This is a genomic window from Streptomyces sp. XD-27, from assembly GCF_030553055.1.
Classification (GTDB): Bacteria; Actinomycetota; Actinomycetes; order Streptomycetales; family Streptomycetaceae; genus Streptomyces.
This window is the reverse complement of record NZ_CP130713.1, coordinates 6,951,663-7,008,567: the sequence shown is the minus strand read 5'-3', so window position 1 is coordinate 7,008,567 and position 56,905 is coordinate 6,951,663. Positions and strand designations below refer to the sequence as shown.

The window sequence follows — 56,905 nt, the reverse complement described above, 5'->3', positions numbered from 1 at the left end:
GTGCTGGTGTGGGCGGATGAATCGTGATGAGGTGCTGGCGCTGTTCGACCGGCAGATGCGGGAGGGCGCGCGGGCCGACGGGCCCGGGGCGCGGGTCGAGCGGGTGGGCGGCGTGGTCCGGCAGGTCGGCGGGGAGCACGGCTGGGAGGGCGTTCTCTGGTCGGACCTGGACGAGGCCACCGCGGACGCGGCCATCGCCGATCAGGTGCGGTACTTCACCGCGCTCGGGCGCGCCTTCGAATGGAAGCTGTACGGCCACGACCGGCCGGACGACCTGGCCGGGCGGCTGCGGGCGGCCGGTTTCGCGCCGGAGCCCGAGGAGACCCTGATGGTGGCCGAGGTGCGCGATCTGCCCACCGCCGTCGAGCCGCCCGAGGGGGTCCGGCTGCGTCCGGTGACGGACCCGGCCGGAGTGGACCTGGTGACGGAGGTCCACGAGAAGGCGTTCGGCACGGACAGCTCCCGCATCAGGCACCAGCTGCTCGACCAACTGGCCGGGCGGCCCGACACCGTCGCGGCCGTCGTCGCCATGGCCGGTGAGGTGCCGGTGAGTTCGGCCCGGATGGAGCTGCATCCCGGCACCGACTTCGCGAGCCTGTGGGGCGGGGGCACGGTGGCGGAGTGGCGCGGGCGGGGCGTCTACCGGGCCCTGGTGGCCTTTCGCACCCGTATCGCGGCGGACCACGGCTACCGCTTCCTCCAGGTCGACGCCTCCAGCCAGAGCCGCCCGATCCTGCGGCGGCTCGGCTTCGAGCCGCTGGCCACGACCACGCCGTACGTGTACGAGCCGTAGCCACCGGGGGCCGGGGCAGGCAGCCTGAGGCCCCGCGCCCGCCCTTACGCGCGTTCGCACACCGACGGCAGCGCGCGGGCCAGCGCCGCCCGTGCAGGGCGTCCAGGTCTCGGGCGTGGGCGACGCGCACGGCGCCCGCGGTCAGCAGGGCGGGGCAGGCGCGGGCGGTGCGGGCAGGGGCCGAGGCCGCGATGGCGCGCACCAGTTCGCCGTTGATGCGGTTGATCTCCTGCCGTACTTGCGACAGGTCCGGCCGCTCGGTGGGGGCGTTGTCCGGGTCCGCCGCCCACTGCCGGTGGAGGGCGCGCTGGACGACCTTGTTCGCCTCGATCTGGTCGCGGAAGATCCGCACCGTGGCCTGCGGGTCGGCGCCCAGCTCCTCGGCCTGCCGCGCGACCGCCTCCAGGACCTGCCGTTCCCGGGCCGGGTCGTCGATGGGGCTGTCGGTGCCCCACTTCGCGGCGGCGACCTGATCGGCGGTCAGCAGCCGCTGGGCGGACAGGTCGGCGAACGGCAGCAGATCCTGGTACGGGTGGCCGGCGGCAGCCGGGCGGTGCGGAGCGCCGTCCGGGGCGGCGAGCGCGTCCGTCGCCCCGGTGGCCAGGACGGCGGCGGTCGTCGCGGCGAGCAGCACGCGGCGCAGGGGGTGGCTCGGGCGCACGGGCGGGTCCTTCCACGTCGTCGGTTCCGGGCAGCCTAGCCCGGCGGCGCGGCGCGGAAGGAGACCGGGACCATGAAGAGGCGGCGTCATACGGGGCGTTCGCGGCCCTGCCAGTACGGGTCGCGCAACCGGCGCTTGTAGAGCTTGCCGTTGGGGTCGCGCGGCATCTCGGGGACGAAGTCGACGGACCGGGGGCGCTTGTAGCCGGCGAGCAGCCCGGCGCAGTGGGTGAGCAGGTCGGCGGCCAGGGCGGGGCCGGGCGGGTGGTCCGGTGCCGGTTCCACCACGGCCTTGACCTGCTCGCCCCAGTCGTCGTCGGGGACGCCGAAGGCCGCGGCGTCGGCGACGGCGGGGTGGGCCAGGAGCGCAGCCTCGATCTCGGCGGGATAGATGTTGACCCCGCCGGAGATGATCATGTCGATCTTCCGGTCGCGGAGGTAGAGGTAGCCGTCGTCGTCGAGCACGCCGACGTCGCCGACGGTGAAGAAGTCGCCGATGCGGTTCCCGCGGGTCTTGGCCTCGTCCTTGTGGTAGGCGAAGGCGCCGGTGGTCATCTTCATGTAGACGGTGCCGACCTCGCCCGGCGGCAGCCGGTTCCCGTCGTCGTCGAAGACGGCCAGTTCGCTGACCGGCCAGGCTCTGCCGACCGTACCCGGTTTCTTCAGCCAGTCCGCCGCGGTGGCGAACGCGCCGCCGCCCTCGCTGGCCGCGTAGTACTCCTCGACGCACGGGCCCCACCAGTCGATCATCGCCCGCTTGACGTGGTCGGGGCAGGGCGCGGCGCCGTGGATGGCGTGGCGCATCGACGAGACGTCGTACGCCCGCCGGGTCTCCTCCGAGAGCGCCAGGAGCCGGTGGAACTGGGTGGGGACCATGTGGGTGTGGGTGCAGCGGTGGGTGTCGATCAGCCGCAGCATCTCCTCCGGCGCCCAGCCGTCCATCAGCACCAGCCGGTGGCCGATGTGCAGCGACGCGCCCGCGAACTGCAGGACGGCGGTGTGGTAGAGCGGCGAGCAGACCAGGTGGACGTTGTCGCCGAACGGCCGGATGCCGAAGAACCCGAGGAAGCCCCCGAGATGGCTGGCCTCGGGGGCCGGCCGGACAGCGGGCGGCGGATGCCGCGCGGGCGGCCGGTGGTGCCGGAGGTGTAGTTCATGACCCAGCCCTGGGTGCGGTCGGCGGGCGGGGTCCCCGGCTGCCCGTCCAGCAGTGCGGCGTACGGCCGGAAGCCGGGCGCCTCGCCGACGACGTAGCGGTGGTCGGCGGGCAGTCCGGCCGCGTCGGCCGCCTCGGTGGCGGCGGCCGCGAACCGCTCGTGGGCGAGGAGGGCCTTGGCCCCCGAGTCGGCGACGATCCAGGCGATCTCAGGGGCGACCAGGTGGTGGTTGACGGGGACGAGATAGAACCCGGCCTGGGTGGCGGCGAGACAGGCGGTCAGGAACTCGACGCCGTTGGGCAGGACGGCGGCGAAGGCGTCGCCGGGCCGCAGCCCCGCCGCGCGCAGGCCGCCGACGAGTCGGTTGCAGTCGGCGTGCAGGCGGGCGGCGGTCCACGGCGTTCCGTCCGGTGCGATCACCACGGTGCGGTCGGGGTCGGCGGCCGCCTGGGCCCAGAAGCCTTGAGGGGAGCGCTGGGGGGAGCCCTTGGGGGTGGTGGCCGCCTCGTCCTGCGGCGTCCCGCCCTGGGGCCGGTCGGGTGTCCCGCCCGCGGGTGTGCTGGTCATGTCACCCCTCCTCTCGCCGCCTGGCGACGCGGTTGACGCGGTCGATGGCGCGCTCGAATCCGCTGGTCAGGTCGTCGAAGACGGCCTGGACCGGGCGCCGGGAGGTCATCAGGCCGACGATCTGCCCCACCGGCGTGCCCAGCAGCGGCTCCACCTCGTACCGCTGGATGCGGGAGACGGCTTCGGCGACGAGCAGCCCTTGCAGGGGCATCGGCAGCGGGCCGGGGCCCGCCGGATCGTCCCAGGCGTCGGTCCACGCGGTGCGCAGCTGGCGGGCGGGCTTGCCGGTCAGCGCGCGGGAGCGCACGGTGTCGCCGGAACCGGCCTTGAGCAGCTTGGCGGTCAGCGCGTCGGAGTGCAGTTCGGCCTCCTCGCAGGTCAGCCAGACGGAACCGAGCCAGACGCCCTGGGCGCCGAGGGCGAAGGCGGCGGCGATCTGGTCGCCGGTGCCGATTCCCCCCGCGGTGAGGACGGGCAGCGGATCGACGGCCCGGACGACCTCGGGCGTCAGCACCATGGAGGCGATCTCCCCGGTGTGGCCGCCGGCCTCGTAGCCCTGGGCGACGACGATGTCGATGCCCGCCTCCGCGTGCTTGCGGGCGTGCCGGGCGCTGCCCGCGAGCGCGGCGACGAGCACGCCCCGGTCGTGGGCGCGGGCGATGACGTCGGCGGGCGGTGAGCCGAGCGCGTTGGCCAGCAGCGTGATCGGGTAGTCGAAGGCGACGTCGAGCTGGGTGCGGGCGACCTGCTCCATCCAGCCGGTGATCCGCCAGCCGGATGCCTCCCCCTCGGCGAGCTCGGGGACGCCGTACTGCGCGAGCGTGTCCCTGACGTACCGCCGGTGCCCGTCGGGAATCATCGCCTCGACCTCGGCCTCGGTGACGCCGTGCGCCCGCCGCGCGGGCATGACGACGTCGAGTCCGTACGGCTTGCCGTCGGTGTGGGCCTGCATCCAGTCCAGGTCACGGGCGAGGTCCTCGGGCGCGCTGTAGCGGACCGCGCCGAGAACGCCGAGGCCGCCCGCCCGGGTGATCGCCGCGGCGACCGCGGGGAACGGGGTGAAGCCGACGATGGCGTGCTCGACGCCCAGCCTTCTGCTCAACTCCGTCTGCATGGGCGCAGGATGCCGCAGCCACGCGGACGAGGGAAGAGATTTTCTGACGCCTTGTCACATCACTCGACCCCCACGCCGCGACCAGACTAACCGATCGGTCAGTTAACTGACCGATCGGTTAGTCTGGGCGACGTACGCTGACGAGTGAGGGGGAAACATGGAGCGCACGACGTGCTGTGTGGTGGGCGGCGGCCCGGCGGGCATGATGCTCGGGCTGCTGCTGGCGCGGGCCGGTGTCGCGGTGACGGTGCTGGAGAAGCACGGGGATTTCCTGCGCGACTTCCGCGGCGACACCGTCCACCCCTCGACGCTGCGCCTGCTGGACGAACTCGGCCTCGGGGAACGGTTCGCGCGGCTCCCGTCGCGCAGGCTCCGGGACATGCGGATGCACATCGACGGCGTCACCGTCGTCGCGGGCGATCTGCGGCACATCCCCGGCCGCCACAAGTACATCGCGATGGTCCCGCAGTGGGACTTCCTCGATCTGCTGGCGGGCGCGGCGGCCGAGGAGCCCTCGTTCACCCTGCGCATGCGGACGGCCGTCACGGGGCTGCGCACGGAGGCGGCCACCGGACGGATCACAGGGGTCCGCTACGTCGACGAGGACGGCAGGCCCGGCGAACTGGCGGCCGACCTCACCGTCGCGTGCGACGGCCGCGACTCGCTGACACGCCGCCAGGCCGGGCTCGTGCCCGAGTACTTCGACGTGCCCATGGACGTCTGGCAGGTACGGGTCCCGGCGCCGCGCGACGAGGACCGGGACGAGGCCAAGGACAGCCGGGTCTTCCTCAGCATGCGCGACGGCCAGGTCGCCGCCACGATGGACCGCGGCGACTACTACCAGACCTCCTACCTCATCAAGAAGGGCATGGACGAGCAGCTCCGCGCGCACGGCATCGACTGGTTCCGCGACCGGCTCGGCGGCCTGCTCGGCTGGGACCGCGAGGCGACGAGCGCGATCCGCTCCTGGGACGACGTGAAGCTCCTGGAGGTCACGATGGGGCGGCTGCCGCGCTGGTACCGGGACGGCCTGCTGTGCATCGGCGACGCGGCGCACATCATGTCGCCGGTCGGCGGCGTCGGCGTCAACCTGGCCGTGCAGGACGCGGTCGCGGCCGCCCGGCTGCTCGCGGGGCCGCTGCGCGCGGGGACGGTCGGGCCGCGCGACCTGGCGCGGGTGCAGAGGCGCCGCCGGCTGCCGATGGCCGTCACGCAGCGGTCCCAGCTGGGCGAGCACGAGATGCTGCTGCGCCCGGCGCTGGAGGGCACGCTCCGGGGCGACCGGCTGCCGGTGCCGCTCCGGCTGCTGCGGCGCGTTCCGGCGCTGCGGACGGTCACCGGGTACCTGGGCGGGATCGGCGTACGGCCGGAACACGCCCCGGCGTTCGCCCGGCGGTGAGCCGGTGGGCGCGCGGGTCCGATGGGCACACGGGTCCGGCGGGGACCGCCGGGTGCCGCCTAGCCGCGCCGCTCGACGGCGTTCAGGGTGAACGTCACCAGCTCGTCCGCCGCGGCGTCCAGGTCGAGGTCGGGGTGGGCGAGCCAGTGGGCGATCACCCCGTCGATCGACCCGCCGACGGCCAGGGCCGTCGTCCGCGGGTCGAAGTCCCGGAAGAGGCCGGCCTGTTGGCCCGCCGCCAGCAGCTCGGCGAGGGCGTTCCAGCGGCCTGCCGTGTCGTGGCCTCCGGGGTTCTTGAGCCGGGTGCCGTCCCTGTCGTCGAGCAGCATCTCGGTGATGACGCGCACGTGGCGGCGGTTGGCCTGCTGGTAGCCGATCATGGCGCGGACGTAGGCGACGAGCGCGGAGCGCGGGTCGGACTCCCGCTCGACCCGCTCGGTGACGTACGCGAGGAACCGCTCCAGCACGTGCTCCAGGGTCGCCCGCGTGAGGTTGTCCTTGGAGGAGAAGTGGTAGAGCACCGCGGCCTTGGAGATGCCCGCCTGCTCGGCGATGGCCGACAGCGAGGTCGCCGGATGGCCCTTCGTGGAGATCAGGTCGATGGTGCACTCGATGATCTGCCGGCGGCGGGCCTGCTCGGTGAAGGTGGGACTGCCGTGCCCACGACGAGAAGTCATCGCCGCCGAGCCTATCCCAGCCCCTGACCTCGGCCGCGCCCGTCCCGGCCCTGACCGCGGCCACACCCGCCCCCGGCCTGACCGCGGCCTCGCCCGTCCCCGCCCCGATCGCGGCCGCGCCTATCGGCGCCCCTGATCGTGGCCGCCGGGGGCCTCGCCGAGCGCTTCGAGGACGGCCATCGCCGCGTTGTGGCCGGGGATGCCGCTCACCCCGCCGCCGCGGACGGCGCCCGCGCCGCACAGCAGGACGTTGGCGTGCGGGGTCGCCACGCCCCACCGCCCGGCGCCCTCCTGCGCGTACGGGAAGGCGAGCTCGCGGTGGAAGATGTTGCCGCCGGGCAGCCGCAGGTCGCGCTCCAGGTCCAGCGGGGTCTTCGCCTCGATGCACGGCTGCCCGTCCGCGTCGGTGGCCAGGCAGTCCGCGATCGGCTCCGCGAGGTGGGCGTCCAACTGCGCGAGGGTCGACTTCAGCAGCTCCTCGCGGGCGGCGTCGTTGTCGTGTGCGAAGAGCCGGGCCGGCGTGTGCAGCCCGAAGAGGGTGAGCGTCTGGTAGCCGCGCTCGACCAGGTCGGCGCCCAGGATGGTCGGGTCCGTCAACGAGTGGCAGTAGATCTCCGACGGCGGGGCGGACGGCAGCGCGCCCGCCGCGGCCTGCCGGTACGCGTCCGCCAACTGCCCGTACCCCTCGGAGACGTGGAAGGTCCCGGCGAACGCCTCACGCGGATCGGTGTCCGCGTCCCGCAGCCGCGGCAGCCGGCGCAACAGCATGTTGACCTTCAACTGCGCGCCTTCGGAGGCGGGTTCGGGGCGCGGCTCGCCCAGCAGGTCGGCCAGCTCCCGCGGGGAGGCGCCCACCAGCACATGGCGGGCGGCCACCACGGCCTCCGCGTCCCCGCCGGTGTCCCGGTACGTCACCTCCGCCGTCGTGCCGTCGGTGGCGATGGCCGTCGCCTCGCGGCCGGTGGCGATCCGCGCGCCCGCCGCGCGCGCGGCGTCGGCGAGCGCGTCCGTCAGCGCCCCATGCCGCCTACGGGGACGTCCCAGTCGCCCGTGCCGCCGCCGATGACGTGGTACAGGAAGCAGCGGTTCTGGCGCAGCGACGGGTCGTGCGCGTGGGTGAACGTGCCGATCAGCGCGTCGGTGAGCACCACGCCGCGCACCAGGTCGTCCGTGAACGCCGACTCGACCGCCTCCCCCAGCGGCCGCTCGAACAGCGCCTCCCACGCCGCGTCGTCGCCGATCCGGGCGCGCAACTCGGCGCGGGTGGGCAGCGGTTCGGTGAGCGTGGGGAAGACGCGTTCGGCGACGTGCCGGGTCATGCCGTAGAAGCGCTGCCAGGCGGTGAACTCCCGGTCGGATCCGGTCAGCCGGGCGAACGCGGCCCGGGTGCGCTCCTGGTCGTGGTGGACCAGCAGCCCGGTGGCCCGGCCGCCGCGCACGGCGGGCGTGTACGAGGACACGGCGCGCTTGCGCAGGCTGAGGCCCAGTCCGAGATCCCGTACGATCCGCCGCGGCAGCAGGCTGACCAGGTAGGAGTACCGGGAGAGCCGGGCGTCGAGCCCGGCGAACGGGCGGGTGGAGACGGCCGCGCCGCCGGTGCGGTCCAGGCGCTCCAGGACGAGGACGCTGCGGCCCGCGCGGGCGAGGTAGGCGGCGGCGACGAGTCCGTTGTGACCGCCGCCGACGATGACGGCGTCGTACGCGTCTGCTGGCTGGGTGCGGGTCATGGCTCTCACCTTGCCCCTCCCCGCCCCTTCCCGAAACTGGGGCTCTGCCCCAGACCCCGGCGCTCAACGACGACGGCACCGGCACCGGCTACCGGTGCGGGCGCCCCGGTCGGACGGCCTCCGCCGCGCGGCGGTAGAGGGCGGCGGCCTCCTCCGTCCGGCCCAGTTGCTCCAGGCACTGCGCCTCGTCCGTACGGCTGGTGACCGTGTCGGGGTGGCCGCTGCCCAGCACCCGTTCCCGGGCTCGGGCGACCTGCTGGTAGAGGGTGAGCGCGTCGGCCCAGCGGCCCAGCCAGCCCAGCCCCACGGCGACCTCGCGGCGGCTGACCAGGGTGTCGGGGTGGTCGAGGCCCAGGACCCGCTCGCGGCTCGCGCACACCTCGCGGGCCTCGGCCAGGGCCTCCTCCCAGCGGCCGAGGCGGCCGAGGTTGACCCCCAGGCCGTGCCGGGCGCGCAGCGTCTCGGGGTCGGTGGGCCCCTGCGCGCGCGTGCGGTCGTCGACGAGCTCGCGGTAGAGCTTGAGCGCCTCGGCGCACTCGCCCAGCCGGCCGAGGCTGATGCCGACCTCGTACCGGGCGGCGAGGGTGTCGGGGTGGTCCGGGCCCAGCGTCCGGGCGCGCGCGGCGGCCACCTCCTGGTAGGTCCGCAGCGCCTCCGGCCAGCGGTTGAGCCGGCCCAGCCCGTACGCCACCTCGTACCGGGTGACGAGCGTGTCCGGGTGGTCCGCGCCGAGCACGCGGGCGCGCGCGGCGGCCACCTCGCAGGCCGTACGGTACGCATCGGCGACCCGGCCCAGCCGCCCCAGGGTGAAGGCGAGGTTGTGCCGGCAGCGCAGGGTGTCGGGATGGTCGGGGCCCATGGCGCGCTCGCGGGCGGCGAGCACGGCGGTGTAGATCTCGTAGGCCGCTCCGTGGCGCCCGAGCTGGCCGAGGACGTACGCGCTCTCCTGACGGGCCGCCAGGGTGTCCGGGTGGTCCGCGCCGAGCACCCGCTCCCGGGCCTCGGCGACCTGTCCGTACTCGCGCAGCGCCGCGTCCGGGCGGCCGAGCCCGCCGAGCGTGAAGGCGACCTCGTACCGGCTGGCCAGGGTGTCGGGGTGGTCGGGGCCCAGCGCCTGGGCGCGCGCGGCGGCCACCTCCCGGTGCACCCGCTCCGCCTCCGCCCAGCGGCCCTGCCGGGCCAGGGCGAGCCCGGCCTGGTGCCGCTCGGCCAGCCCGTCCGGCGCGGCCGACAGCGGCGAGGGCGGGGCGGCGGACAGCGGCGTGGACGGGGCGTCGGACAGCTGCTGGGGTGGCGTGGCGGGTGCCTGCGGCGGCCGGGCGGGCATCCGGGGCGGCGTGGCGGACTCCTGGGACGACGGCGAGGAGGCCGTGGGGTGCGCGGCCGGCGGGTCGGGCAGGGTGGGCCCCGGGTACGCGGCGACGTGTCCGGTCCACGCGCCGGTCAGCCCACCCGGATGCGGTTCGGGGACGGCGGTGTGCGCCGTTCGGGCGCCGTCGGCCTTGGCGCCGGTGGTCATCTCCCGCGCCCAGCCCGGCAGGCGGTCGGGCGCCGGCTCCTGCGCCGGGCCCGCGCCTTCCCGCGGGTCGGACCGGTGGCCGCCTCCGGTCGCCTCGTGAGCCACCTGGTGACGGTCCATCAGTACGGTGGGCGGCGCCGACAGGTCCGCCGCCCCGCCGCGAGTGGCGCCCACCAGGACATCGGCCCCACGCGGCCCGCCCGTGGTGCGGCTCCCGGCGATCCGCCGGACGATGTCGGCGGCGTCCTTGGGCCGGCCCTCCGGCTCCTTGGCGAGCAGGTCGAGGATGATGTCCTCGAACGGCTCGGACAGCTCGGGGCGGTGCCGGCGCGGCGGCACCGGCGCGGTCTCGCGGTGGCCGACGATGATGGACCACGTGTCGCCGAGGTCGAACGGCGGGGCTCCGGTGGCCAGCTCGTACAGCACGCAGCCCAGCGAGTACAGGTCGCTGCGGTGGTCGATGGAGGCGCCTTCGATCTGTTCGGGCGACATGTAGTGCGGCGTGCCCATGGCCATGCCGGCGCCGGGTCCGGTGAGCCGGGCGGTGAACCCGATGTCGTGGCCGAGGCGGGCGATGCCGAAGTCGCAGATCTTCACGTCGCCGTCGGTCAGCCGCATGATGTTCGCGGGCTTCAGGTCGCGGTGGACGATGCCCTGCCCGTGGGTGTAGGCGAGCGCGCCCGCTACCTGGTCGGCGATGTCCACCACGTCCGCCACGGGCAGCGGCCGCCGCTCGTGGTCCTCCAGCAGTTGGCAGAGGTTGCGCCCGTCCAGCAGCTCCATCACCAGGAACAGCACGCCGTCGTCCTCGCCGAAGTCGTGCACCACCGTCACGCCCCGGTGCTGGAGCCCGGCCGCCACCCGCGCCTCGCGGCGGAACCGCTCGCGCAGGACGCCGAGGAACGACGGATCATGGCTCTGGCCCCTGGGCTTGAGGCACTTCACGGCCACCCGGCGGCCGAGTGACTCGTCCCGGGCCCGCCACACCTCGCCCATTCCGCCGCGCCCGATGAGTTCGAGCAGCCGGTACCGGCCCTGGATCAGCCTGGTGTCCGCCATGCTCCGGCCCCGCCCCGTCTCTTCTCCGTCCGTGGCTCGTCATCGCACCTCTACGAGGCCGCGCGGCCCCTTCCCACCGGCTGGTCCGACTGCCCAGTATGGCTGGCTGCGCGCGCGGCTTGTAGACGGCTCGGGTCAGGTTATCGGCGGCGGGTCGTACGGTCGGTGTCCGGCCCGTCACCACGGATACCCTCACCGGTATGAGCATGCCCAGCGCCCTCGACACCGAGCAGGCCCGCACCCGCCTGCCCGACCTGACCGTCATCGACGTCCGCACTCCCGGCGAGTACGCGTCCGGGCACCTTCCCGGCGCCGTCAACATCCCGCTCGACCAGCTTCCCCGCGCGCTGCCCGCGCTCAGGGAGGCGGCCGACCGGAGCGGGCTCCTCGTGGTCTGCGCGTCCGGTGCCCGGTCCGAGGACGCCCGCGGGACCCTCGCCGCGCACGGCGTGACCGCCGCGACGCTCACCGGCGGCACCAGCGCCTGGGCGGACGCCGGTCACGACCTGCACCGCCCGGCCACCGCCGGCCGGGCCGCCTGGTCGATGGAGCGCCAGGTCCGGTTCACCGCCGGCGCCGTCGTCCTCGCCGGCCTCGGCCTGGGCCTGTGCCGCCCCGCATGGCGGCTGCTCTCCGCGGGGATCGGGGCCGGGCTGGTCTACTCGGCGGTGAGCGACACCTGCGGCATGGCCGCCGTACTCGCCAGGCTGCCGCACAACCGCCCCCGGGCCGCGGACCTCGACGCCGCGCTGGCCGCCCTGGCCCGGCGGTAGCCCCCGGCAGCCGGCTCGTGGGCGGACTCGCTCCGGCTCATCGGCGGACCCGCGGCATCCCCAGCCCGATCCAGGAGATGATCTCCCGCTGCACCTCGTTGTTGCCGCCGCCGAAGGTGAAGACGACGCTGCTGCGGTAGCCGCGCTCCAGCTCGCCGTGGAGGACCGCGCCCGCCGACCCCTCCTTGAGCGGACCGGCCGCGCCGAGGACCTCCATCAGCCAGGCGTAGGCGTCCCGGCGCGCCTCGGATCCGTACACCTTGGCGGCGGAGGCGTCCTGGGGGGTGAGCGCGTCGTGCTGGAGGGCGTCGACCATCCGCCAGTTGAGCAGTCTCATGGCCTCCAGGCGGGCGTGGGTGCGGGCCAGCCGGGCGCGTACCCACGCCAGGTCGATGATGCGGCGGCCGTCGGCGAGGCGGGTGCCGGCGGCCCAGTGCTGGACGCCGCGCAGGGCGCGGATGGCCATGGACCCGTGCGCGGCGAGCGTGACGCGCTCGTAGTTGAGCTGGGTGGTGATCATGCGCCAGCCCTCGTTCTCCGCGCCGACGCGGCGGGTGACCGGGACCCGGATGTCCTCGTAGTAGCTGGCGGTGGTGTCGTGGGAGGCCAGGGTGGTGATGGGGGTGCAGGAGTAGCCGGGGTCGGTGGTCGGTACCAGCAGGAGGCTGATGCCCTTGTGGGGCGGCGCGTCCGGGTCGGTGCGGACCGCGAGCCACACCCAGTCGGCGGTGTCGCCGTTCGTGGTCCAGGTCTTCTGGCCGTTGACGCGGTAGGTGTCGCCCTCGCGTACGGCACGGGTCTTGAGGGAGGCCAGGTCGGTGCCCGCGTCGGGTTCGCTGTAACCGATGGCGAAGTCGATCTCACCGGCGAGGATGCGCGGCAGGAAGTACGCCTTCTGCTCGTCGGTGCCGTACCGCATCAGGGTGGGGCCGACGGTGTTGAGCGCCATCAGCGGCAGGGGTACGCCCGCCTGTGCCGCCTCGTCGAAGAAGATGAACTGCTCCAGCGGGGTCAGCCCGCGCCCGCCGTACTCCCTCGGCCAGCCGACGCCCAGCCAGCGGTCGGCGCCCAGGCGGCGGATGGTGGCGCGGTAGAAGCGCTTCTGCGCGGCGCGGTCGGTGGCGGGGGCGCGGTCGTCGGGGACGAGTTCGGCGAAGTAGGCACGCAGTTCGGCGCGTAGCCGCTGCTGCTCGGGCGTGTAGGCGAGGTGCACGGCGCCTCCCTCTTTCTCTCGTGGTGCGCGGGAGGGGGCACGGTAGAACGTGTTCCACTAAGAGGGAAGGGTCGTGCGGGGGGCGGCGGGGCCGCCGCAGATCGATACTGGGGCTCCGCCCCAGACCCGGGAGGTACCCATGCGGATGCTGATCAACGTGCCCGAGACCGTGGTCCCCGACGCCCTGCGCGGCATGGCCGCGGCCCACCCCGAGCTGACCGTCGACGTCGAGAACCGGGTGATCGTGCGGCGCGACGCGCCCGTGGCGGGCAAGGTCGCGCTGGTCTCCGGCGGCGGCTCCGGGCACGAGCCGCTGCACGGCGGCTTCGTGGGGCGCGGCATGCTCGACGCCGCCTGCCCCGGCGAGATCTTCACCTCGCCGGTGCCGGACCAGATGGTGCGCGCGGCGGCGGCCGTGGACAGCGGCAAGGGCGTGCTGTTCGTCGTCAAGAACTACACCGGCGACGTCCTCAACTTCGACATGGCGGCCGAGCTGGCCGAGGACGAGGGCATCCAGGTCGCCAAGGTGCTGGTCAACGATGATGTGGCGGTCACGGACAGCCTCTATACGGCGGGTCGCCGGGGCACCGGCGCGACGCTGTTCGTGGAGAAGATCGCGGGCGCGGCGGCCGAGGAGGGCGCGCCGCTGGAGCGCGTCAAGGCCATCGCCCGTCAGGTCAACGAGTCGGCCCGCAGCTTCGGCGTGGCGCTGAGCGCGTGCACCACCCCGGCCAAGGGCAGTCCCACCTTCGACCTCCCGGCCGGGGAGCTGGAGCTGGGCATCGGCATCCACGGGGAGCCGGGCCGGGAGCGGCGCGCCATGATGACCTCGCGCGAGATCGCGGACGTCGCGGTGGACACGGTGCTGGAGGACCTCCGGCCGGACAGCCCGGTGCTGCTGCTGGTCAACGGCATGGGCGCGACGCCGCTGGTGGAGCTGTACGGCTTCAACGCGGAGGTGCACCGGGTACTGGCCGAACGGGGCGTTCCGGTGGTCCGCACCCTCGTCGGCAACTACGTGACCTCGCTGGACATGGCGGGCACGTCGGTGACGCTGTGCGAGGTCGACGAGGAGCTGCTGCGGCTGTGGGACGCCCCGGTCCGCACCGCCGGGCTCCGGTGGGGGTGTTGAACGGGTGCGTACGCTGTGGGCAATGAACCGGATCTCGAGGAGGACCGCTTTGTGAGCGACGCACGCGCGGCCACCGGGCGGCAGCCGACGACGATGGCGGTACCTCTGCGCCGCGTGGGCGGAGAAGCGAGCGAGGAGGCACAGTGAGCGACAGGGGTTCCGCCGGTGAGAGGCCGTACGGCGTCGACTTCTTCCGGCGCTGGATGAGCGCGGTGACCGCCGCCGTGGAGCGGGAGGCGGACCGGCTCACCGAACTGGACGCGGCGATCGGCGACGCCGACCACGGCACGAACATGCAGCGCGGCTTCCGGGCCGTGTGCGCCGTCCTGGACAAGGAGCAGCCCGGCACGCCCGGCGCCGTCCTGGTCCTGGCCGGTCGGCAGCTGATCTCGACGGTGGGCGGCGCGTCGGGCCCGCTGTACGGAACGCTGCTGCGGCGCGCGGGCAAGGCACTCGGCGACGCGGAGGCGGTCGGCCCCGCGGAGCTGCGGGAGGCGCTGCGCGCCGGGGTGGACGCGGTCGCCCAACTGGGTGGCGCGGCCCTCGGTGACAAGACGATGCTGGACGCGCTGATCCCGGGGGTCGAGGCACTGGCCGAGTCGTTCGCGGCGGCGGAGGCGGCGGCCTCGGACGGCGCGCTGGCGACCGTACCGCTCCAGGCGCGCAAGGGCCGGGCCAGCTACCTGGGCGAGCGCAGCATCGGCCACCAGGACCCGGGCGCGACCTCCTCGGCGCTGCTGCTCATGACGCTGGCGGAGGTGGCGAAGGGGTCGGAGGGGTCGACGGAGGGGGCGGCGCAGTGAGCGCGGCGGAGGGGACGACGGCTGAGGGGACGGGGCAGACAGTGAGCGGAACGGACGGGGAGACGCGAGCGGAGAAGCGAGCCGAACAGCGGGCGGAGCGGCTGGTCGGGGTGGTGCTCGTCGCGCACAGCGCGGCGGTGGCCGCGGCCGTCGCCGAGCTGGCCACCGGCCTGGCGGGTGGCGGTACGACGGCCCCGGTGGCGCCCGCCGGAGGCACTCCGGACGGCGGCCTGGGCACCAGCGCGAAGCTGATCGCCGAGGCGGCCCACGCGGTCGACCGGGGCGCGGGCGTCGCGATCCTGGCGGACATGGGCAGCGCGGTGCTGACGGTGAAGGCGCTGCTCGCGGAGGGCGACCAACTCCCGGCGGACACCCGGCTGGTGGACGCCCCCTTCGTCGAGGGGGCGGTGGCCGCGGTCGCCACGGCCTCGGCGGGCACGGACCTGGCCGCGGTCGCGGCGGCGGCCGAGGAGGCGTACGGCTACCGCAAGACGTGAACGGTGTGCCGACGCATCGGGCCGCCGGGCCGACGAGGGCGCCGGGCCACCAGACCGCCCGGTCGCCAGGGCAGGGGCCCGGGGCCGCCGGGCCGACGGTGCTCCGGGCCACCAGACCGCCGGGTCGCCAGGGCGGGGCCCCGGGGCCGCCGGGCCGCCGGGGGGGGCACCCGGCTGCCGGGCCGGGGGCGCGCCGCTCGCCGGGAGGTCGTCCGGGCCGTACCGGGGTACGGTCACGGCATGCCCGAGCTACCGGACGTCGAGGGGTACCGGCGGGTGCTGGACTCCTGTGGGCGGGGGCGGCGCGTGACCCGGGTGGAGCGGGCCGACCCGGGCGTGCTGCGCGCCGTGAGCGCACGGCGGTTGCGCCGCGCGTTGGAAGGCCGCCGACTGCGGGAGCCCGAACGGCTCGGCAAGTGGCTCATCGCCCGTACGGACGGGCCCGCCGTGCTGCTGCACTTCGGGATGACCGGCGAGCTCCTGTGCTGCTCCGCCGATGACCCCGGGCACCGGCACGACCGTGTGGTGCTCACGCTGGACGACGACCATCAGCTGCGCTACCGCGACCAGCGCAAGCTCCAGGGGCTGCGCTTGGCCGACTCCGAGGCGGACATCGAGCGCGTCACCGCGCGACTGGGGCCTGACGCGCTGGCGGTGGACGGCGAGACCTTCGCGTCGCTGCTGGCCGGGCGGCGCGCACGGGTGAAGACCGTGCTGACCGACCAGTCCGCGCTCGCCGGGCTGGGAAACCTCCTCGCGGACGAGATCCTGTGGCGCGCGGGCATCCCTCCGGGACGCCCGGCCAAGGCCCTGGACGAGGACGAACGCCGACGGCTGTACCGCGAGATGCGCGGCGTCTTGCGGTCCTCGGTGCGGGCCGGACGGGTACCGGACCGCCCGTCGTGGCTGACCGGACGGCGCGACGCGCCCGACCCCGCGTGCCCGCGCTGCGACGGCCCGCTGCGCCGGACGCGGATCGGCGGCCGCGGCACCGTCTGGTGCCCGCGCTGCCAACCGGACGACGGAAGGTGACGCGCCCGGCCGTGTCGTCCGGATCCGTACCCGGTCGGGAGCTCCCGCTGATGGCGGTCACCCGCACGAGCTGAGCCATGCCGGTCCTAAGAACGTTCTAAGAGCGGCCTCTGCGAGGGTTGGGCGCAGACACGCCCACCGAAAGGCCCGCCGATGCCCTCACCCACCCCCGCTTCCGCCGTCGTGCTCGTGGTCGACGACGACCCCGACGTCCGCGCCGCCGTCGTGGACGCGCTGGCCGTCGAGGGGTACGAGGTGCGGGAGGCGGCGGACGGGCTGGCGGCGCTCAGCGCGGTGGCCGCCGCGCCGCCCGACGCGATCCTGCTGGACCTGGCCATGCCGGTACTGGACGGGCTGGCGGTCTGCCGCGAGCTGCGGCGGCTCGGGGACCGTACGCCCGTGCTCGTCGTCACCGCCCGCGACGCGGTCAGCGACCGGGTCGCGGGCCTGGACGCCGGCGCCGACGACTACCTGGTCAAGCCCTTCGCGCTGGACGAGCTGCTGGCCCGGCTCCGCGCCCTGCTGCGCCGCGCGGCTCCCCCGCGGATCGCGGACGAGCCCTCCGGCGGCGCGCTCTCCTTCGCCGACCTGACCGTCGACCCGGAGACGCGCACGGGCGTCCGCGGCGGGCGGCGGCTGGAGTTCACACGCACCGAGTTCGCGCTGCTGGAGCTGTTCCTGCAGCACCCCGGCCAGGTGCTGCCGCGCGACCTGATCCAGGAGCGGGTGTGGGGCGCCGACTTCGGGCCGGAGTCCAACTCGCTCGCCGTCTACGTGGGCTATCTGCGCCGCAAGCTGGAGGCGGGCGGCGCCGCGCGGCTGGTGCACACCGTGCACGGCGTCGGCTACGAGCTGGCGGCCCGGTGACCGCCCGCCGCCCGGCCGGACGGGCCGACCGACCACGCCGCCGCCCGGCCGCGAAGGCCGACCGACCACGTCGCCTGTCCGATCGCCTGCGCCGCCTGTCGCGCCGCCCGCGCCGCGCGCGCCCGGGGCTGCCCCGCCGCGTGGGCCGCGCGCCGCTGCGCACCCGGCTCGCCCTGATCACCTCCGTCGCCGTCGCGCTGGTGGCGCTCGGGGTGTGCGCGGCCGCGTTTGTCGTCATCCGCTACGAGCTGGTGCGCCAGCTCGACCTCCAGCTGACCCAGCAGGCGAACCTGATCGCCCAGGAGAAGCGCGACCAGCCCGCCGGGCCGCTGTACGGCGAGTGCGTCTGGCTGTCCGCCCCGGCCTGCGCGCAGATCGTCACCCCGCGCACCGGCCTGCCCGGCGCGCGCGGCGGCGGGGACCTGGTGCTCCCGGTCACCGACGCCACCCGCGCCGTCGCCGCGGGCTCCCGCCCGGCGTACAACAGCGACATCACCCTGCGCGGCCACCGGATGCGGCTGCTCACCACCCCGCTGCGCGGCCATCGCGCGCTGGAGTTGGCGATCCGCTCCGACACCGCCGACCAGGGCGTACGGCAGGCGGGCCGGCTGCTGGGCGCGGTCGGCGCCGCCGGGGTGCTGCTCGCGGCGGGGCTCGGCTACCTCGCGTCCCGTACGGCGCTGGCCCCCGTCACCCGGCTCACCGCCACCGCGGAACGGATCACCGCGACCCGGGACCCCGCCCATCGCATCGAGCTCTCGGCGGCCGAGCGCCGCCGCCCGGACGAGATCACCCGGCTCGCGGACAGCTTCAACACCATGCTCGGCGAGCTCCAGCAGTCCGTCGCCGCCCAGCGCCGCCTGGTCGCCGACGCCTCCCACGAGCTGCGGACGCCGCTGACCGCGCTGCGGACGAACGCCGAGCTGCTCGCCCGCGCCGACCGGCTCTCCGACAGCAGCCGCGACCGGGCCGCGGCCGCGCTCGGCCGCCAACTGCGCGAGGTGACCGGGCTGGTCAACGACCTGATCGAGCTGGCGCGGGACGAGGAGCCGCAGCCGCTGGTGGAACCGCTGCGGCTGGACGAACTCGTGGCGCGCTGCGTCGAGCAGGCGCGCGGCCACTGGCCGGACACCCCGTTCGGCACGGAGCTGGCGGCATGCACGGTGTACGGCGTTCCGGCCCGGCTCGCCCGGCTGCTGTCCAACCTGCTCGACAACGCGGCCAAGTTCAGCCCGCCGGGCGCGCCGGTCGACATCCGGCTCGCGGTGACGGCTGACGGCATCGACCTCACGGTGCGCGACCACGGCCCGGGCATCGCCGCCGAGGACCTGCCGCACGTCTTCGACCGCTTCTACCGGTCGCGCCAGGCGCGCGCCCTGCCCGGTTCGGGGCTCGGCCTGGCCATGGCCCGGCAGATCGCCCGCGCCCACGGCGCCGAGCTCACCGCCGAGCGGCCGGACGGCGGCGGGGCCTGCTTCCGGCTGCGGTTCCCTCGTGCGTGAGCGCAGCGATCGGCCGCCATCGCGTCCCCCTGCGTGAGTGCGGCGCAGCACCGCGACCACGGCCCGCTCCCCCGTTCTTAGATCTTCTCTTACCTCCGCCGACTATCAACTCCTCATGCGCTTCTTCACTTCACGTCACCGCAACCGCGCCGCCGCCGCGGCCGTGGTCGCCTCGCTGTCCTGCCTCGCGCTCGTCGCTCCCTCCGACGCGACCGTGTCGCTGCCGCCGCAGGCGGTGGGCGTCATCCGGGGCCACCTCGTCGACATCCCCGTGAAGGGCGGCACGGCCACCGTCGACGCCTCCTCGCTGCGGGTCACCGCCCGTACGGCCCACGGCACCGTGGAGCTGTCGGCCCCCGCCGCCACCGCCCCGGGCGCCCCCGGCCCGGTGGCCAGGACGGCGGACGGCGGCGTCCGCTGGAGCTATCCGGGCAGCGGACTGGCCGTCACCGCCCGCGCCGAGGAGGGCCGTCTGGTCATGTCGGTCACCGCCACGGGCCGCGCCGACCGCACCCTGTCCTGGCCCGTCACGGGCACCGACCGGGCCGCCTCCGCCCTCCAGCTGCCGCGCGGCGAAGGGCTCTCCCTCCCCGTCGCCGACCGCTTCTGGAACTCCGCCGAGGCCCAGCTCGTCGGCAGCGACCTCCCCCTGGAGTCGGCCCTGTCGATGCCGCTGTGGGGCTACACCCTCGGCCGGCAGGGCGTCAGCTACCTGGTCCCCACCGACATCGGCACGTCCCTGCGCACGGCCTCCGATCGGGGACGGCTGCGCGCCACCGCCACCCACCGCTTCTCGCGCGCCGAGGGCACCACCCGGTACACCGTCGCCTTCTCCCTGACCGACGGGTCGCCGGTCGCCCCCGCCGTCGACTACCGCGCCTGGCTCAGCGAGCGCGGACAGCTCGGCAGCCTGCGGGAGAAGATCCGGGCCAACCCGGCCACGGGCAAGCTGCTCGGCGCCTTCCACGCCTACCTGTGGGGCGACGCCCGCAAGGCGGCGGGCGTACGGCAGCTGCGCGCGCTCGGCGTGGACGGCATGTGGCTCGGCTACGACGCCGACGACCGGCCGATGGACGCCGCCGCCGTCACCGCGGCCAAGGACGCCGGCTACCTCGTCGGCCCGTACGACTCGTTCGCCAACGGGCAGGACCCGAAGACGTCGGACGCGCCCACCTCCGTCTGGCCCGACCGGGTCTACCCCGACTTCTGCGTCCGGGACGCCGACGGGAAGCCCGTGCCCGGCTTCCACGACCGCGGGTGCTACCTGTCCTCGGAGGCGTTCGAGAAGGCCGAGCCGACCCGCCACCACCTCGCCGACCGCACCCGCGCGATGACCGCCAACGGCGCCGACAGCTACTTCCTCGACGTCGACGCGGCCGGTGAGCTGTTCCGCGACCACAGCTCCGCCCACCCCATGGACCGGGCGCGCGACCGCGCCAACCGGCTGGCCCGCATGAAGCGGCTGGCCGACGGCGACCGCCTGGTGCTCGGCTCGGAGTCCGCCGGAGCCTGGGCCAACCAGGTCCTCGCCTTCGACCACGGCTCCGGCACCCCGGTGGTCGACGGGCTCTGGAAGGCCCAGCGGGACAAGGAGAAGTGGGGCGGCTACGCGCCCGCGAACGCGCCGGGTGTCTTCTTCAAGCCCGCCGAGCTGCCCGAGGCCGTGGCCAAGGCGATGTACGACCCGGCCTACCGCGTCCCGCTGTACGAGACCGCCCTGCACGACTCGCTGGTCAACACCGAACGCTGGGAGCTGTCGTACGACAAGCTGCCGAAGCAGAAGACCACCCGCGCGCTGCTGGCGATGCTCTACAACACCCCGCTCAACTTCGTCCTCGACGGCGCGTCGCTCAAGGAGCGGGGCGGGGAGCTGGCCGCGCTGCAGAAGTACTTCGCGCCCCTGCACCGGGCGGCCGGCACGGAGGCCATGACGGACTTCCGTGACCTCACCGCCGACCGCTCCGTCCAGCGCACCGTCTTCGGCGACGGCGTCCTCACCGTCACCGCCAACTTCGGCGGCAGCCCGCACGACGGCCTGCCGGGCGGCTGCGTGGACGCCACCCTCAAGGGCGACGAGAAGCCGCGCCGCCTGTGCCCCGGCACACCTGGGTGACACAGGCCTCGGCTCAGCCGCGCGGCTGAGGCCCCTCTGCTCAGCCGCGCAGCTGCCGGTCCCAGAAGCCACAGTGGTGCCCGGCGCCCAGGTCCACCGGCCGGACGCCGCCGGTCCCGGGCGCCAGGGACTGTACGAGCGGGGTGCGGTCGAACCGGCGCCAGGCGGGGGCGCCGGTCCCGTTCGGGTCACCGGTGTGCGCGAACCGGGTCCAGTAGCCGATCATCCGGTCCGACAGCGCGCGCTGGTCGGCGGTGAAGGGCAGCCGGGTGGCGAACAGGTACGGCAGCTCGAAGCCGTGCGCGGCGCCGTACGGGAAGCCCGCCACGGGCGGCACGCCCGGCGGCACCGGGGCGGTCGCGTCATTGAACTCGTACCCGTACGTCGGCACATGGGCGGCGAGCGCGCGGTGGGCCCGCAGCGTGGTGCACGCGTAGCTGCTGTCCGTCAGGACGGCGGCCCAGGCCAGCGCCGGGGTGCCGTACGCCGACAGCGGGTAGCGCGCCTCGACGGCGGCGGCCGCGCGGCCGTAGGACTCCTTCAGCCGCGCCCGGTAGTCCCGCGCGTCCCGGATCGGATGGGCGGCCAGCGACGGTCCGACGAAGTAGCGCAGCTCGTCGTGGTTGGTGCCCTGGATCACCGGCATCCGGTGGAAGCGGCCGCTCTCCAGGGCCAGATCGGGCCGCACGGGCAGCAGTGCGTTGCCGTACGAGGCCCTGCTGAACGTCTCCATCAGCTCGCGGGTCGCCAGCTTCCGCGCGGGCAGGGCGCGCAGGCACGGCAGGGCCTTGGCGGGTTCCGCGCAGCCCAGCCGGCGGGCCACGGCCGCCCCCACCGCCTGCGTGGTGGCCTGGGGCGCGAACGGGGTGTACGCGGGGCTGCCGGGCGCCGAGACGCCGACCGGGAACGTCGTCATGCACGAGCCGCTCTGCAGGACGGCCTTGTGGAAGAGCCCGGCGGAGGTGGGGGACACCAGGTGCGCGCAGGCGCTCAGGCCGCCCGCCGACTCGCCGAACAGGGTGACGTTGTGCGGGTCGCCGCCGAAGCTCCGCGCGTTGGCCCGCACCCAGCGCAGCGCCGCCTGCTGGTCGGCGAGCCCGTTGTCGGGCGCGTTGCCGAGCGCCGGATGGCCGAAGAAGCCGAAGACGCCGAGCCGGTAGTTGACCGTGACGACCACGGCGTCGCCCTGGACGGCGAGCCGCTCGGCGGCGTACTCGCTGCCCGCTCCGGAGACGAACGCGCCGCCGTGCATCCAGACCATGACCGGCCGGTCGCGCAGGACGGGCCGGTTGCGGCCGGGGGCCGGGCGGCCGGACGGCACGGTGACGTTCAGATACAGGCAGTCCTCGGAGCCGACCATCGCCATGGTGGTGTACTCGGTGTTGTACTCCTCCTGCATGCAGCGCGGCCCCGGCGCCCCCGCGTCCCGTACGCCCTGCCAGGGGCGGGGCGGCACGGGGGCGCGCCAGCGCAGCGGCCCGGTGGGCGGCGCGGCGTACGGGATGCCCTCGAAGGTGTGGTACGCGCCGTGCGCCCTGCCGCGCACCGGGCCGCCGCCGGTGGTGACGACCGGCTCGGCGGGCGCGCCGGGCGGGGCCGGCGGCGCGGCGGGCCCGGAGGCGGAGACGGGGGCCGAAGCGGAGGCGATCGCGAGCAGCGCGAGGAGGAGCGCGCACAGCGCCCCGCCCCTTCGTCGCGCGAGGCGGGATGGCGACATGACGGACGGCGACATGGCTGACGCCCCTTCAGCGCGGTACGGGCACCGTCGGCCCCGGGTACTCGAGAGCGTACCCGTGACCACCGTGCGTCGCGGTCGCATGACAGCCGTATGCCGGTCGTTCGGGTGACCGGCTCCCGCCGGGCGCCGTGCGCGAACGACCACCGAACGACCCACCGAACGGCCGTCGTGGGCCGGGCCGACTACTCCGTGGCCAGCCGGCCCGCCAGGGCCACGAACAGACAGCCGGTCAGCGCGTCGATGCCCCGCTTGGCCCGCCGGTACCCGCGCGCGATCGGCGCCAGCGAGAACAGGCACGCCACGGCGGTGAACCAGGCCGTCGCCATCAGCAGCATCACTCCGACGACGGCCGCCTGGAGCCACAGCTCGGGGTGCGGGGGAAGGAAGGCGGTGAAGAGGCTGCCGAAGAAGACCGCGGCCTTCGGGTTGCCGATGTTGGTCAGGAAGCCGACCCGCCACACCGCCCACGCGGACCGCTGCCCCACGTCGGCCCCCGCGTGCTCCACCGCCGCCTCGGCCGGCCCGGCCCGGCGCACCGCCAGCAGGGCCCGTACCCCCAGGTAGCCCAGATAGGCGGCACCGGCCAGCCGCACCGTGTCGTACAGCCAGCTGACCCGGGCGAGCAGCACCGCGAGCCCGAGCAGGCTCGCGCTCGCCCAGACCCCGATCGCGGAGGTGATGCCGAGCCCGACGAGCACGCCGTCGCGGCGCGACCGCGCCGTCGCGTACTGGGCGGTCACGAGCACGTCGGGCCCCGGGGTGATCAGCACGATCACCCACACGCCGACCAGGGGAAGCAGCTGCGGGAGGTAGTTCATGTGAGCGATTGTGCGCCATCGGCGCCTCTGTCCACCGGGAATTCCACGGTGTGGAACGGGCGGCTGCGAGCCCCTTACGACCGGAGGGCGTCCGCCAGGGTCTTGGCGAACTCGGCCGGGTACTCGGTGACGCCGATGTGGCTGCCGGGGAACTCCGTGACCCCGGTGCCGAGTCGTTCCGCCAGGGCGGCCACGGGGCGGGCCAGCGCGTGGCCGCGGGAGTCGCGTCCGGCGGCCGGGCGCAGCCGGTCCGCCACGGCCCGCAGCGCGTCCAGGTCCGGCTCGTACCCGGTGAACACGGGCAGCACATGCTCCAGGAAGACGGGCATGTTGGCCTGCATACGGGCCATCACATCGGCGGGCAGGGGGCGGGGTTCGGGCCTGGCGGGCGGCTCCTCGGCCCCGTCGCCGGCCGCGAACTCGGCCTGCATGAGTGCCAGCGCCGGGCCGAGCCCCTCCGCGCGGTACGTGTCGCGCACCTCGGCGAAGAGCGCCCGCATCCGCGCGCCGTCGGGCAGCAGGGGCCACGTCTGCGGTTCGTGTGCGACGGCGAGGGCCACCTGCTCCGGGTGCCGGGTCAGCAGGTCCAGCGCGACGATGGCGCTCGAACTGCTGCCGAAGACGTACGCGGGCTCGCCGCCCGGCGTCGCAGGGGCCAGATGCGCCAGCAGGCGGTGCGCGTCGTCGCTGTGCGCCGCCACGCCGCCGTCCGCGGCGGGGTCGTCGAGCGGGCTGCGCGAGAAGCCGCGCGGATCGTAGGAGACGACCGTGTACCGGTCGGCGAGATCGGCCGCGACCGGGTCGTACACGGCGGCGTCGGCGGAGCCGCCCGGTATCAGCAGCAGCAGCGGGCCGGTGCCGCGCACCTCGTAGTGGAGGGTCGCGCCGGGCACCTTCAAGGTGCCGGTGCGCGGTTCGCTGTCGTGGAACGGTGCCTGATCGGACATCGCTCTCCCCCGTTTCTCTCTGGCTCGGATGTGCTGTGTCTGACTTACGTGTGCTGCTCAGGCGCGGAGGACGACGGCCAGTGCTCCAGCGCCACGTGCAGGGCCTCCACGGCCTGCTCCCAGGACGCCTGTACGGAGCGCGGGTGCCCGAAGCCGCCCGTGGCCTCGAGGGCGGCGTAGCCGTGGAAGGTGCTGCGCAGCAGCCGTCCCGCGTCGGTGAGGTCCGGCTCGGAGAGTCCGTAGCCGCGCAGCATCGCGTAGGTGAGCTCGACGGCGCGCCGATGCCCGACGGACTCCGCGGCGACCTCGGGGTCGACGGGGAACCGGGTCGCCTCGTACCGCCCGGGGTGGTCGAGCACGAACCGGCGGTAGGCGTGGGCGAAGGCGACCATGGCGTCCTTGCCCGCGCGACCCGCCACCGCCGCGCCGATGCGTTCGGTGAACTCGGCCACGGCCCGCACCGCGACGCGGGTCCGCAGGTCGCGGATGTTCTTCACGTGCGAGTACAGGCTGGCGTCCTTGACGCCGAAGCTCCGCGCGAGCGCGGACAGGGTGACGTTGTCGAACCCGACCTCGTCCGCGAGATCGGCAGCGGCCGCCACGACGCGGTCGGTCGTCAGACCAGCGCGGACCATGCGTCACTCCTTCGGCTACAACCTAGACCCTCTAGGTTGTAGCCGAATATACATAGGCAGAGTTCCGGGCGGCAAGATCAATGAACGGCACGATCAAGGGCGCGACCTGGCCCGGTGCCCGCAGGGTGGCCCGCGCGTCGCCGATCAGGTTCACCTCGTACGGGAACCGCAGGCCGGCCATGTGCGGGTCGATCTCGATCTGCACGCCCCGCACGCCCTCGAACTCGGGCACGTCCTTGCCCAGCAGCGCCTTGGCCACACCGGCCCCGAGGACGTCCGCGATCTGCTCGACCTCCGCGCGGGCGCCCTGGCCGACCAGGACGGCGACCTTCTCGCCCGCGTTCAGCACCTCGGCGGCCCGCCGCAGGTCCTCCTCGGCCGGGGTCGCCGTGGAGTGGCTCAGGTCGAGGCTGGAGGGGACCATCTTGAACGCGTGCGTGGGCGGCCGGTAGTCCAACTGCTGCACGTCGGCCGGGATGATGAGCGCGGTAGGGCAGCGGCGCGCGTACGCGGTGCGGATCGCCCGGTCGAGCACGTTGGGCAGTTGCTCGGGCACCATGACCATCTGGCAGAAGTCGGAGGCGACGAACGGCAGCCCTTCGGGTACGGAGGCGACGGCCAGGTTCACCGCCGACGCCAGCGGGTCGGTGAGCCGGCGTCCGTGCAGCAGCCCGGAGCCTGCGACGGCGATCCCGGACCCGACCGCGATGGGCAGGCCGGCCCGGGTGAGCGCGGTCAGACGGGCCTCCACCCCGGTCACCGGCGCGGCCTGCCGGGCCGTGGCCAGACTGCGGCCGACCTCGGTCCCTGGGTGCCGTGCTGACCAGGGAGATGCTGCTGCGTGGCGCCGTCACCGCCCTCGGTGCCGGACTGGCCTGGGCGGCGGCCCGGCTCACCGGCGGCCGGCGGCGCGCCAGTACGGTCGCGCTGGCGGCGCTCGTCGGCTCCCAGTTGGCGCAGACGCTCGCGACGGGGGGACGTGACCGGCGGGTCCTGCTCGCGGGGCTGGGCTCGGCCGCCGTCCTCGCCGCCGTCATCCAGACGCCGGGCGTCAGCCGGTTCTTCGGCTGCACCCCGCTGGGCCCCGCCGCGTGGGGCATCACCGCGGGCGCCATCGCCGCCGCCACCGCCGCGGGCCTGGTCGCGGCCCCGCTGGCCCGCGCCCTGGCAGACCACGACTGACATACGCCCTCGCCGCTGCTCTGTTTCACCCCGCGGAAGCCGGGGACTCGTACGGACCTCGGGAAGGAGAGGGGGGACCGGCCTCGGGAAGGAGAGGCGGCACGCCATGCCGGTGGAGCTCACCGCCGTCATCACGGCCACCACCAAGTGGCTGCTGAACGCCTATCCCCCGGTCGGCGGGCCGCTGAGCGCGGCACTCGCCGAGGCCCAGGCCCGCCAGGCCGTGACGGTCGCCGCCTGGCTGCGCTATCCGACCTCTGTGGACGCCGGGCTGGTGACCCTGCTGGGCCCCGGCGGGTCACAGCGGCTGGACCTGCTGGTGGACGCGGACGCCGCCGCCCCCGACTCCGCGGACCACGCCTGGCGCTCGTGGGTGGACGAGGTCGTGGCGAGCTGGGCCGCGTGCCTGCTCGCCGAGCCGGCGCTGGCCCGGGCGGCGGCGGCCGCCGCCGCGGGCAGCGAGCACGGCTCGGCGACCCCCGTGGAGTTCGGCCGCCTGACGGCACCCGGGGAACGCGACCGCCTCGCCGCCCCGCTGCTGCGCCACCCCGACCTGCTGTCCCGCATCGCCGTACTGCACCGCGCCGAGCTCATGGAACGACTCGGAACGGGCCCGCCGGACCCCGCATGACCGCGCCCCCCGTGTGAACCCCCATCGCCACGCACGCGGGGTCGACACGCCCACGAGCGGTGCATTCGGGCGGACGCGCCCATGCCATGAGGTCGGCTGTCTTGTCTGCGAACGCGCGGACGCGACGGTGCACTACGGAAGGTGGACGACCATGGCCCACGGCAAGGACGTGATCAGCGAGCTGACCGCCGACCACCGTGAGGTGGAGGAGATGTTCGAGCGCATCCAGGCGATGCCGCCCAGCGATCCGGAACGCAAGCGGCTGGTCGACAACGCCACCATCGAGCTGGTGCGGCACGCGGTGGCGGAGGAGCAGTACCTGTATCCGGCGGTCCGCGAGCATGTCGAGGAGGGCAACCCCCTGGCGGACAAGGAGATCACCGACCACGGCCGGGTCGAGCGGATCCTGAAGGACCTGGAGCGGCGGGACGTCGACGACGCCGACTTCGACACCCTCGTCACCCAGTTGGTGAACGAGGTCAGCGCGCATGTGCGGGACGAGGAACACCGCCTGTTCCCACTGCTGCGCGCCGCCTGCTCCCCGGAGCAGCTGGAGAAGCTGGGCGACAGGATCCGGCAGGCCAAGAGGACGGCCCCCACGCGCCCGCACCCGGCCGCGCCTCACACGCCGCCCGCGAACAGGCTGCTGGCTCCCGGAATGGGCCTGGTGGACCGCACCCGGGACGCGCTCTCCGGGCGCGGCAGGTCCTGAAGCCCCGCAGTCCGCCGGCCCGCCGGCAGGCCGAGCCGCGGCAGGAGCCCGCAGGCCGTGTCCCCGCATGCCCGGACGGACGGCGGGTACTCGGGTCGCGCAGGATTCCAGCACATCCCGGCACGCTCGGCACATTCCGACACATCCCGGCATATCCCCGAAGGAATGGGAAGCCCATGTCGTACGAGGACTTTCTCGCGAACGTACAGGAACGCGGCGGATACGACGCCACGGAGGCGGAGCGCGTCACCGACGCGGTGCTCACCGCACTCGGCGAGCGGCTGGCGCCCGAATCGGTCGGGCACCTGGCGGACCAACTGCCCATGCCGTTGGCCGACGTGCTGAACGACGCGCAGGCAGCGGCACGCACGTGGGGGGTGGAGGAGTTCGTCAGCCGTGTCGCGGGGGCCGTCGGCACCGACGAGGCGAGCGCCGAGACGGCCGCCCGTTCGGTGCTGTCCGCGCTGGCCGACCAGGTCAGCCGCGGAGAACTCAACAAGCTCCTCAGCCAGCTCCCGGCCGGATACGCCGAACTGTTCGGCCACCCGGAGCCGGCCTGAGCCCACCCTTCGGCGTCCGGCTCGTGTGGCGGTCAGCACGGCGGTGACGCGAGGCGCCGAACGGCGCGCGATCAGTGCGGGATGCCCGACAGTTGGCGGATGATCCGCCAGGTGGCGGCCGGTCAGGATGGCCGCCATGGACCCCGAACTCGAAGCATCCACCCCGCTGTTCCCCCATGCCGACCTGACCGACCGGACCGACCCGGCCGCCCCCAGCACGAGCCCGTCGACCGGCTTCGATCCCGCGAAGCTGAAGTCCGCCATGGACGGCGTCCACCGCGCGGGGATTCCGGGCGTGTACGCCGAGGTGCGCGACACCGGCCGGGTATGGCGCGGCGCTTCCGGGGTCGCCGATGTCAGGACCGGCCGCCCTGTCAGCCCCGACATGCGGCAGCGCGTCGGCAGCATCACCAAGACCTTCACCGCCGCCGCCGTCATGCAGCAGGTCGAGCAGGGTCGGATCCGGCTCGACGCGCCGATCGGCGACTACCTGCCGCGGCTGGTGCCGGGAGAGCGCGGCAAGAAGATCACGGTTCGGATGCTGCTCAACCACACCAGCGGCATCCCCGATTACATCCCCTACGCGTTCCCGTCCCTCCAGGGGTTCCCTTCCGCGCCGGACGTCTCGCCCAAGAGCCTGGACGACAACCGCTTCAGGCAGTTCCGCCCGGCCGAACTGATCGCGTTGGGGCTCACCGCGCCTCCCACCGGCGAGCCCGGAGGCCCCACAGGGGTGTACTCCAACACCAATTACCAGCTCCTCGGCCAACTCCTGAAGCACGTGACCGGCACCACGGCCGAGGAGTACATCACCCGGAATGTCATCGAGCGTGCCGGGCTCCGGCACACCGGGTTTCCGGCCGGGCCGCGGATCGAGGGGCCGCACTCGCTGATGTACGAGGGCCTGTGGGGCTTGATCGACCCGCCGCGCGACTACAGCGTCTACACCATGTCCTGGGTGGGGCCGGGGGCCGCTCTGGTATCGACCATGGAGGATCTCAACCGCTTCTACGGCAAGCTGCTCGACGGTGAGATCGTCAACCGGTCGTCGCTGGCGCAGATGCAGCGCACGGTCCCGGTCCGCGCCCTGGACGGAACGACGATCGACTACGGCCTCGGTCTGCACAAGGTCGACGTCCCGGGTTGCGGCACCTTCTGGGGCCACGACGGCTCGGCCTGGGGCGCCGGAACGATGTCCCTGACCCGGGCCGACGGCAAGCGCCAGATGTCCGTCGCGATCAACCTCGCGAGGTGGAACGAGCGGGACTCCTCGGGGAAGCCGCAGCACCACCCCATCGACGACGCGCTGTCGACCCTGTACCGGCAGGCGATGTGCGGCAACGGAGACGCCCAGGCCGCGAGTGCCGCGCAGGTCCCGGCGTTCGGCCCGTAGCCGCAGGGTCGCGCGCTCGGCGGCCACAGCCCACCAGACGAAATACCACCGCAGAAAGGACATCTCGGCATGACGGTTACTCCGATCGACCTCTTCGCCTCCTTCATCCACCTTCGCCAAGGCGGCCACGTGCACGCCGAACAGCCGGTGTTCGACCCCGAGCGGGACGGCTGGCAGGTGATGGCCTTCCATGTGGAGACCGACGCCGACCTCCACGCCGACCATTGGGAAGTCCACCCCGAGGCGGACGAAGTCGTCTGCTGCCTCAGCGGCGGAATACGCCTCTACCTCCGCCCGGAGCGGCCGGGAGACGAGGAGGAGGAGATCAGGCTGGCGGCGGGAACCGCGGCCATCGTGCCGCGCGGGCGATGGCACCGCACCGCGCTGGACGCCCCCGGCGACATCATGGCCGTCACCCTGCCACGCGGCAGTCGCCTGGAGAAGCGGACCGAAGCCTAGGCCAGGGCCCTGGCGCCCGATCTTCACAGGAGTGCCCCCGAGCGGAGCACGGCCTCTTCATGACCCACGCCGATGAAGTCGACCAGGACCTGGTCGACTTCATCGGGGGCGCCCCCCCTTTAGAGCCACTGGATAACCCGTGACGCCCGCAATTGCCCGCCGGGCGCCGAGAATCTCATGATCACCACCCATGACCAGCGAAACCCACCCACACCGCTCCGATAACATGATCCGACTCATGACGAGCACCTCTCACCGCCCGTCCTTCACCGGAAAGCACGCTATCCGGCGCGAAGAGTGACCTATCCAACCAAACATCTACCAAATCGGCCAAAACAGTTGATACCTATAGCATCGCGGGTGTTTGCCCGAATAAACGGCAGAATTACGCTCGCCGCGTGGCGTCAACCACGGGCGCTCCTGTGGGTCGCGGCGGGTGTGGCGACCCTCGGATTCCTCGTCGCGCTGGAGATCGCCGCAGGCCGCTACGGCGTACCGGGGCCGATGGCCAACCAGGCGAAAGAGGTGATATTCGCCCCTAAATCGGGGCCGCTGTTGTACGCCAGTATGGCGTTGATGATGGTGGTGCTCACCTGGCGGCAACGGTTCATCGCGGCCGGTGTCGCGGTCGGCATCGACATCGCCTTCTTCCTGGTGCGGTGGGCATTCGACACCAGGGTGACCGAAGGCCACGGCCACGCCTTCGGCAACGGCGCGTTGTGGGTGATCTTGGGCTACGCGGTCATCGCTGTCACGCGCCGCACCGGCCGGGAACGTGTCCTGCTGCTCAAGGGCGTCGGGCTGGGCCTGATACTCGTGGCCGGCCGCAAAACGGGCGATACCTGGCTGCTCATCACCTCGAAGACCCGCCCGGAGGTGCTCGACGAGTACGTGGCAACCGCCGATCACGCGCTGGGCAACCCGTCATGGCTGGCAGGCCGGGTGATCGAGGCCACCGGCCCGATCGGCGCCCATGCTCTCGACTTCGTCTACGCTCAGCTCGCGGTGGCCGCGGTCGTCGTCGCGCTGTACCAGCTACGTAACGTGGCGGTCGAACGCCGCTTCCCGAGCCATCATCTGGTGCGCACCTTTCTGGCCATCGGCCTCCTCGGGCCGGCCATCTACATGATCTTCCCGGTCGTCGGACCGATCTACACCTACGGCACCGGCGCCTTCGGCACCGGCGGCGAGGAGTGGGCGATCGCCAACCTGTGGCCGGACACGCTGCCGCCGATCACCACCCCGCACCCGGTGCGATACGACGAGATCACCCCTCGCAACTGCATGCCCAGCCTGCACACGGCGTGGGCCGTCGCGATCTTCATTCACTCCCGCAAGGCCCCGCGGATTCTGCGCTTCGCAGGCACCTTCTGGCTCATTGCCACGCTCGGCGCAACGCTGGGATTCGGCTACCACTACGGCGCGGATCTCGTTGCAGGCGTGGTGTTCACGCTCACCATCGAGGCAGCGCTGCGCTCGCTCGACCGCGGCTGGGATCGGTCGGGAATCCAGCTGGTCGCCTACGGCACAACGGTCTTCGCCGCGCTCTTGGTGTCCTATCGCTATCTGCCGATGGAAATGGCCGAACATCCCTGGGTGTTCGGACCACTTCTCATCCTGGCGATGACCTCGGTGATCTACGGCTACATACGGACCACCAGACAATGGGAACCGAAGACCGCACCAGCGCGGCAACCGGAACGGCAACCCGAACTGGTGTGAGTCGCGTTTGCATCCGGTACCGAAGGCGGTCATGGGCGGGGTTCACGCCTGGCCGATGCCCTCGAACCACGTCGGTCCAGCCCCTGCGGCCTGCTTGATCCGGGCGAGCGCGAATTCCTCCAGCTCCGGCAGCGCGTCCGGTTCGAACCAGCCCACCTCCAGCGACTCGTCGTCGTTGACGCGCGCCTCGCCGCCCACCGCGCGGCAGAGGAAGCAGACGTCCATGATCTGGGAGAAGGGGGCTAGCAGAAGCGCACCTTAGTTGGCAAACATGCAGGTCAGCGGCGTGGGTTCGTTTTTCGCAGACGAGCCCACGCCGCGCAACGCCGACTTCGTGCTGGCTTCCGCTGGGATCCGTTCCGGTCCGTTCGGGTGCGGTGCGCTGGATCGGTGCTGGCTTTCTAGTACTCCAGCCGTAGATCGTGATCTTCATGTCTGATTCGCGGCTTGCCGACGGTAATGGCTGGCCTGGGCGCGGGCCTGGTGGCGGCGTCGCCAGGCGGACCAGCCGAGCCGGTGGGCCACGTCGTGCCCGGGCTGGGTGACGAGCATCGTGAGCAGGTGCTGGATCTCGTTGCAGGTGAGCGGGATCAGCCCTTGGATACCCTTCCGGCTCGGATCACGGCCCGGATGTCGAGCAGAGTTTCCAGACGGTGCAGGGGATTGCCGGGCACGGCGATGAGGTCGGCGTCGTAGCCGACGGCGATCCTTCCTTTGCGATCGGCCAGCCGACATGCCTGTGCGGCGAGGGTGGTGGCCGAAGCCAGGGCTTCGGTGTTGGTGAGGCCGAGAGAGCCAAGGCGGATGATCCCGTGGGGGAGCACGCCGTGGGGCTTGCGGGGACCCGCACCGGCATCGGAGCAGCAGACCAGCCGCGCTCCTTCGCGGTGCATTCGTGCGAAATTCGCACTTCGCTGCTCTACGCGCTTGGCCATGTGGGGTGCGACCATCGAGCCGGTCGGGAGCCAGGCTTCGGTGGCGCCGACGAAGGTGCCTGCCTCCACTACGGCCGCAACGGTCCGCCAGTCGGGGTCGACACCGTCTTCGGTGAAGAAGGAGGCGTGCTCGATGCCGTCGACGCCAGCTGCGGCAGCATCAGCCATTCCCTGCCGGCCGTGAGCATGTGCGGTGACCGGTCTGCCGCTGGTGTGGGCCGCCCGGGTTACCGCTGCAAGTTCGTCGCGTGTGTACTGCGACTGGTGCGGCCCCCACCCAGGGGTGATCACGCCACCGGTCGCCATGATCTTGACTACGTCGGCGCCGCGTGCGATCCGCTCCTTGACCGCGGCCTCCACGGCCGCGATGCCGTCGGCTTCACCGCCCAAGAACCAGCAGTGTCCGCGAGTTCGCGTGATGGGCGGTCCGGCGGCGAGAATCTCCGGACCGGCCTCCGCCCCTGCCGCGTAGTGGTCACGCAGCGATACGGCCAGAAAATCACGATCGCCGAGGTCCCGTACGGTGGTGACCCCCGCCCGCAGCTGCTGCCCGGCGTGGACGCGCATGCGCGCCAGGGTGGTGTGGGCATCTTCATCTGCCATCGCCGGCTTCGACTTGTCCTCCGGGTCGAAGGCAAGGTGGACGTGAGAGTCGATGAGACCGGGCAACAGTGTGGCGTCACCGAGATCCAGAACGCGCAGGTCTGCAGAAGGAGGGGCTCCCGTCATATCGACACCGGCAATGCGCGAGCCGTCGATGAGCACAAGTGGACGCCCCGGCCGTAATGCGTACCCGTCAAACAGCCGTGCCGCACGGACCGCCCAGATCCGCCGACGCTGCACGTGTTGTTGTTCACCGCTGGCAAGCACCCGACTGTGCCTCCTCACCACTCAGTAACTGCTCATGCTCCAGCCGTAGGTCGCGATCTTACTGATGGGGCCGGCTGGGAGACGCGTACGGCCACCGCTGATCATCGGCGTGTGAAGACTGAAGATCATGCGGTGGCCGCGGGGCACAGCGTAGACCCTGCCCGCTGGCAGGAGGCATTCGAGGCCCTGATGGGGCGGATAGCGGGCCGGTTCGCGCGAGTTGAGCCCCGGCGCCGGGTGAGGGACTTGGTGCTGGGGCTGCTGTCGGACCTGCCGCGCAGGAACTGCTGGTCGATTGCCGAGTGGGCCGGGGAGGCGAGTCCGGACGGCATGCAGCACCTGCTCGGCCGGGCCAGGTGGGATGCCGACCGCGTGCGTGATGACGTGCGTGAGTACGTGCTGGAGCATCTGCACGACGAGGATGCGGTGCTGGTAGTCGACGAGACCGGGGACGTGAAGAAGGGCACGCACACCGTCGGTGCCGAGCGTCAGTACACCGGCACCGCCGGGAGGATCGAAAACGCGCAGGTCGCGGTCTACCTCGTCTACGCGGGTGCCCACGGGCACGCGGCGGTGGACCGTGAGCTGTACATCCCGCGCTCGTGGGCATGCGCCCCGGAGCGCTGCAGGGCCGCCGGGCTGGGCGACGGCACCGTCTTTGCAACCAAGCCGGAGCTGGCCGCCCGCATGATCAGCCGGTTCCTCGACGCGGGGCACCGCGTGCGCTGGATCGCGGGGGACGAGGTTTACGGCGGCAACCCGAAGCTGCGGTCCGCGCTGGAAGAGCGCCAGGTCGGCTACGTGCTCGCCGTCGCCTGCTCGGCTGAAGTCACCACCGGTGCGGGGAAGTTCCGCGCGGACATCCTGGCCACGAAGGTGCCGAAGCGGGCCTGGCAGAAACTGTCGGCAGGAGCCGGAGCCAAGGGGCACCGCTTCTACGACTGGGCCGTCGTCGACCTGGCCGAAGTGCGACCCGGCAGCCACCGGCTGCTGATCCGCCGCAACCGCACCACCGGTGAACTCGCCTACTACCGCTGCTTCTCGCCCGCCCCCGTGCCCCTGGCCACGCTGGTCCGCGTCGCCGGGTCAAGATGGCGGGTGGAAGAGACCTTCCAGGCCGGAAAGGGCCTGGTCGGGCTGGACGAGCACCAGGTCCGCCGCTTCACCTCGTGGTCTCGCTGGGTCACCCTGGCCATGCTCGCTCATGCCTTCCTCGCCGTCGTCCGCGCCGACGAACACGCCCGCCATCCCGCCCCAGACGGGCTGATCCCGCTCACCTGCAACGAGATCCAGCACCTGTTCACGACGCTTGTCACCCAGCCCGTGCACGACATGGCCCACCGGCTCGGCTGGTCCGCCTGGCGACGCCGCCACCAGGCCCGCGCCCAAGCCAGCCATTACCGTCGGCAAGCCGCGAATCAGACACGAAGATCACGATCTACGGCTGGAGTACTCAGCGCGCCGGGTCAGAAAAGAGCCAGTGGGCCGCAGCGAAGCCGCTTGATCATTGGCAGGCCGTTGGCGCGGCCGCAGATCATCCATATCTTCTCACCTGGATAATCCAGCCGAACCCTCAGCGAGGCCCTCGTGACTGAACCATTGTGGGACGTCCCCGATCTAGCCGAGTTCCTACGCAAGCCACCTTCGTGGGTATACGACAATCACGCAAGGATGGACATCCCCAGTTTCCGAATCGGCCAGCAGCTCCGCTTCTCCCCCGCCGAAATACGTCGATGGATGGACACCGATTGCAGGGAAACCACCTTTTGAGCTCACCAGGATCTCCAAGCTGGTCACCTCCATCCGGGCTGCTCCCGAATGGATTCGCACCGCACCCGACGACATGAAGGTCAAGCACAAGGAGACGGCGCGGGGCGGGCTCGCGGTCAACATCATCGAGTGCTGAGGAAATAGGCCCTGACCAGCGCGTTTGCTTCTTTCAGCGCTGTCAGGGCCTTCCCTGCTTACCCAGCGGAAAGTCCCCGAAAAGTCCCCGGGATGTCCCTGGTCGACGGGGGCTCTCGCGCCCACGAGAGAGCGAGCATCCGCCCCCTGCCGACTGACGAGGTCCAGTCCAGTCGTACCACCGGAGACGCTTCTAGGCGCGTTTCGAGGAACTGCTCATTACGGAGAGGATCGAATCCCTCACCGGGGGTGTCGAGTCATCCTGGGTGGTGATGCCCTTGCGAGTCAGAGCAGGCTCGGTGCTTGGCCCTTTTATGTGGCTCCGGCTCCACCGTCCGCTCACGCTTGGCAGACCGTCGCGGTGACCTACGACTGGGCATCGCAGGTCTGGCAGCGGCGGGTGGCCACTGGGTCCAAGTTCCCGTCGGTGACGTGCAACGCTGCTTTGAGGCTGCGGGGAGACGCTATCCTTCTGTGACTTCACAGGGGTTTGTTCATTGGTGTGACGGGGGAATTGTGTCCCAGTTTGTGGATTTCGAGTTCGGGGACGGGACCTCTGTGTTGGTGGAGGTTTCGCCCGTGAACGGAACGGATTCGGGTACCCGCGGTGACGGCCAGTGGGAAGACGACTCGCCCGTCGGACCGGTCGGCGCTGGCTCCCGGGTGATCCAGCGATCGGGTCAGTTGCTGCACGACGCCTTCGCCCCGCTGGTGCCGATCCTGTCGAGCATCCACGGCCAAGCACGGAGAATGGGCAACGCGCCGGACGAACTGTCCGTCGCATTCGGCGTGAAGCTCACTGCCGGGCTGAAGATGGCAGTTGTGAGCGGCGGAGAGGCAAGCTTCACCGTGACCGCTACCTGGAACACACCCCGGACACAGCCGCAGAACGGCAGCCGTGCCGATGAATCCCAGCCCACTGCCCCGGTCGTCGATAGTGGGCAGCCATTGAGCTGATGCAGATCCTGACGGGCAGATCATGATGGAGGCAGACGAGCCGCTGTGGAACGCGTTCGTCACCGTCCGCGCGGACGATGGGCACGTCATCGGCGGCGGAATCTACGGGCACTACGGGGACCCGAAACATCCAACACTCCTGACGTGCGCGCATGTCGTCAATCTTGCTCTCGGCCGCAGCGAGTTCACCGTGGACTCTCCTGGCCAGGCCGAGGTCACCCTGGAGTTCCCGGCTGTCCCCGAGGTTCGGATCAAGGCCCGGGTAAGACGGTGGTGGCCGGCCAGCGGACTGACCGACCCGAATACACCACCCGTACGCGGACACGACGGCCGCTGGGCAGCAGACATTGCTGAACTTGAGCCAATGATGCCGCTGCCAGCCGAGCTGCAGCCGGTACCTCTAGCAGTTCCGGAACTGGGCGACACGTTGTGGGCCTGGCGCGGCAACGGAGACCCGCGCACAGTGGTGCGGCTGCGAGTCAATGGGGCGGCGGGCGAGTGGCTCGTCCTCGAATCTCCGCCGACTGGGTTCGCTGTCCAACCGGGCTACAGCGGGGGGCCGCTGTGGGACCGTAGGCGAGCGGCGGTGGTCGGGCTCATGGTCAGCGCGCACGACCGAGTCGCGTACAGCAACATGACCACGGCCGTGCCATTCCGGCAGAGTTATGGCATCCGCGGCGATGTTCTGCGCGAGCGTCTCCTGGGCAAGCACGATCCTCGGAGCAGCCTCGATCCGCACGTCTGGCCGCTCCTGAAGGCGCAGCAGCAGGCAGCCGTGTCCTTTCCATACCGGTCTGTGGGGCTCCATCGGGACGATCTCACCCAGGTCTACGTACGCCAGCAGCTCGCTGCCGGCGCCGAGCCCCAAGACCGGTCCCATTCTGTGCAAGAGGCCGCGCAGGCTGAGGATGAGCGGCCGCCCCGCACCGTCGAGGACTTCCTCGCTCGCTTCCGTCACGTGCTGGTCGTCGGCTCCCCTGGAACGGGGAAGTCGACCCTCACCCTGCAGATGTCTGCCGAGCTGGTGCGCGTCCCTGGCCTGCGTCAAGGTGAGGCGACACAACTGATCCCGATCCGGGTGTCAGCTCGGGACCTGGCAGGCCGCCCCGAGGGTGAGCTCAGCGCTGCGATATCCGCTGCAGCCCGTACTGCCGTCTCAGCCCGCCTCGGCATCGACATCGGAGAGGACCTGTGCGTGCGTCCGACCGGGACGCTGGCATGGCTGCTCATCATCGACGGCCTGGACGAAGTTGAAAATGCCACCGCGCGCGCAGACCTCTCGGATCGGCTACAGCGGTTCATGGACATCGAGACCAAGCACCGGCTACTGATCACGACACGGCAGCTGCCGTCACGTGAGAGTGCTCGGTGGCAGGCCAGGCGTGATCTCGGCCGATGCGAAATCGAGCCGTTCGAGCGGGGCCAGCGCCGAGACTTCGTCGAGAGGTGGTTTCGGAACCGGCCCGCCCTCGCTGGTGACTTCCTCACCCAGATCAGCACCGCCCGGCTGGAGGAGGTCGTATCCGTTCCTCTGCTGGCCACCGTCGCGGCCATCGTCTTCGAGGAACGCTCCGGGCAACCGCTGCCACAGACCGCCTTTGCGCTCTATCAACGATTCGTGTCGCACCTCTACGAATCGCGCGCGGAACAGTTGACCACCAACTTGCGGGCTCGGCTGGCAGGTTGGGCTGAATCCGACCGCATCATGGAGCGGCTGGTCACTGGACGAATCGACTTGCTTGAGCACTGTGCGGCAGCCTGGCTACGCGGCACGGAGATCCTGCCCACCGCGCTGGAATGGCTGCGTACGGCCAACTCCCAGCCATATCCGCAGCCCACCGACTGGCCTGACGTCGTTGCCGCGGTGCTTACCTCAACAGGGCTGGTGACCCACGACGGCACCAACCTCACCTTTCTACACCGCAGCTTCGCTGAACACCTGGCCGCGGCAGGCGCCGCGCGGCGCCTGCCGGCCCGGTTCGACGCCGATGATCCCAGATGGTGGCACACGCTCCGCAGCGCGCTGACCAGTGGCCGCCCTCAAGACCACGAAGTTGTGCTACACCGCGCGCTGCTCTCGAACAGCGATGACCTGCTGGACTGGCTACTCGCCGGCGACGACCAAGCGCGCGAGCTCGCGGCCCGTCTGATCTTCGAAGGCGTTCCCAGTACACCGGCACACCACGGAGCACTTACCGAGACCCTCAGTTACTGGGTCTCGCGAGTCCGGCGGTCGTCCGTGGGGCTCGATCAGCTGGTGCGCGTGATCGACACGGTTCGTATTGCCCCTGCCCCCGTGGCTGATCTCCTTGTGGGGATGCTCGATGGCTCGCGCCACCTCACGTGCGGTCCGGATACCCTGGCGGCCCTCCGGCACATGACCAGTGACCGTTCCCTGAGTGAGCAGACACGCGACTGGGCGACCTACGCGGTTGACTGCGCCCGAGGCGGGATCCGCGCACCCGATGGCCCGCCCCCGGGTTCCTGGCTCCGCAGCTGAGTCACGCCCCAACGCCGCCATTCGCAGGCGCGTGCGTGGAAAGGCTGGATTCCGTCGCACGCATCGGACGTCACCACCGCGGCGGGCCGGTTGTTCCATGTCGTGCCGAGCTGGCGGGCGATCCCGCGCACGGAGGCGTGCTCACGCCGCATCTATCGGATCGCCCACCAGCACGCCCGTACGGTGAGCAGCGCCCGCGGCGCGGCCACCGTGGGGTTCCGCTCGGTGAACGTGCCGACCGGGCAGGCCGATTCGACACAGCGCCAGGTTCGCTTGCGCCACACGATCTTCACGGCCCGGTCGAAGCAAGGCGCGTCGATCAGGACCACCTCGCGTCGACCGTGGGAGTGAGCGATCACGCCGCAGGTCCGGCAGCCCATCACCGCCTGCGCCGACTCGACCCGAACAGTCAATCGGTCGCCGTCACCCCGGTCGACGCCAATCACGTGGAGATCGTCGAGACCGACGAGCAGGTCGCAGTTCACGCAGTAGGTGTTGGCGCGATGGCAGCGCGGACCGGCACGCGCCACAGACTCGGACAACGTCGAGGCATTCCCGAATGGCGCGTATCTGATCTCGTCGGCGATGGGTCTAGTGACCATAGGTGACCGGCTGGCCATGCCAGCCGGTCTTGCGGAGGAACTGTTCCCAGCTCAGCGTGTTGGGATCGATGCGCCGGCTCCACGTCGTGTCGCGGTCGTCTCGGAAGTATCCGAGGTCGACTGCGTACTGGGCCATGCCGAGGATCTCGTCGACCACCAGAGGGTTCTCCCCCAACGCGGGGAAGTAGGTCAGCAGGCCTTCGCGAGAGTAGGCGCTGCGGTACTCGGCTTTGAGTCCGGTGACACGGGAGAACGCCTCGACCATCTCGGCTGGGGAGATGACGTCCCCCACGACCGGCAGGCAGGCGCCGCGGTAGGTGTCGGGGTTGGAGAACACCTCGAGGACGGCCGGCCCGGTCGCGGTGAGTGGGTCCACGAAGGGGGCACGGAAGCCTTCGGGGAGGTAGAAAGGCATGAGCACCGTGTCACCATCGATGCGCGGGGTGTAGTACTCCAGCGCGTTGGTGTAGAAGAACGAGAGCATGATGAAGGTGTGCGCGATCGGCAGAGTCCGAATGTGCTCCGCGATGAGCGCCTTGTCGGTGAAGTGCGGGGCGTACTTGGTGCCCGAGGACCGCTCGTTGACGTTCTCGAGCGCACTGAAGACGACGTGGCTCACTCCGGCCTCGACCGCTGCATCGGCAAGTTGGCGCCCGAGAGGGAACTCCTCGGTGGAGGGAGGCGCGATGGGCGGGGTCATCAGGAAGGCCCCTCGGCCGATCCGAACGCGTCGACGAACTCACGCTGGTGACCCAGCGCGAGGGGAACCTCGGCGATCTCCGCTCCCAGCCCCGCCAGGCTCCGGGCCTGGGCAGAGTCGGCGTCCCGGGTCAGGGCTCGCACCCGGAACCTGCCGCTCTCAAGCAAGGAGGTGACGACGCTCCTTCCCTGCTTGCTAGTGGCACCCGCGACGACGATCAACGGCTTGCTGGTCTCAGACATCGTGTACTTCCTCTTGTGTATCCCCGGTGTTCGCGGCGGTCGGCAGTTGCGCGGCGGACACCGGAGGGGGCGTGAACGCACTCCATCATATCGACACATCGCGATATGTAAATGTGTCTGCTGGGAGCGAACTCAGTTCGTCACATCGAGATACGGTGGTGCGTGAGAGGTGAGGAGGCGACCGTGGCGACGGCACAGGCGACGAGCCCAGGGGGCGACGCGGAGAACGAGCCCCCTCTGGCTGCGGTCGAGGCATTGAAGGCGCTGGCGAACCCTGCACGGCTGCAAATCATGGACTGGCTGCGGGACCCTCACGGCGAGTTCGCTCAGTGGGAGCCGATAGCCGACCGGGACGAGGTCGGGGTCTGCGTCAGCCATCTGCAAGCCAAGTCGGGGCTGGCGCAATCGACAGTCTCCTCGTACATGGCAACCCTCGAGCGGGCAGGCCTGGTACAGGCCACGCGGGTCGGCAAGTGGATCCACTACAAACGCAACGAGGGCACGCTGTCGCGACTCGCAGAGATGCTCCGCGGCACATAGCGACGATCACGAAAGCCCGCTACGAGGCGACCAACGGCGTACGGCACACCAGACTCCGCGCGGCACGCTCGCGACATCGCGGGCCTGACTGAGGGAGGAACCAATCCCTGCTTCCGCGATCCTCGAAGCCTCGCTTCCCGCGCCGTTCAACGCTAACGAGCTCGTGCATGGTTGGAGGTGAGGCGTCGAGGACTTCGCTAGGGCTCGATGTTCACGTCTGCTGAGTCGATGCCAGGTCCGTGGTCTGCTGGTGGGACAGCAGGCTGGCGATGGCTTGGACGGTGTCGCTCATGTGCTCGCGATGGCCGTGGTGGCGGGCCAGGGCTCGCCAGTTCTTCGGGTGTGCGATGCCGTGCTCGACCCGGATGCGTCGCGAGGAATGCGCTTTGCGCTGGCGCTCGTACATCTCCTCGTACCAGTCCGGGGCGTTCTTCTTGAACTTGCGGTGTGGTGGTGTCACCGCACGTCCGCCGGTCTGCGCGCCCAGACCCTGGTAGCCGGCGTCGGAGAGGATCTCCACCGCGGGTCCATCGGCCAAGAGCTTGACCAGCCCTAACTGGCGGGCGTGGGTGATGTCCGCGCAGCTTCCGGGCCTGGTCGGGCTGCAGAACAGCACGCGGCCGTCTTCGTCCGTGACCACCATGGCCTTGACGGCGTTCTGCTTGCTCTTGCCGGAGATGAACGCATCCCGGCCCTTGCGGCCGACGGCGGGGCGTCGGACCCGGATCTCGGTGCCGTCGACCATCCCGGTCTTCCCGCTGGCGCCGAGATGGTCGACCACCTCGGCGAGGGTCCGCAGTCGTACGCCGGGGCTGATGGTGCACCCGCGCTCGGCGAGCAGGGGCCGCACCTCGCCGATGGCCCGGGTGATGGTCGAGCGTTCCACACCGAACCAGCAGGCCAGCACATCGTGGGTGGTTCCGTGGCGGAGATGGACGAGGGTGGCCAGAAGCCGGTCGACGAACACCAGCCGGTGCTTCGCGCCGGCGCCCACCGCCCGCTTCCGCGGCCGCGACAGGGCGGGCGTACCGCGAGGCAGCGTGAGAAGTCGTTCGACCGCAAGAAGGACGCTGTCGACTTCGCAACCAAGGTCGAGAACGACAAGCGCGAGAACATCTATATCGACCCGACCGCTGGCAGGGTTTCGGTGCGCCAGTACGCGACGGACTGGGTGGCGCTCAAGGTTGCCTCGGCCGGGACCCTTGAGTCCTACGAACGGATCATGCGCCTCCACGTCGTGCCGCACCTGGGCAACAAGTCCATAGCCCAGGTGACGGCTGCCGACGTGGAGGGCCTGTACGCCCGCTGGCGTCAGGATGGAGCATCGCTCAACACCATCGAGTCCCGCCGCGTTGCCCTGTCAGGGATGTTCTCGCACGCGGTGCGGCACAAGAGGATCGCAAACAGTCCCGTCAGCGAAGCCGAGAAGCTCGACAACCCCGTCATTCCGGTCGACGAGAAGACTCTGCCCAGCACCGATGAGATATCCGCTATCGCTCGCGAAATCGGCCCGCGCTTGGAACCTGCAATATGGCTGATGGCCTGTTGTGGCCTGCGGATCGGTGAGTCTCTCGTTGTCTTCCCAGAAGACTTCTTCGACGGCAATCTGCGCCTGCGTCGACAGGTTGTCCGCGTGAAGAACGAAGCGGGAAAGTACGCCGCCATGTATGCGCCGCTGAAGCATCGCAAGGAAGGCGAGTGGCGCGACATCCCCGCCGCGGCGATTCTCGATCCGCTCCAGGAACGGCTTCCCATCCTCAACGCCAATGGGAAAATGACGCACACCGGTCTCGTTCGCAAGTCATGGGACCGGGCAATTCGGCGGCTCGGCCTGCCGGAGTACAACCCTCACGATCTCCGTAAGAAGTGGGCGACCGAGACGCTGACCAATGGCGCGTCTCTGCACGAGGTTGCCCGCTGGCTGGGGCACTACTCGGTCAACCTGACTGCGGCCCTGTACGGCCACCTCACTCAGGACGGCCGCGAGCGTTGCCGCCAGATCATCCAGACCAGCTACGCGCCGCACATGCCCCCGTCAGCGCCAGCACCCGCCGCGTCCCGTGCTGAGTTGGTGCTGAGTTAGGCCGTTTCGGTCCCGCGCCGGCCAGGTCGACGCCTCCGCGGCGCATCCATCCAACTCAACTCGGATGGCTCTCGCTCACTCCCCGCCGATACCCTCGAACCACGTAGGCCCACCCTCTCTGGCCTGCTTGATTCGACTGATGGCGAAGTCCTCCATGTCGGGCAGCGCGTCCACCTCGAACCAGCCCACCTCCAGCGACTCGTCGTCGTTGACGCGCGCCTCGCCGCCCACCGCCCGGCAGAGGAAGCAGATGTCCATGAACTGGCAGACGTCGCCGTTGGGATAGACGATCGGTTCGAGGGCCTGGACGAGGATGACGCGCTCCGGCACGCACCGGATGGCGGTCTCCTCGTACACCTCGCGCACGATGGCCGCGGCGGGCTGCTCCCCCGGCTCCGGGATGCCGCCGATGATGGCCCACAGGCCCGTGTCGGACCGGCGGCCGAGCAGTACCCGGTCCTCGTCGTCGAGGACGATGGCGCTCACGCCGGGCAGCGGCAGCAGCCGGTGGCCGATATCGGCACGAAGCTCGCGAATGAAGTCAGGGGTAGGCATAGGGCGAGGGTAGCTGGCGGGGACGATCCGCTCGCGACGACCGATTCGCACATCAGAGACCCCGTTTCCGCGCAACTCCTCCACAGACAGGGCCGCAGCCGCTACGGTGTCCGGCAGTCCTTTGCCTGCGCTGGGGGTCCCCTCTGGGGGAGTCCGGCCCCACGGTCCATAGCGCGGTGCCCGTCACGACTCGGGGGATTCGACGGGATGGCGTCATCGGCCGTTCACCCTGCCCTACGGATGCGCGGCGGCGCGTCCGACACCGCCGGCGTCCTCATCCTCGGCGGCTGCGCCATCTGGGCGCTGGTGAGCGCCGCGGGCCGGGCCGCCCGTCCCGAGGGCGTGCTGCTGGCCGTGCTGGCCGTGGCCGCCGGGTACGCGTGCGGGCGCATGGCCGGGGCGCTCCTGCCCGTCGCCGCGACGGCCGCCACCGCGCTGGCGGGGCTCGCGCTCACCTCGACCACCTGGATCACCGGCGTGGACGGCGGTCCGGCGGGTCGGTCGGGGGCGGACGCCGCACAGCTGATCCTCGCCGCGGGGGCCGCGTGCTGCGCGGCGTGGGCGACCCGGCGGCCCGTGCTGCGGCTGGGCCTTGGGCTGCTGGCCGCCGGTGTCGCGGGCGCGGCTCTCGCGATCGGCTCGGTACCGGCCTGCGCGGCGGCGGCCGGCGTGCTGCTGTGCTCGCTGGCGGCGGGCCGGATGCGGCACCGGCTGCTCGGTCTGGCCGGGCTCGCCCTGGTCGCGGCGGTGGCGGTCGGCGGCTGCTGGGCGGTGGCGCAGAACGCCCTGCCGTCCGGGCTCGGCGGCGCCGTGCAGGGGCAGCTCACCGAGCACCGGATCCGGCTCTGGCAGGACGCCGCCCGTATCGCCGAGGACCACCCGGTGCGCGGGGCGGGCCCGGACCTGTACAGCGAACTGAGCCCGGTGGCGCGGGAGTCCGCGGAGCCGGACGGCAAGCCGCACTCGGCCCCGCTCCAGCAGGCGGCCGAACAGGGCGTCCCCGGGATGGTCCTGCTGGCCGCCGCCTTCGGCTGGCTGCTGTACGCGCTGTGGCTCTCGCCACGCTCCACCCAGGTCGTCCTGACCGCCGGGGCGGCGCTCACCGCGCTGGCGGTGGCGGCGACGCTGGGCAACGCGCTGAGCTTTCCGCAGGTCACGGCGGGGGCGGGGCTGCTGGCGGGGCTGGCCACGGCCCATGTGCGAGCCGAGGACCTGCCCTAGATGACGGTCCCGCCGGGTCGAGAGGGCTACGCCTGCGACGTGCGGCGGGCCAGGAGCCTCAGGTGGGCGCGGACGACGCGCACCGCCGCCTCCGCGTCGTCCACCGTGACCGTGAACAGACGCCCGTCGCCGAGCCGCAGCACCACTCCCTCGCCCTGGCGTACGACGACGGCGGTGCCCTTCTCGGGCCGCCAGCGGATGCCCCAGCCGCCCCACTGGCGAGGCGTGACGCGCGGCGCGAACTCGGCGCTCACCACGGACTTGAGCGGGATGCGGCGGCGCGGCAGGCCGGCGTAGCCGCAGCGCACCTCCATCGCGTCGCTGTCGATCCGTACCGCCACGTGGACGAAGGCGAGGGTGCCGAAGAGGACCAGCAGTCCGGCGGCGACGCAGCCGATCACCGACATCAGCAGCGGTCCGAGCCCGGAGACCGCCCAGGAGGTGTCGACGGCCAGATCGATGCCGAGGGCCACGCAGGCGGCGCCCAGGATGGCGAAGAGCCACTGCGCGCGGTTGGTCGCGCGGCCGGTCCACACGGGCGGCGGCAGCTGGCCCCCACCCCGGAACAGCTCCTCGCGGTGGTCCCTCATACCAGGCAGCGTACCTACGTTCCAGCGGCGAGGCGGGGAGCCGTTCCACCGGTGAGGCCGCTGCCCTCCAGGTAGCTCAGCGCCTCCGGGGGCAGCGCGGCGTCCCGGCCGCTCAGCAGCACGGTGAGCGTGCCGGTCGGGGCCGCGGCGGGAGCCGGGGCCGCCCCGATGCGGCGCAGCGCCTGGGCGGCCACGGCCTCGGCGGACCCGTAGAAGGCGATCGGGGGCGCCCCGGCGGGCTGCACGGCGGCGCGGATGCGGTCGACGACGAGTTCGTAGTGGGTGCAGCCGAGGACGACGGCCCGCACGTCGCGCGGGGTGCGGGCCGCGGCGGCGGCCACCGCCGCGTCGATCGCGTCGTCGTCCGCCCACTGCACCGCGTCGGCCAGCCCCGGGCAGGCCACCTCGGTGACCCGTACGCCATCCGCGAAGTCGCGGATCAGCCCGTGCTGGTACGGGCTGCCCGTGGTGGCGGGGGTGGCCCAGATGGCGATGGGGCCGCCGGCCGCCGCGGCGGGCTTGATCGCGGGGACGGTCCCGATCACCGGGAGCGCGGGCTCCAGCTCGGCCCGGAGCGCGGGCAGGGCGTGTACGGAGGCGGTGTTGCAGGCGACGATCAGCGCGTCCGGGGCGTGCGCGGCGGCGGCGCGGGCGCAGGCGAGCGCGCGGGCGGTGACGCGGCTGGTGGCGTCCTCGGGGGTGCGCGGTCCCCACGGCATGCCGTCGGGGTCGGAGGAGAGCACGAGGTCGGCGTCGGGGCGCATCCGGCGCACGGCGGCGGCGGCCGCGAGCAGCCCGAGTCCGGAGTCCATGAGCGCGATCTTCACCGAGTTCCGCCTGCCCTGTTCGCTGTGGCTGCCGTCGCAGCTGTCGTGGTCGCTGTCGTTCCGGTCTGTCGTCCCGGTCCGTGCCCGGATGCCGTCGGCGTCCGTCCGGACCGGTGCGCCAGGGGTCTCCTGGGCCATGGCACGGGCCCCGGACACTTTAGTCGATCGCCGGTGCGCGCCCGGCGGCGGTGAGGTGGCCGGTCCGGCAGACTGCGGCGGGTGAGCTCGCTGCTGTGGATCGCCGTCGGGGCCCTGCTCGCGTGGGGCTGGCTGCTGCTGGGACAGGGATTCTTCTGGCGTACGGACGTCCGGCTGCCGCGCCGGGCCGATCCGGACGAGTGGCCCGCGGTGGCGGTGGTGGTGCCGGCGCGGGACGAGGCCGAGGTGCTGCCCCGCAGCCTGCCGTCGGTGCTCACGCAGGACTATCCGGGCCGCGCCGAGGTCTTCCTCGTGGACGACGGCAGTACCGACGGCACCGGTGAGCTGGCGCGGGCGCTCGCCGACAAGTACGGGGGGCTGCCGCTGACGGTGGCCTCCCCCGGCGACCCCGAGCCGGGCTGGACGGGGAAGCTGTGGGCCGTGCGGCACGGCATCGCGCTGGCGCGGACCCGTACCGACGCCGCGTATCTGCTGCTGACGGACGCGGACATCGCGCACGAGCCGGACAGTCTGCGGGAGCTGGTGCGCGCGGCGCATCCGGACGGCCCGGACCTGGTGTCGCAGATGGCGCGGCTGCGGGTGGTGACGTTCTGGGAGCGGCTGATCGTTCCCGCCTTCGTGTACTTCTTCGCCCAGCTCTACCCCTTCCGGTGGGTGAACCGGGCCGGGGCGCGGACGGCGGCCGCGGCGGGCGGCTGCGTCCTGCTGCGCCGGGAGGCGGCCGAGCGCGCCCGGATCCCGGATGCGATCCGGCAGGCGGTCATCGACGACGTGGCGCTGGCGCGCGCGGTGAAGCGGACGAAGCCGAACCGGGGCATCTGGCTGGGGCTGGCCGACCGGGTCGACAGCGTGCGGCCGTATCCGCGGCTGGGCGGGCTGTGGCGGATGGTGTCGCGCAGCGCCTATGCCCAGCTGCGGCACAATCCGCTGCTGCTGGTGGCGACGGTCGCGGGGCTGGCCGTGGTCTATCTCGTGCCGCCGGTCGCCGCGTGCGCCGGGGCGCTGACGGGGGACGGGGCGCTGCTGGCGGTGGGCGGCGCGGCCTGGGCGGTGATGGCCGGTACGTATGTGCCGATGCTGCGCTACTACCGGCAGACCCTCTGGCTGGCTCCCCTGCTGCCGCTGACGGCCGTCCTGTATCTGCTGATGACGGTGGATTCGGCGGTGCGGCACTGCGCGGGGCGCGGCGCGGCCTGGAAGGGGCGTACGTACCCCGCTCCCAAGGCCGCGCCGCGATCCGACGCCTGACACGAGCTCAGTCCGCACCCATGTGACTTATTTGCGGCCGGGTGTCCAGTTCATGCCCCAGCCGTAGGCGTGGTCGAGCGTGCGCTGCGGGCTGACGCCGCGCTGCGGCACCAGGTAGCGCGCCTCGCGCTGGACGACGAGGTCGCCCCGTTGTTGGTGATGAGGGCGAGCGCGCAGACGTTGGACGGCACGGTGCACTCGTCCAGCGAGAAGTCGATCGGGGCGCCGGCCTGCGGCGTGAGGGTGACCGTGGCGTTCAGGTTGGCGAAGCTGCGGGCGCCCTCGTAGATGGTGACGAAGACCAGGATGCGGCGGAAGACGTGCCGATGGTCGAGGTTGATGGTGAGGTTCTCGCCGTCGGCGCGGGCGCCGGTGCGGTCGTCGGCGTCCAGGTGGATGAACGGCGGCTGGTGCAGCGAGCCGAAGGAGTTGCCCAGAGCCTGCACCACGCCCTTGCTGCCGTCGGCCAGCTCGAAGAACGCGCCCAGGTCGAGGTCGAGGTCGCCGTGCAGGGCCAGCGCCTTGCCGAGCTTGCTCCCCCAGCCCTGGAACTGCTTGTGCACCTGCCAGTTGAGATTGACCCGCATGGCGCCCGAGGTGCCGCCCTGCTTGGTGAGCGAGACGGTCGGGGACTCCTTCGTCAGGGTGACCTTGGTCAGCCGTACGGGAGCGGACGCGGCGGGCGGCGCGGCGGGGGCCCCGGCGGGAACCTGCGGGGCGGCGGCGGGCGGGGGCGGCAGCGGCGCGGCGTAGCCGGTCGGCGGCGGCGCGGGTGCGGCGGGGGCCGGGGCGGCGGGCCGCGCGGGCGGCGCGGGCGCGGGCGGCTGGGCGGCGACGTGCGGAGGCTGCTGCGGCTCGTCGACCGTGATGCCGAAGTCGGTCGCGAGGCCCGCGAGTCCGGTGCCGTAGCCCTGGCCGACGGCGCGGAACTTCCACGTCCCCTGCCGGCGGTACAGCTCGCCGAGGACGAAGGCCGTCTCGACCGTGGCGTCCTCGCTGTCGAAGCGCGCGAGCTCGGTGCCTGCGGCCGCGTCCAGCACCCGTACGTGCAGGCCGGGCACCTGGCCGAAGGCGCCGCCGTCGGCCGAGGCCGCGAGGACCACGGTCTCGATGGCGGGCTCCACCCGGTCCAGGTCGGCGAAGAGCGTGTCGGTCACCTCGCCGCCCGCCGTGCGCTTGCCCTCGTGCCGGACGGCGCCGGAGGGGTGCGTCGCCTGGTTGTAGAAGACGAAGTCCGCGTCGGAGCGGACCTTGCCCGAGGCCAGCAGCAGCGCCGAGGCGTCCACGTCCGGCACCCCCGGCCCGCCTCGCCAGCCGATCTCGACCCGCACCGCCGACGCCGGCACCTGAACATTGGCGCCCTTGCGCATCGCCATTCCTTCCCCCTGCCTCTCATCCGTCGTGTGTCCGGCGGGTCCGTGCCCGGATTCCAACCGACGGTAACCCACCGGGAGCGCGCTCTTTACACGATCTCAACGTACCCTGACGACCGATTTTCCCAGGTTCGCTGTGATTGGGGATCGCCGGGCGCAGGGAACCCACGAAACAACCCGCTTATCCGACTCCACAACCAGCACATCGTGGGCTTAACTTATGGACTATGAGCTCCCCCCGCAGCACCTATGGCGGCGGCTACTACTCCTCGCCGTCCTTCCCGGACACTCCCATCTACGACAGCCTCGTCGCGGAGCGGGGGACACCGCAGATCGCGCCCATCCGGGTCCCGTCCCCGTATGACGCGAGCGGCTTCTTCTCGCCTGCCTCGCCGGCGCTCCCGGCGGCGCTGCCCGCCCTGCCGGCCGCGCCGTCCCCGCAGCACACCCCGCCGCACGGCTATCCGGCGCAGGGCGGCATGCCGCAGCCCAGCGGGTTGCAGCACCCCCGGCGCCGTACATCCCGCCGCAGTCGACGGGCCCGCGCGGCTATCCGGGCGCCCAGCCGCCGATGCAGCAGCCGCGTCCGGGCATGGGCGGACCGACGGGGTACGAGGCGATGCGCCCGGCCATGCCGCGGCCTGCCGCCCCGCGCCCGGCGCCCGCCCCGTACCAGGACCAGTACGGGCGTCAGCAGTACCCGAACCAGGGCTACTGACCGCACCATCGGGGAGGCGCCGCGGGGGGCGCCGCCCCGGCGAACGACGGCCGCCCGCCGAACCGTTCGCGGCGGCCACCCGCTGACCCGTTCCGCGGTCAGTGCGGCCCGCCGCTGTTGTAGGGGTTGTGCAGGTCCAGCGCGCGGTTGCGGGCGCTCTGCAGCCGCCGGCCCATGGCCTGCGCGCAGGCCAGCACGAGTTCGTAGCCCAGGGCGGTGTCGTCCGTGCAGAGCTGCCGGACCGCGGCCGCGTCGAACTCGTGCGCGCGCACCGGGCTGAGGGCCTCCGCGCCCAGGTGCCAGCCGCCCGGCGGGAACAGCCACGACCAGCCGACCAGCTCGCCGGGGCCGAGTGTCTCGATGACCACGGGCCGGCGCCCCGGCACCCGCATGTCGAGGGTGACCGATCCGGTGCGGACGATCCAGAAGCGGTCGGCCCTGCCGCCCTCCTCGAAGAGCCGCGCGCCGGAGGGGAAGGACGCGTCGTGTGCGAGCGCCAGCAGCCGGTCGCGGTGCTCGCCGGACAGCCCGCTGAGAAGTCCACTCATGTCCTCAGGGTGCCGCGTCGGCTCCCGTCCCGCCCATCGGCGTCCGTGGTGCCGCACCGGCGTCCCATCGCGCCCCGTCGGCGTCCGATCGCGCCGCACCGGCCTCTCGTCGCGCTCATCGGCGGCGGCTGTGGCATGGTCGGTCGCAGGGCCGCACGCGTGCCGCACGGCGGCCCGCACAAGGGACGTACACGAGGGACGTAACGGTGCACACGCCATCCACGCTCTCCGACAGCGCCGTGGAGGAGCTCGACTCGCACTGGCGCGCGCTGAACTACCTCGCCGCCGGCCAGCTCTATCTCCGCGGCAATCCGCTGCTCACCGAGCCGCTGCGGCCGGAGCACATCAAGCCGCGGCTGCTGGGGCACTGGGGCACCTGTCCGGGCTGAACCTGGTCTACACCCACCTCAACCGCATGATCCGCGAGCGCGACCAGGACACCGTGTGCGTGTGGGGTCCGGGGCACGGCGGGGCCGCGGTGCTCGCCGGTGCCTGGCTGGAGGGCACGTACGGCGAGCTCAACCCCGACTGCGGCCGCGACCTGGCGGGGCTGACGCGGCTGTTCCGGCAGTTCTCGACGCCGGGCGGCGTGGCAAGCCACACCGCCCCCGAGGTGCCCGGCTCCCTCCAGGAGGGCGGCGAGCTGGGCCACTGCCTTGGGCACGCCTACGGCGCGGCGCTGGACAACCCGGACCTGCTGGTGGCCTGCGTGATCGGCGACGGCGAGGCGGAGACCGGGCCGCTGGCCGCCTCCTGGCACGCGAACAAGTTCCAGGACCCGGTGCACGACGGTGCCGTGCTGCCCATCCTCCACCTCAACGGGTACAAGATCGCCAACCCGGCGGTGCTCGCGCGGCTGGGGGACGCGGAGCTCGACGCCCTGCTGCGCGGATACGGCCACGAGCCGCTGTACGTCACCGGCCGGCTGGACAGCGATCCCGCGCACGTCCACCGCGACATGGCCGCCGCCCTGGACCTCGCGGTGGACCGGATCGCCGCCATCCGCCGCGCCGCCCGCGAGGACGGGGACCGGCGGCGCCCGCACTGGCCGCTGATCGTGCTGCGTACGCCGAAGGGCTGGACCGGGCCCGAGGAGGTCGACGGCGAGCCGGTGGCGGGCACCTGGCGCGCCCACCAGGTGCCGCTCGACGCCGTCCGCGAGAACCCCGACCATCTGCGGCAGCTCGACCGGTGGCTGCGCTCGTACCTGCCGATGGAGCTGTTCGACGAGGGCGGCCACCCGCGGCCCCCGGTGCTGGCCTGCGTCCCCGACGGGGACCGCAGGCTGGGCGCCAACCCGCACGCGAACGGCGGCCGGCTGCTGCGGGAGCTGCCGCTGCCGGACCTGGCCCGGTTCGCGGTGCCCGTGGACCGGCCCGGCACCGCGCTGCACGAGCCGACGCGGGTGCTCGGCGGGCTGCTGCGCCAGATCATGGCGGACACCGCGGACCGCCGGGACTTCCGGGTGGTGGGTCCCGACGAGACCGCGTCGAACCGGCTGCAGGACCTGTACCAGGCGACCGGAAAGGCGTGGCAGGCCGAGCGCGCCCCCACCGACCGGGACCTGGCGCCGGACGGCCGGGTCATGGAGGTGCTGTCGGAGCACCTGTGCCAGGGCTGGCTGGAGGGCTATGTGCTCACCGGGCGGCACGGGCTGTTCTCGTGCTACGAGGCGTTCGCGCACATCGTGGACAGCATGGCCGCGCAGTACGTGAAGTGGGTCGGCACCGCGCGCACGGTGCCCTGGCGGGCGCCGGTCGCGGGATTGAACTACCTGCTGACCTCGCATGTGTGGCGGCAGGACCACAACGGCTTCTCCCACCAGGACCCCGGCTTCGTCGACCACGTCCTCAACAAGAACCCGGACGTGGTGCGGGTGTACCTGCCGCCGGACGCCAACACCCTGCTGTGCGTCGCCGACCATGTGCTGCGCACCCGCGACGTGGTGAACGTCGTGGTCGCGGGCAAGCAGCCCGGCTTCGACTGGCTGGATATCGACCAGGCGCGCGACCACTGCGCGCGCGGGGCCGGGGTGTGGGAGTGGGCGGGCACCGAGGAGCGGGGCACCGGACCGGACGCGGTGCTGGCCTGCGCCGGCGACGTCCCCACCCAGGAGGCGCTGGCCGCGGCCGCGCTGCTGCGCCGGCATCTGCCGGAGCTGTCGGTCCGGGTGGTGAACGTGGTCGACATGACGCGGCTGATGCCGCGCGAGGAGCATCCGCACGGGATGACGGACAAGGAGTTCGACGCGGTCTTCACCCGCGACCGCCCGGTGATCTTCGCCTACCACGGCTATCCGTGGCTGATCCACCGGCTGACGTACCGGCGGGCCGTCCACCCGCAGGTGCATGTGCGCGGCTACAAGGAGATGGGCACCACGACCACGCCCTTCGACATGGTCGTACGCAACGATCTCGACCGGTACCGGCTGGTGATGGACGTCATCGACCGGGTGCCGGGGCTCGCGGTGGGCGCCACGGGGGTCCGGCAGGCGATGGCGGACATCCGGCAGCGGCACCACCGCTGGATCCGACGGCACGGCACGGACCTGCCGGAGGTCGTGGAGTGGAGCTGGCCGGGCTGAGCCCGCGGCTCACTCCGGCGCGGCTGCTACTTCGGGGCGTGGGCACCCAGGTAGAACAGCAGCCACAGGAAGCCCGCGAAGACGTGCCCGGCGACCACGTACACGAAGACGCGCCAGGCGACGGCGCGCTCCTTGTACTCCTCGGATCCGGCACCGCCGCCCTCGTACCCGGCGTGCGGCGCCTTGGCGGGCTCATCAGTCATACGGACGAGTGTACGCGGGGTCCGGATTTCGCCGTCCGTACACCGCTCCTCCCGCCTGACGCGGTATATGAGGTACTCACAAACGGACAAGGGGGTGCGGCAGGGTGCGAACGGTTCGGGGGCTCTGGCGGTGGCGGGACAACCCGCTGCGCCGCGCGACGGACCTGGCCGAGGCGTGCGCGGGGCTGGCCGCCGCCCTGCTGATCCTGTGCCTCGCCCCCGCCGTCGGCTGGCTGACCGGCATGATCGCCCATGACGCGCTCAACGACGCGGTGCGCGAACAGCGGGCCCGGCGGCACGAGGTGACGGCGACCGTGGTCACGGTGCTGGCGCAGCCGCCGGTCGACCCCGACCCGGAGACCTCGTCGGCGCGGGACGCCCACCGCCGGGTGCTCGCCCGCTGGACCGGGCCGGACGGGAAGACGCGCACCGGAACGGTGCACGCGCCGGCCTCCGAGGCCGGCCCGGGCGACCGCATCCCGCTGTGGACCGACGAGCACGGCTCGCCGGTCGGCCGCCCGCTGGACAGCGCGACGGCCACCACGCACGCCGTCTTCGCCGGGGTGGGCGCGGCGGCCCTGGCGGCCGGCCTGGTGGAGGGCGCGCGGCGGCTGGTCGTATGGCGGCTGACGCATCGGCGGTACGCCCGCTGGGACAGCGCGTGGGAACGGGCCGGGCAGGATTGGGGCAGAGCGGGCGCGGGGAGCTGACCGCTCAACTCGCCCTCCACCGCGCACGCTACGGTGGGGCCTTCACGCACCACGGCGGGCCTTCACGGCGCCGCTGTACGCGGTCGGCACACGCACGAGGTGGGGGCACAGCAGCACCATGGCACAGGGCTCGGTCGTCCAGGTGACGCACACCGGAACGTCGCGCTGGCGGCGCCGCACAGGAGAGTACGCCTCCCTCGCCGCGGCGCTGGAGGCGGCCGGGGAGGGGGACGTGCTGTCGATCTCCCCGGGTACGTACCGGGAGAACCTGGTGATCGGCCGGGCGGTGACGCTGCGCGGCCCGGAGGGCTCCCGCGGCGCGGTGCGGATCGCCCCGGCCGACGGTGTGGCGCTGACCATCCGCGCCTCCGCGACCGTGCGGGACCTGCACATCGAGGGGCAGGACTCGGCCTCGCCCGCGCTGCTGGTCGAGGACGGGGCGCCGGAGATCTGCGACGTGCGGGTGGCCACCCGCTCGGCGGTGGGCATCGAGGTGCGCGGCGGCGCCCGGCCGACGGTGCGCCGCACGTCCGTCGACAACCCGGCCGGGGTGGGCGTGAGCGTCCTGGACGGCGCGGGCGGGGTGTTCGAGGAGTGCGAGGTGGTGGCCGCGGGGCAGTCCGGCGTCGCGGTGCGCGGCGGCGGCCGTCCGCGGCTGGAGCGCTGCAAGGTCCACCACACCTCCGGGTCCGGTCTCTCCGTCACCGGTGAGGGCAGCACGCTGGAGGCGGTCGGCTGCGAGGTGTACGAGATCCGGGGCGCGGGCGTCGCGGTCTCGGCGCGCGCCACGGGACACCTGACGGACTGCCAGGTGCACCGGACCTCCTCCGACGGGGTCAACCTCGACACCGACGCCGTCCTCACGCTCGCCGACTGCGACATCCACGACATTCCGGAGAACGCGGTGGACCTGCGGTCGCGTTCGGTGCTGACGCTCACCCGCTCCACGGTCCGCCGGTTCGGGCGCAACGGCCTGTCGGTGTGGGACCCGGGCACGCGCGTGGACGCCAACCAGTGCGAGATACATGACAGCACCGGCGACTACCCGGCGGTGTGGGTGAGCGACGGGGCGGCGGCCGTGCTCGACGCCTGCCGGGTGCGTGATGTGCCGGACGCCCTGTTCGTCCTGGACCGCGGCTCCCGTGCCGACGTGGTGGACAGCGACATCTCCCAGGTGCGCAACACGGCGGTGTCGGTGAGCGACGGGGCGACCGCCCAGTTGGACGACTGCCGGATCCGGGAGGCCGCGACCGGCGCGTGGTTCCGCGACCACGGCAGCGGCGGGACGCTGGCGGGCTGCACGATCGACGGGACGGCGACCGGGGTGATCGTCACCAAGGGCGCCGACCCGACGGTGGAGCGCACCACGGTCAGCTCCCCCACCGAGGCCGGGTTCTACGTCTCCGCCGAGGGCCGGGGCACGTTCCACACCTGCCGGGTGACGGGCAGCGGCGGCTACGGCTTCCACATCATCGACGGCTGCCGTACGACGCTGACCCGCTGCCGCACCGAGCGCTGCGCCCGCGGCGGCTACGAGTTCGCCGAGCCCGGCCCCGTCAGCGAGGACTGCACCAGCGACGAGAGCGCGACGCCGGAGCCCGTCCCGCCGCCGCTCCCGGCCACGGCAACGCAGTCGGCCCCGGCAACCGCCGGGCTGCTGGGCGGCGTCCCGGTGCCGCGGCCCGCGCAGACCGCCCAGATGGCTGAGCCCGCGCCGCCGGCCCGGGAGGCCAAGGAGGTGCTGGGGGCGCTGGACGCGCTGGTCGGGCTGGAGAGCGTCAAGCGCGAGGTGCGGGCGCTGACCGACATGATCGAGGTCGGCCGCCGGCGGCAGCGGGCCGGGCTCAAGGCCGCCTCGGTCCGCCGCCATCTGGTCTTCACCGGCTCCCCGGGACCGGCAAGACCACGGTGGCCCGGCTGTACGGCGAGATCCTGGCCGCCCTCGGGGTGCTGGAGCGCGGCCATCTGGTGGAGGTCTCCCGGGTGGACCTGGTGGGCGAGCACATCGGCTCCACGGCGATCCGTACCCAGGAGGCGTTCGACCGGGCGCGCGGCGGGGTGCTGTTCATCGACGAGGCGTACGCCCTGTCACCGGAGGACGCGGGCCGGGACTTCGGCCGGGAGGCCATCGACACGCTGGTGAAGCTGATGGAGGACCACCGCGAGGCGGTCGTCGTCATCGTCGCCGGGTACACCGCGGAGATGGAGCGGTTCCTGACCGTCAACCCCGGGGTGGCGTCCCGCTTCTCCCGCACCATCACCTTCGGCGACTACACCCCCGAGGAGCTGCTGCGGATCGTGGAGCAGCAGGCGGAGGAGCAGGAGTACCGGATCGGGGAGGGCGCGTCGGAGGCGCTGCTGAAGTACTTCACGGCGGTGCCCAAGGGCCCGGCGTTCGGCAACGGCCGTACCGCCCGGCAGACCTTCGAGGCGATGGTCGAGCGGCACGCGGGCCGGGTCGCCCAGCTGGCCGACCCGAGCACCGACGAGCTCACCCTGCTCTATCCGGAGGACCTGCCGGCGCTGCCCTGAGCGGGGAGCCGGTGCCCGGCCCCGTCGGGCAGCCGGGCCAGCAGCCCGGCCCGCTCCTGCTCGAAGACCGGGTCGGCCTGGTAGTCGCCGTGCCCCAGGATGGCGGCGGGCAGCGGGTGTTCGGCGGTACGGCCGTAGGCGAGCGGATCCTTGAGGGCGCCGCGGTCCACCTCGGGCCCGGCCTCGTCCGGCAGCCGGATGGGGCCGCCGATGGGGTCGGTGTACCGCCACAGGTTGCGCCAGCAGCGCACCTCGCCGTGCAGGGCGAGCAGCGGGCCGGGGCCGAAGTAGGCGGGGAACCAGCGGCCGTACAGCCGCTCCAGCGGGGAGCCGTAGGTGAGCAGGGCGACCTGACGGCGGGTCTTGCGGTCCAACTGCCAGACGGCGGCCGCCGCCAGCACGCTGCCCTGGGAGTGGCCGGAGATGACCAGCCGGCCGCCGGTGCGCTGGGTCCAGGTCCGCATCCGCCAGGTGAGGTCGGGGACGGCCCGCTCGGCGTAGCAGGGCGGCGCGAAGGGGTGCGCGGCGCGCGGCCAGAACGTGCCGACGTCCCACAGGATGCCGATGGTGCGGCGGGCCGACGGGTTGCGGTAGGCGCGCCGCCCCCAGGCGACGAAGGTCAGGAACGCCAGGCCCACCAGCCAGGAGCCCAGCGCCTGCGCGGTCTGCGCGGCGCCGTCGAGCACCGCGTTGGTGTCGTCGCAGGCCCGGCCGGGGACCTCGTCGGTGGCCCAGGCGCCGGCGACGGCGCCCGCGCCGAGCACGAGCGCGAACAGGGCCAGGGGGCCGACGATGGCGGGCACGTCGTCGGTGAGTCCGGCGCGGGCGATGGTCCCGGCGATCCTGCGGGTGCGCACGCCGTCGGGCCGCTCCCCCGGATAGCCGTCCGGCACGGTGCGGAT

Annotated in this window: 43 protein-coding genes and 12 pseudogenes (1 of these 55 running past the window's edge); 29 read left to right on the top strand and 26 right to left on the bottom strand. The window is 72.6% G+C overall.

From position 1 onward, the window contains the following. The first annotated feature begins 16 nt into the window (after positions 1–16). Positions 17–793: a GNAT family N-acetyltransferase gene (locus Q3Y56_RS30710; protein ID WP_304465009.1), complete on the top strand. Its 777-nt coding sequence runs from the start codon at positions 17–19 to the stop codon at positions 791–793. A gap of 44 nt (positions 794–837) precedes the next feature. Here Q3Y56_RS30710 and Q3Y56_RS30705 read toward each other — a convergent pair. The 3 genes and pseudogenes from Q3Y56_RS30705 to Q3Y56_RS30695 all read right to left on the bottom strand — a co-directional run bounded on the left by Q3Y56_RS30705 (position 838) and on the right by Q3Y56_RS30695 (position 4,291). Beyond that, a pseudogene (locus Q3Y56_RS30705) lies at positions 838–1,454 on the bottom strand (chorismate mutase). Positions 1,455–1,540: 86 nt separating this feature from the next. Continuing rightward, positions 1,541–3,177 (bottom strand): annotated as a pseudogene (locus Q3Y56_RS30700) (acyl-CoA synthetase). 1 nt (position 3,178) lies between these two features. After that, positions 3,179–4,291, bottom strand: coding sequence for a nitronate monooxygenase family protein (locus Q3Y56_RS30695; RefSeq protein WP_304465008.1), 1,113 nt, complete (start codon positions 4,289–4,291; stop codon positions 3,179–3,181). Positions 4,292–4,448: 157 nt separating this feature from the next. Between Q3Y56_RS30695 and Q3Y56_RS30690 the strand changes: the two genes are divergently transcribed. After that, a complete protein-coding gene (locus Q3Y56_RS30690; protein ID WP_304465007.1) occupies positions 4,449–5,690 on the top strand; it encodes an FAD-dependent oxidoreductase in 1,242 nt (413 codons plus the stop codon). Positions 5,691–5,749: 59 nt separating this feature from the next. Here the strand turns inward: Q3Y56_RS30690 and Q3Y56_RS30685 are convergent, their stop codons facing one another. The 3 genes and pseudogenes from Q3Y56_RS30685 to Q3Y56_RS30675 form a co-directional block, all read right to left on the bottom strand. Then, positions 5,750–6,367, bottom strand: coding sequence for a TetR/AcrR family transcriptional regulator (locus tag Q3Y56_RS30685; RefSeq protein ID WP_304465006.1), 618 nt, complete (start codon positions 6,365–6,367; stop codon positions 5,750–5,752). A 120-nt stretch (positions 6,368–6,487) separates the two neighbouring features. Beyond that, positions 6,488–8,094 (bottom strand): annotated as a pseudogene (locus Q3Y56_RS30680) (phytoene desaturase family protein). Positions 8,095–8,182: 88 nt separating this feature from the next. Next, the gene (locus Q3Y56_RS30675) at positions 8,183–10,672 is read right to left on the bottom strand and encodes a serine/threonine-protein kinase (protein WP_304465005.1); all 2,490 of its coding nucleotides are present in this window, start codon (positions 10,670–10,672) and stop codon (positions 8,183–8,185) included. Between the two features lie 200 nt (positions 10,673–10,872). Between Q3Y56_RS30675 and Q3Y56_RS30670 the strand changes: the two genes are divergently transcribed. Next, positions 10,873–11,445, top strand: a complete 573-nt coding sequence (locus Q3Y56_RS30670) for a rhodanese-like domain-containing protein (RefSeq protein WP_304465004.1) — start codon at positions 10,873–10,875, stop codon at positions 11,443–11,445. A 37-nt stretch (positions 11,446–11,482) separates the two neighbouring features. Here Q3Y56_RS30670 and Q3Y56_RS30665 read toward each other — a convergent pair whose 3' ends face one another. Continuing rightward, positions 11,483–12,658 (bottom strand): acyl-CoA dehydrogenase family protein, encoded by a 1,176-nt coding sequence (locus Q3Y56_RS30665; RefSeq protein ID WP_304465003.1) that lies wholly within the window; start codon positions 12,656–12,658, stop codon positions 11,483–11,485. Between the two features lie 139 nt (positions 12,659–12,797). Here Q3Y56_RS30665 and dhaK point away from each other — a divergent pair, with 139 nt between their 5' ends. The 7 genes from dhaK to Q3Y56_RS30630 all read left to right on the top strand — a co-directional run bounded on the left by dhaK (position 12,798) and on the right by Q3Y56_RS30630 (position 20,604). Continuing rightward, positions 12,798–13,790 (top strand): dihydroxyacetone kinase subunit DhaK, encoded by a 993-nt coding sequence (gene dhaK, locus Q3Y56_RS30660; RefSeq protein ID WP_304465002.1) that lies wholly within the window; start codon positions 12,798–12,800, stop codon positions 13,788–13,790. Positions 13,791–13,993: 203 nt separating this feature from the next. Then, a complete protein-coding gene (gene dhaL / locus Q3Y56_RS30655; RefSeq protein WP_304465877.1) occupies positions 13,994–14,593 on the top strand; it encodes a dihydroxyacetone kinase subunit DhaL in 600 nt (199 codons plus the stop codon). 101 nt (positions 14,594–14,694) lie between these two features. Continuing rightward, positions 14,695–15,090, top strand: a complete 396-nt coding sequence (locus Q3Y56_RS30650; protein ID WP_304465876.1) for a PTS-dependent dihydroxyacetone kinase phosphotransferase subunit DhaM — start codon at positions 14,695–14,697, stop codon at positions 15,088–15,090. A gap of 240 nt (positions 15,091–15,330) precedes the next feature. Beyond that, positions 15,331–16,122 carry an Fpg/Nei family DNA glycosylase gene (locus Q3Y56_RS30645; protein ID WP_304465001.1) on the top strand — a complete coding sequence of 264 codons (792 nt, stop codon included), beginning with the start codon at positions 15,331–15,333 and terminating at the stop codon, positions 16,120–16,122. Positions 16,123–16,275: 153 nt separating this feature from the next. Beyond that, positions 16,276–16,989, top strand: coding sequence for a response regulator transcription factor (locus Q3Y56_RS30640; RefSeq protein WP_304465000.1), 714 nt, complete (start codon positions 16,276–16,278; stop codon positions 16,987–16,989). 140 nt (positions 16,990–17,129) lie between these two features. Further along, complete coding sequence (locus Q3Y56_RS30635; RefSeq protein ID WP_304464999.1) at positions 17,130–18,491, top strand: HAMP domain-containing sensor histidine kinase; 1,362 nt, start codon at positions 17,130–17,132, stop codon at positions 18,489–18,491. Between the two features lie 115 nt (positions 18,492–18,606). Next, the gene (locus tag Q3Y56_RS30630) at positions 18,607–20,604 is read left to right on the top strand and encodes a glycoside hydrolase (RefSeq protein WP_304464998.1); all 1,998 of its coding nucleotides are present in this window, start codon (positions 18,607–18,609) and stop codon (positions 20,602–20,604) included. A 40-nt stretch (positions 20,605–20,644) separates the two neighbouring features. On the opposite strand, the gene Q3Y56_RS30625 is transcribed toward Q3Y56_RS30630, so the two are convergent. From Q3Y56_RS30625 to Q3Y56_RS30605, 5 genes and pseudogenes are all read right to left on the bottom strand, one after another. Next, positions 20,645–22,336, bottom strand: coding sequence for a carboxylesterase/lipase family protein (locus Q3Y56_RS30625; protein WP_304464997.1), 1,692 nt, complete (start codon positions 22,334–22,336; stop codon positions 20,645–20,647). Between the two features lie 188 nt (positions 22,337–22,524). Next, positions 22,525–23,160, bottom strand: a complete 636-nt coding sequence (locus Q3Y56_RS30620; protein ID WP_304464996.1) for a LysE family translocator — start codon at positions 23,158–23,160, stop codon at positions 22,525–22,527. A 74-nt stretch (positions 23,161–23,234) separates the two neighbouring features. Beyond that, the gene (locus Q3Y56_RS30615) at positions 23,235–24,107 is read right to left on the bottom strand and encodes an alpha/beta fold hydrolase (RefSeq protein WP_304464995.1); all 873 of its coding nucleotides are present in this window, start codon (positions 24,105–24,107) and stop codon (positions 23,235–23,237) included. Positions 24,108–24,151: 44 nt separating this feature from the next. After that, positions 24,152–24,742, bottom strand: coding sequence for a TetR/AcrR family transcriptional regulator (locus Q3Y56_RS30610; RefSeq protein WP_304464994.1), 591 nt, complete (start codon positions 24,740–24,742; stop codon positions 24,152–24,154). Between the two features lie 118 nt (positions 24,743–24,860). After that, positions 24,861–25,328 (bottom strand): annotated as a pseudogene (locus tag Q3Y56_RS30605) (thiamine pyrophosphate-requiring protein); the annotation flags it as partial. A 215-nt stretch (positions 25,329–25,543) separates the two neighbouring features. Between Q3Y56_RS30605 and Q3Y56_RS30600 the strand changes: the two are divergent. From Q3Y56_RS30600 to Q3Y56_RS30570, 7 genes and pseudogenes are all read left to right on the top strand, one after another. After that, positions 25,544–25,924, top strand: a pseudogene (locus Q3Y56_RS30600) (cation transporting ATPase C-terminal domain-containing protein); the annotation flags it as partial. Positions 25,925–26,030: 106 nt separating this feature from the next. Continuing rightward, positions 26,031–26,555, top strand: a complete 525-nt coding sequence (locus tag Q3Y56_RS30595) for a hypothetical protein (protein WP_304464993.1) — start codon at positions 26,031–26,033, stop codon at positions 26,553–26,555. Positions 26,556–26,706: 151 nt separating this feature from the next. Continuing rightward, positions 26,707–27,267, top strand: coding sequence for a hemerythrin domain-containing protein (locus Q3Y56_RS30590; RefSeq protein ID WP_304464992.1), 561 nt, complete (start codon positions 26,707–26,709; stop codon positions 27,265–27,267). A gap of 176 nt (positions 27,268–27,443) precedes the next feature. Further along, entirely contained in the window at positions 27,444–27,827 is a 384-nt protein-coding gene (locus Q3Y56_RS30585; protein WP_304464991.1) for a DUF2267 domain-containing protein, read from the top strand. A 262-nt stretch (positions 27,828–28,089) separates the two neighbouring features. After that, positions 28,090–29,220 carry a serine hydrolase gene (locus Q3Y56_RS30580; protein ID WP_304465875.1) on the top strand — a complete coding sequence of 377 codons (1,131 nt, stop codon included), beginning with the start codon at positions 28,090–28,092 and terminating at the stop codon, positions 29,218–29,220. A gap of 69 nt (positions 29,221–29,289) precedes the next feature. After that, positions 29,290–29,679: a cupin domain-containing protein gene (locus tag Q3Y56_RS30575; protein WP_304464990.1), complete on the top strand. Its 390-nt coding sequence runs from the start codon at positions 29,290–29,292 to the stop codon at positions 29,677–29,679. 438 nt (positions 29,680–30,117) lie between these two features. Next, a complete protein-coding gene (locus Q3Y56_RS30570) occupies positions 30,118–31,401 on the top strand; it encodes a phosphatase PAP2 family protein (protein ID WP_304464989.1) in 1,284 nt (427 codons plus the stop codon). Between the two features lie 42 nt (positions 31,402–31,443). Here Q3Y56_RS30570 and Q3Y56_RS30565 read toward each other — a convergent pair. The 3 genes and pseudogenes from Q3Y56_RS30565 to Q3Y56_RS30555 form a co-directional block, all read right to left on the bottom strand. Continuing rightward, positions 31,444–31,632: pseudogene (locus Q3Y56_RS30565) on the bottom strand (NUDIX hydrolase); the annotation flags it as partial. A gap of 198 nt (positions 31,633–31,830) precedes the next feature. Beyond that, positions 31,831–31,995 (bottom strand): annotated as a pseudogene (locus Q3Y56_RS30560) (IS701 family transposase); the annotation flags it as partial. Further along, a complete protein-coding gene (locus tag Q3Y56_RS30555; protein WP_304464988.1) occupies positions 31,992–33,206 on the bottom strand; it encodes an amidohydrolase family protein in 1,215 nt (404 codons plus the stop codon). The pseudogene Q3Y56_RS30560 and the gene Q3Y56_RS30555, both read right to left, overlap by 4 nt. A gap of 189 nt (positions 33,207–33,395) precedes the next feature. Between Q3Y56_RS30555 and Q3Y56_RS30550 the strand changes: the two are divergent. The 4 genes and pseudogenes from Q3Y56_RS30550 to Q3Y56_RS30540 all read left to right on the top strand — a co-directional run. Continuing rightward, positions 33,396–34,622: pseudogene (locus tag Q3Y56_RS30550) on the top strand (IS701 family transposase); the annotation flags it as partial. 171 nt (positions 34,623–34,793) lie between these two features. Continuing rightward, the gene (locus Q3Y56_RS33630; protein WP_369696825.1) at positions 34,794–34,976 is read left to right on the top strand and encodes a helix-turn-helix domain-containing protein; all 183 of its coding nucleotides are present in this window, start codon (positions 34,794–34,796) and stop codon (positions 34,974–34,976) included. A 567-nt stretch (positions 34,977–35,543) separates the two neighbouring features. Next, on the top strand, positions 35,544–36,068 hold the full coding sequence (locus Q3Y56_RS30545; RefSeq protein ID WP_369696824.1) for a CU044_2847 family protein: 525 nt from the start codon (positions 35,544–35,546) through the stop codon (positions 36,066–36,068). Positions 36,069–36,090: 22 nt separating this feature from the next. Further along, positions 36,091–38,568 (top strand): NACHT domain-containing protein, encoded by a 2,478-nt coding sequence (locus Q3Y56_RS30540; protein ID WP_304464987.1) that lies wholly within the window; start codon positions 36,091–36,093, stop codon positions 38,566–38,568. A gap of 152 nt (positions 38,569–38,720) precedes the next feature. On the opposite strand, the gene Q3Y56_RS30535 is transcribed toward Q3Y56_RS30540, so the two are convergent. The 3 genes from Q3Y56_RS30535 to Q3Y56_RS30525 form a co-directional block, all read right to left on the bottom strand. After that, complete coding sequence (locus tag Q3Y56_RS30535) at positions 38,721–39,053, bottom strand: transposase family protein (RefSeq protein WP_304464986.1); 333 nt, start codon at positions 39,051–39,053, stop codon at positions 38,721–38,723. Positions 39,054–39,159: 106 nt separating this feature from the next. Beyond that, a complete protein-coding gene (locus Q3Y56_RS30530) occupies positions 39,160–39,870 on the bottom strand; it encodes an NmrA family NAD(P)-binding protein (protein ID WP_304464985.1) in 711 nt (236 codons plus the stop codon). Next, positions 39,870–40,112, bottom strand: a complete 243-nt coding sequence (locus Q3Y56_RS30525) for an NmrA family NAD(P)-binding protein (protein WP_304464984.1) — start codon at positions 40,110–40,112, stop codon at positions 39,870–39,872. Before Q3Y56_RS30525 ends, Q3Y56_RS30530 begins: the two co-directional genes overlap by 1 nt. A gap of 291 nt (positions 40,113–40,403) precedes the next feature. Here Q3Y56_RS30525 and Q3Y56_RS30520 point away from each other — a divergent pair, with 291 nt between their 5' ends. Then, positions 40,404–40,652, top strand: coding sequence for an ArsR/SmtB family transcription factor (locus Q3Y56_RS30520; RefSeq protein ID WP_369696871.1), 249 nt, complete (start codon positions 40,404–40,406; stop codon positions 40,650–40,652). 211 nt (positions 40,653–40,863) lie between these two features. Here the strand turns inward: Q3Y56_RS30520 and Q3Y56_RS30515 are convergent, their stop codons facing one another. After that, positions 40,864–41,619 (bottom strand): transposase family protein, encoded by a 756-nt coding sequence (locus tag Q3Y56_RS30515; RefSeq protein ID WP_304464983.1) that lies wholly within the window; start codon positions 41,617–41,619, stop codon positions 40,864–40,866. Between Q3Y56_RS30515 and Q3Y56_RS30510 the strand changes: the two genes are divergently transcribed. Continuing rightward, positions 41,584–42,735: a tyrosine-type recombinase/integrase gene (locus tag Q3Y56_RS30510; RefSeq protein ID WP_304465872.1), complete on the top strand. Its 1,152-nt coding sequence runs from the start codon at positions 41,584–41,586 to the stop codon at positions 42,733–42,735. The two genes, Q3Y56_RS30515 and Q3Y56_RS30510, sit on opposite strands and share 36 nt — an antisense overlap. 75 nt (positions 42,736–42,810) lie before the next feature. Here the strand turns inward: Q3Y56_RS30510 and Q3Y56_RS30505 are convergent, their stop codons facing one another. Then, the gene (locus Q3Y56_RS30505; RefSeq protein WP_304464982.1) at positions 42,811–43,290 is read right to left on the bottom strand and encodes an NUDIX domain-containing protein; all 480 of its coding nucleotides are present in this window, start codon (positions 43,288–43,290) and stop codon (positions 42,811–42,813) included. 240 nt (positions 43,291–43,530) lie between these two features. Here Q3Y56_RS30505 and Q3Y56_RS30500 point away from each other — a divergent pair, with 240 nt between their 5' ends. After that, entirely contained in the window at positions 43,531–44,511 is a 981-nt protein-coding gene (locus Q3Y56_RS30500; protein ID WP_304464981.1) for an O-antigen ligase, read from the top strand. Positions 44,512–44,537: 26 nt separating this feature from the next. On the opposite strand, the gene Q3Y56_RS30495 is transcribed toward Q3Y56_RS30500, so the two are convergent. Both Q3Y56_RS30495 and Q3Y56_RS30490 read right to left on the bottom strand, forming a co-directional pair. Then, the gene (locus tag Q3Y56_RS30495; RefSeq protein WP_304464980.1) at positions 44,538–45,101 is read right to left on the bottom strand and encodes a hypothetical protein; all 564 of its coding nucleotides are present in this window, start codon (positions 45,099–45,101) and stop codon (positions 44,538–44,540) included. A 14-nt stretch (positions 45,102–45,115) separates the two neighbouring features. Then, a complete protein-coding gene (locus Q3Y56_RS30490) occupies positions 45,116–45,928 on the bottom strand; it encodes a glutamate racemase (RefSeq protein ID WP_304465871.1) in 813 nt (270 codons plus the stop codon). A gap of 219 nt (positions 45,929–46,147) precedes the next feature. Between Q3Y56_RS30490 and Q3Y56_RS30485 the strand changes: the two genes are divergently transcribed. Beyond that, the gene (locus Q3Y56_RS30485) at positions 46,148–47,335 is read left to right on the top strand and encodes a glycosyltransferase (protein ID WP_304464979.1); all 1,188 of its coding nucleotides are present in this window, start codon (positions 46,148–46,150) and stop codon (positions 47,333–47,335) included. Positions 47,336–47,362: 27 nt separating this feature from the next. On the opposite strand, the pseudogene Q3Y56_RS30480 reads toward Q3Y56_RS30485, so the two are convergent. Beyond that, positions 47,363–48,711, bottom strand: a pseudogene (locus Q3Y56_RS30480) (TerD family protein). Between the two features lie 224 nt (positions 48,712–48,935). Between Q3Y56_RS30480 and Q3Y56_RS30475 the strand changes: the two are divergent. Then, positions 48,936–49,426, top strand: a pseudogene (locus Q3Y56_RS30475) (DUF6643 family protein). Between the two features lie 98 nt (positions 49,427–49,524). On the opposite strand, the gene Q3Y56_RS30470 reads toward Q3Y56_RS30475, so the two are convergent. After that, positions 49,525–49,974 (bottom strand): Crp/Fnr family transcriptional regulator, encoded by a 450-nt coding sequence (locus Q3Y56_RS30470; protein ID WP_304464978.1) that lies wholly within the window; start codon positions 49,972–49,974, stop codon positions 49,525–49,527. Positions 49,975–50,180: 206 nt separating this feature from the next. Between Q3Y56_RS30470 and Q3Y56_RS30465 the strand changes: the two are divergent. After that, positions 50,181–52,558 (top strand): annotated as a pseudogene (locus tag Q3Y56_RS30465) (phosphoketolase). Positions 52,559–52,584: 26 nt separating this feature from the next. Here Q3Y56_RS30465 and Q3Y56_RS30460 read toward each other — a convergent pair. Next, positions 52,585–52,761, bottom strand: coding sequence for a DUF6126 family protein (locus Q3Y56_RS30460; RefSeq protein WP_304464977.1), 177 nt, complete (start codon positions 52,759–52,761; stop codon positions 52,585–52,587). Between the two features lie 104 nt (positions 52,762–52,865). Here Q3Y56_RS30460 and Q3Y56_RS30455 point away from each other — a divergent pair, with 104 nt between their 5' ends. Then, a complete protein-coding gene (locus tag Q3Y56_RS30455) occupies positions 52,866–53,471 on the top strand; it encodes a hypothetical protein (RefSeq protein WP_304464976.1) in 606 nt (201 codons plus the stop codon). Positions 53,472–53,589: 118 nt separating this feature from the next. Continuing rightward, positions 53,590–56,003 (top strand): annotated as a pseudogene (locus Q3Y56_RS30450) (right-handed parallel beta-helix repeat-containing protein). On the opposite strand, the gene Q3Y56_RS30445 reads toward Q3Y56_RS30450, so the two are convergent. Next, on the bottom strand, positions 55,973–56,905 hold the end of the coding sequence (locus Q3Y56_RS30445) for a hypothetical protein (RefSeq protein ID WP_304465870.1). 1,311 nt of this gene lie beyond the right edge of the window; only the last 933 of its 2,244 coding nucleotides appear in the window; its start codon lies off the right edge, out of view; the stop codon is at positions 55,973–55,975. The pseudogene Q3Y56_RS30450 and the gene Q3Y56_RS30445 overlap by 31 nt on opposite strands.

What these genes read in the sequence shown, in the direction of transcription:
- Q3Y56_RS30710 (WP_304465009.1), top strand. Translation starts at nt 17, where the DNA reads ATGAATCGTGATGAGGTGCTGGCGCTGTTCGACCGGCAGATGCGGGAG.
- Q3Y56_RS30695 (WP_304465008.1), bottom strand. Translation starts at nt 4,291, where the DNA reads ATGCAGACGGAGTTGAGCAGAAGGCTGGGCGTCGAGCACGCCATCGTC.
- Q3Y56_RS30690 (WP_304465007.1), top strand. Translation starts at nt 4,449, where the DNA reads ATGGAGCGCACGACGTGCTGTGTGGTGGGCGGCGGCCCGGCGGGCATG.
- Q3Y56_RS30685 (WP_304465006.1), bottom strand. Translation starts at nt 6,367, where the DNA reads ATGACTTCTCGTCGTGGGCACGGCAGTCCCACCTTCACCGAGCAGGCC.
- Q3Y56_RS30675 (WP_304465005.1), bottom strand. Translation starts at nt 10,672, where the DNA reads ATGGCGGACACCAGGCTGATCCAGGGCCGGTACCGGCTGCTCGAACTC.
- Q3Y56_RS30670 (WP_304465004.1), top strand. Translation starts at nt 10,873, where the DNA reads ATGAGCATGCCCAGCGCCCTCGACACCGAGCAGGCCCGCACCCGCCTG.
- dhaK (WP_304465002.1), top strand. Translation starts at nt 12,798, where the DNA reads ATGCGGATGCTGATCAACGTGCCCGAGACCGTGGTCCCCGACGCCCTG.
- dhaL (WP_304465877.1), top strand. Translation starts at nt 13,994, where the DNA reads ATGAGCGCGGTGACCGCCGCCGTGGAGCGGGAGGCGGACCGGCTCACC.
- Q3Y56_RS30645 (WP_304465001.1), top strand. Translation starts at nt 15,331, where the DNA reads ATGCCCGAGCTACCGGACGTCGAGGGGTACCGGCGGGTGCTGGACTCC.
- Q3Y56_RS30640 (WP_304465000.1), top strand. Translation starts at nt 16,276, where the DNA reads ATGCCCTCACCCACCCCCGCTTCCGCCGTCGTGCTCGTGGTCGACGAC.
- Q3Y56_RS30630 (WP_304464998.1), top strand. Translation starts at nt 18,607, where the DNA reads ATGCGCTTCTTCACTTCACGTCACCGCAACCGCGCCGCCGCCGCGGCC.
- Q3Y56_RS30625 (WP_304464997.1), bottom strand. Translation starts at nt 22,336, where the DNA reads ATGTCGCCGTCCGTCATGTCGCCATCCCGCCTCGCGCGACGAAGGGGC.
- Q3Y56_RS30620 (WP_304464996.1), bottom strand. Translation starts at nt 23,160, where the DNA reads ATGAACTACCTCCCGCAGCTGCTTCCCCTGGTCGGCGTGTGGGTGATC.
- Q3Y56_RS30615 (WP_304464995.1), bottom strand. Translation starts at nt 24,107, where the DNA reads ATGTCCGATCAGGCACCGTTCCACGACAGCGAACCGCGCACCGGCACC.
- Q3Y56_RS30610 (WP_304464994.1), bottom strand. Translation starts at nt 24,742, where the DNA reads ATGGTCCGCGCTGGTCTGACGACCGACCGCGTCGTGGCGGCCGCTGCC.
- Q3Y56_RS30595 (WP_304464993.1), top strand. Translation starts at nt 26,031, where the DNA reads ATGCCGGTGGAGCTCACCGCCGTCATCACGGCCACCACCAAGTGGCTG.
- Q3Y56_RS30590 (WP_304464992.1), top strand. Translation starts at nt 26,707, where the DNA reads ATGGCCCACGGCAAGGACGTGATCAGCGAGCTGACCGCCGACCACCGT.
- Q3Y56_RS30585 (WP_304464991.1), top strand. Translation starts at nt 27,444, where the DNA reads ATGTCGTACGAGGACTTTCTCGCGAACGTACAGGAACGCGGCGGATAC.
- Q3Y56_RS30580 (WP_304465875.1), top strand. Translation starts at nt 28,090, where the DNA reads ATGGACGGCGTCCACCGCGCGGGGATTCCGGGCGTGTACGCCGAGGTG.
- Q3Y56_RS30575 (WP_304464990.1), top strand. Translation starts at nt 29,290, where the DNA reads ATGACGGTTACTCCGATCGACCTCTTCGCCTCCTTCATCCACCTTCGC.
- Q3Y56_RS30540 (WP_304464987.1), top strand. Translation starts at nt 36,091, where the DNA reads ATGATGGAGGCAGACGAGCCGCTGTGGAACGCGTTCGTCACCGTCCGC.
- Q3Y56_RS30530 (WP_304464985.1), bottom strand. Translation starts at nt 39,870, where the DNA reads ATGACCCCGCCCATCGCGCCTCCCTCCACCGAGGAGTTCCCTCTCGGG.
- Q3Y56_RS30525 (WP_304464984.1), bottom strand. Translation starts at nt 40,112, where the DNA reads ATGTCTGAGACCAGCAAGCCGTTGATCGTCGTCGCGGGTGCCACTAGC.
- Q3Y56_RS30520 (WP_369696871.1), top strand. Translation starts at nt 40,404, where the DNA reads ATGGACTGGCTGCGGGACCCTCACGGCGAGTTCGCTCAGTGGGAGCCG.
- Q3Y56_RS30510 (WP_304465872.1), top strand. Translation starts at nt 41,584, where the DNA reads ATGGACGAGGGTGGCCAGAAGCCGGTCGACGAACACCAGCCGGTGCTT.
- Q3Y56_RS30505 (WP_304464982.1), bottom strand. Translation starts at nt 43,290, where the DNA reads ATGCCTACCCCTGACTTCATTCGCGAGCTTCGTGCCGATATCGGCCAC.
- Q3Y56_RS30500 (WP_304464981.1), top strand. Translation starts at nt 43,531, where the DNA reads ATGCGCGGCGGCGCGTCCGACACCGCCGGCGTCCTCATCCTCGGCGGC.
- Q3Y56_RS30495 (WP_304464980.1), bottom strand. Translation starts at nt 45,101, where the DNA reads ATGAGGGACCACCGCGAGGAGCTGTTCCGGGGTGGGGGCCAGCTGCCG.
- Q3Y56_RS30470 (WP_304464978.1), bottom strand. Translation starts at nt 49,974, where the DNA reads ATGAGTGGACTTCTCAGCGGGCTGTCCGGCGAGCACCGCGACCGGCTG.
- Q3Y56_RS30460 (WP_304464977.1), bottom strand. Translation starts at nt 52,761, where the DNA reads ATGACTGATGAGCCCGCCAAGGCGCCGCACGCCGGGTACGAGGGCGGC.